This window comes from Microbacterium wangyouchuni (assembly GCF_051546305.1).
Classification (GTDB): Bacteria; Actinomycetota; Actinomycetes; order Actinomycetales; family Microbacteriaceae; genus Microbacterium.
Window position 1 is genome coordinate 1 of the sequence record NZ_JBPTMA010000003.1, and the last position, 54729, is coordinate 54729.

The 54729-nt window shown below is 65.7% G+C and carries 56 protein-coding genes, 1 pseudogene and 1 riboswitch (1 of these 58 only partly in view); of the genes and pseudogenes, 33 read left to right on the plus strand and 24 right to left on the minus strand.

Going from position 1 to position 54729, the window contains the following annotated elements:
- Positions 1 to 151: 151 nt before the first annotated feature.
- The gene (locus ACSS7Z_RS06630) at positions 152 to 1129 is read right to left on the minus strand and encodes a hypothetical protein (protein ID WP_438253717.1); all 978 of its coding nucleotides are present in this window, start codon (positions 1127 to 1129) and stop codon (positions 152 to 154) included.
- 168 nt (positions 1130 to 1297) lie between these two features.
- Here ACSS7Z_RS06630 and rpsF point away from each other — a divergent pair, with 168 nt between their 5' ends.
- The 7 genes from rpsF (at position 1298) to ACSS7Z_RS06665 (ending at position 6221) form a co-directional block, all read left to right on the plus strand.
- Entirely contained in the window at positions 1298 to 1666 is a 369-nt protein-coding gene (gene rpsF, locus ACSS7Z_RS06635; protein ID WP_438253718.1) for a 30S ribosomal protein S6, read from the plus strand.
- 5 nt (positions 1667 to 1671) lie between these two features.
- Positions 1672 to 2202 carry a single-stranded DNA-binding protein gene (locus ACSS7Z_RS06640; protein ID WP_438253719.1) on the plus strand — a complete coding sequence of 177 codons (531 nt, stop codon included), beginning with the start codon at positions 1672 to 1674 and terminating at the stop codon, positions 2200 to 2202.
- 66 nt (positions 2203 to 2268) lie between these two features.
- Positions 2269 to 2523, plus strand: coding sequence for a 30S ribosomal protein S18 (rpsR, locus tag ACSS7Z_RS06645; protein WP_017829850.1), 255 nt, complete (start codon positions 2269 to 2271; stop codon positions 2521 to 2523).
- 11 nt (positions 2524 to 2534) lie between these two features.
- Positions 2535 to 2987, plus strand: a complete 453-nt coding sequence (gene rplI, locus ACSS7Z_RS06650) for a 50S ribosomal protein L9 (protein ID WP_438253720.1) — start codon at positions 2535 to 2537, stop codon at positions 2985 to 2987.
- Positions 2988 to 3496: 509 nt separating this feature from the next.
- A complete protein-coding gene (gene dnaB, locus ACSS7Z_RS06655) occupies positions 3497 to 4870 on the plus strand; it encodes a replicative DNA helicase (protein WP_438253721.1) in 1374 nt (457 codons plus the stop codon).
- Positions 4871 to 5215: 345 nt separating this feature from the next.
- A complete protein-coding gene (locus ACSS7Z_RS06660) occupies positions 5216 to 5689 on the plus strand; it encodes an NUDIX domain-containing protein (protein WP_438253722.1) in 474 nt (157 codons plus the stop codon).
- A gap of 181 nt (positions 5690 to 5870) precedes the next feature.
- Entirely contained in the window at positions 5871 to 6221 is a 351-nt protein-coding gene (locus ACSS7Z_RS06665; protein ID WP_438253723.1) for a GNAT family N-acetyltransferase, read from the plus strand.
- A 184-nt stretch (positions 6222 to 6405) separates the two neighbouring features.
- Here ACSS7Z_RS06665 and ACSS7Z_RS06670 read toward each other — a convergent pair whose 3' ends face one another.
- Complete coding sequence (locus tag ACSS7Z_RS06670; protein WP_438253724.1) at positions 6406 to 7314, minus strand: hypothetical protein; 909 nt, start codon at positions 7312 to 7314, stop codon at positions 6406 to 6408.
- A 156-nt stretch (positions 7315 to 7470) separates the two neighbouring features.
- On the opposite strand from ACSS7Z_RS06670, the gene ACSS7Z_RS06675 reads away from it, so the two are divergent.
- The 3 genes from ACSS7Z_RS06675 to ACSS7Z_RS06685 all read left to right on the plus strand — a co-directional run bounded on the left by ACSS7Z_RS06675 (position 7471) and on the right by ACSS7Z_RS06685 (position 9158).
- Positions 7471 to 7788, plus strand: coding sequence for a hypothetical protein (locus ACSS7Z_RS06675; RefSeq protein WP_438253725.1), 318 nt, complete (start codon positions 7471 to 7473; stop codon positions 7786 to 7788).
- 87 nt (positions 7789 to 7875) lie between these two features.
- Entirely contained in the window at positions 7876 to 8469 is a 594-nt protein-coding gene (locus tag ACSS7Z_RS06680; RefSeq protein ID WP_438253726.1) for a protein-L-isoaspartate O-methyltransferase family protein, read from the plus strand.
- A gap of 38 nt (positions 8470 to 8507) precedes the next feature.
- Positions 8508 to 9158 (plus strand): GNAT family N-acetyltransferase, encoded by a 651-nt coding sequence (locus ACSS7Z_RS06685; protein ID WP_438253727.1) that lies wholly within the window; start codon positions 8508 to 8510, stop codon positions 9156 to 9158.
- Positions 9159 to 9189: 31 nt separating this feature from the next.
- On the opposite strand, the gene ACSS7Z_RS06690 is transcribed toward ACSS7Z_RS06685, so the two are convergent.
- Genes ACSS7Z_RS06690 through ACSS7Z_RS06700 form a run of 3 tightly spaced genes read right to left on the minus strand, consistent with a single transcriptional unit; the run spans position 9190 to position 12125 of the window.
- Positions 9190 to 9873, minus strand: coding sequence for an NADPH-dependent F420 reductase (locus ACSS7Z_RS06690; protein ID WP_438253728.1), 684 nt, complete (start codon positions 9871 to 9873; stop codon positions 9190 to 9192).
- Between the two features lie 14 nt (positions 9874 to 9887).
- Positions 9888 to 10973, minus strand: a complete 1086-nt coding sequence (locus ACSS7Z_RS06695) for an LLM class flavin-dependent oxidoreductase (protein WP_438253729.1) — start codon at positions 10971 to 10973, stop codon at positions 9888 to 9890.
- Between the two features lie 36 nt (positions 10974 to 11009).
- Entirely contained in the window at positions 11010 to 12125 is a 1116-nt protein-coding gene (locus tag ACSS7Z_RS06700; protein ID WP_438253730.1) for an LLM class flavin-dependent oxidoreductase, read from the minus strand.
- An 86-nt stretch (positions 12126 to 12211) separates the two neighbouring features.
- Here ACSS7Z_RS06700 and ACSS7Z_RS06705 point away from each other — a divergent pair, with 86 nt between their 5' ends.
- The gene (locus ACSS7Z_RS06705; protein WP_438253731.1) at positions 12212 to 12694 is read left to right on the plus strand and encodes a MarR family winged helix-turn-helix transcriptional regulator; all 483 of its coding nucleotides are present in this window, start codon (positions 12212 to 12214) and stop codon (positions 12692 to 12694) included.
- Between the two features lie 105 nt (positions 12695 to 12799).
- On the opposite strand, the pseudogene ACSS7Z_RS06710 reads toward ACSS7Z_RS06705, so the two are convergent.
- The 3 genes and pseudogenes from ACSS7Z_RS06710 to ACSS7Z_RS06720 form a co-directional block, all read right to left on the minus strand.
- Positions 12800 to 13132: pseudogene (locus ACSS7Z_RS06710) on the minus strand (NAD(P)H-dependent oxidoreductase); the annotation flags it as partial.
- Entirely contained in the window at positions 13132 to 13266 is a 135-nt protein-coding gene (locus tag ACSS7Z_RS06715; protein ID WP_438253732.1) for a hypothetical protein, read from the minus strand. The gene ACSS7Z_RS06715 and the pseudogene ACSS7Z_RS06710, both read right to left, overlap by 1 nt.
- Before the next feature lie 41 nt (positions 13267 to 13307).
- Positions 13308 to 13886 (minus strand): small multidrug efflux protein, encoded by a 579-nt coding sequence (locus ACSS7Z_RS06720; RefSeq protein WP_438253733.1) that lies wholly within the window; start codon positions 13884 to 13886, stop codon positions 13308 to 13310.
- Between the two features lie 236 nt (positions 13887 to 14122).
- Here ACSS7Z_RS06720 and ACSS7Z_RS06725 point away from each other — a divergent pair, with 236 nt between their 5' ends.
- Both ACSS7Z_RS06725 and ACSS7Z_RS06730 read left to right on the plus strand, forming a co-directional pair.
- Positions 14123 to 16891: an ATP-binding protein gene (locus ACSS7Z_RS06725; RefSeq protein WP_438254268.1), complete on the plus strand. Its 2769-nt coding sequence runs from the start codon at positions 14123 to 14125 to the stop codon at positions 16889 to 16891.
- Between the two features lie 87 nt (positions 16892 to 16978).
- Positions 16979 to 17416, plus strand: a complete 438-nt coding sequence (locus ACSS7Z_RS06730; protein ID WP_438253734.1) for a VOC family protein — start codon at positions 16979 to 16981, stop codon at positions 17414 to 17416.
- Here the strand turns inward: ACSS7Z_RS06730 and ACSS7Z_RS06735 are convergent, their stop codons facing one another.
- Positions 17417 to 17644: an RNA-binding S4 domain-containing protein gene (locus ACSS7Z_RS06735; protein WP_438253735.1), complete on the minus strand. Its 228-nt coding sequence runs from the start codon at positions 17642 to 17644 to the stop codon at positions 17417 to 17419.
- Between the two features lie 140 nt (positions 17645 to 17784).
- Between ACSS7Z_RS06735 and ACSS7Z_RS06740 the strand changes: the two genes are divergently transcribed.
- The 4 genes from ACSS7Z_RS06740 to ACSS7Z_RS06755 all read left to right on the plus strand — a co-directional run bounded on the left by ACSS7Z_RS06740 (position 17785) and on the right by ACSS7Z_RS06755 (position 21423).
- Positions 17785 to 19023: an MFS transporter gene (locus ACSS7Z_RS06740; RefSeq protein WP_438253736.1), complete on the plus strand. Its 1239-nt coding sequence runs from the start codon at positions 17785 to 17787 to the stop codon at positions 19021 to 19023.
- Positions 19020 to 20021 (plus strand): DUF2804 domain-containing protein, encoded by a 1002-nt coding sequence (locus ACSS7Z_RS06745; protein ID WP_438253737.1) that lies wholly within the window; start codon positions 19020 to 19022, stop codon positions 20019 to 20021. The genes ACSS7Z_RS06740 and ACSS7Z_RS06745 overlap by 4 nt, the downstream gene beginning before the upstream one ends.
- An 89-nt stretch (positions 20022 to 20110) precedes the next feature.
- The gene (locus tag ACSS7Z_RS06750; protein ID WP_438253738.1) at positions 20111 to 21112 is read left to right on the plus strand and encodes a hypothetical protein; all 1002 of its coding nucleotides are present in this window, start codon (positions 20111 to 20113) and stop codon (positions 21110 to 21112) included.
- 26 nt (positions 21113 to 21138) lie between these two features.
- Positions 21139 to 21423, plus strand: coding sequence for a PadR family transcriptional regulator (locus ACSS7Z_RS06755; RefSeq protein ID WP_438253739.1), 285 nt, complete (start codon positions 21139 to 21141; stop codon positions 21421 to 21423).
- 43 nt (positions 21424 to 21466) lie between these two features.
- Here ACSS7Z_RS06755 and zapE read toward each other — a convergent pair whose 3' ends face one another.
- From zapE to ACSS7Z_RS06790, 7 genes are all read right to left on the minus strand, one after another.
- Positions 21467 to 22468, minus strand: coding sequence for a cell division protein ZapE (zapE, locus tag ACSS7Z_RS06760; protein ID WP_438253740.1), 1002 nt, complete (start codon positions 22466 to 22468; stop codon positions 21467 to 21469).
- On the minus strand, positions 22465 to 23388 hold the full coding sequence (locus ACSS7Z_RS06765; RefSeq protein ID WP_438253741.1) for a J domain-containing protein: 924 nt from the start codon (positions 23386 to 23388) through the stop codon (positions 22465 to 22467). Before ACSS7Z_RS06765 ends, zapE begins: the two co-directional genes overlap by 4 nt.
- Complete coding sequence (pnuC, locus tag ACSS7Z_RS06770) at positions 23388 to 24104, minus strand: nicotinamide riboside transporter PnuC (RefSeq protein WP_438254270.1); 717 nt, start codon at positions 24102 to 24104, stop codon at positions 23388 to 23390. The genes ACSS7Z_RS06765 and pnuC overlap by 1 nt, the downstream gene beginning before the upstream one ends.
- 73 nt (positions 24105 to 24177) lie before the next feature.
- Positions 24178 to 24306: riboswitch (FMN riboswitch) on the minus strand.
- A gap of 42 nt (positions 24307 to 24348) precedes the next feature.
- Entirely contained in the window at positions 24349 to 26019 is a 1671-nt protein-coding gene (locus ACSS7Z_RS06775; protein WP_438253742.1) for an HNH endonuclease signature motif containing protein, read from the minus strand.
- 101 nt (positions 26020 to 26120) lie between these two features.
- A complete protein-coding gene (locus ACSS7Z_RS06780) occupies positions 26121 to 27044 on the minus strand; it encodes a DUF808 domain-containing protein (protein WP_438253743.1) in 924 nt (307 codons plus the stop codon).
- Positions 27045 to 27083: 39 nt separating this feature from the next.
- Positions 27084 to 27920 (minus strand): SDR family NAD(P)-dependent oxidoreductase, encoded by an 837-nt coding sequence (locus tag ACSS7Z_RS06785; RefSeq protein WP_438253744.1) that lies wholly within the window; start codon positions 27918 to 27920, stop codon positions 27084 to 27086.
- Positions 27921 to 27955: 35 nt separating this feature from the next.
- Positions 27956 to 28666: a FadR/GntR family transcriptional regulator gene (locus ACSS7Z_RS06790; protein WP_438253745.1), complete on the minus strand. Its 711-nt coding sequence runs from the start codon at positions 28664 to 28666 to the stop codon at positions 27956 to 27958.
- Positions 28667 to 28811: 145 nt separating this feature from the next.
- Between ACSS7Z_RS06790 and ACSS7Z_RS06795 the strand changes: the two genes are divergently transcribed.
- The 8 genes from ACSS7Z_RS06795 (at position 28812) to ACSS7Z_RS06830 (ending at position 37912) form a co-directional block, all read left to right on the plus strand.
- Positions 28812 to 30410 carry an ABC transporter substrate-binding protein gene (locus ACSS7Z_RS06795; RefSeq protein WP_438253746.1) on the plus strand — a complete coding sequence of 533 codons (1599 nt, stop codon included), beginning with the start codon at positions 28812 to 28814 and terminating at the stop codon, positions 30408 to 30410.
- 96 nt (positions 30411 to 30506) lie between these two features.
- Complete coding sequence (locus ACSS7Z_RS06800) at positions 30507 to 31463, plus strand: ABC transporter permease (RefSeq protein WP_438253747.1); 957 nt, start codon at positions 30507 to 30509, stop codon at positions 31461 to 31463.
- 2 nt (positions 31464 to 31465) lie between these two features.
- The gene (locus ACSS7Z_RS06805; RefSeq protein WP_438253748.1) at positions 31466 to 33520 is read left to right on the plus strand and encodes a dipeptide/oligopeptide/nickel ABC transporter permease/ATP-binding protein; all 2055 of its coding nucleotides are present in this window, start codon (positions 31466 to 31468) and stop codon (positions 33518 to 33520) included.
- Complete coding sequence (locus tag ACSS7Z_RS06810) at positions 33517 to 34323, plus strand: ABC transporter ATP-binding protein (protein WP_438253749.1); 807 nt, start codon at positions 33517 to 33519, stop codon at positions 34321 to 34323. Before ACSS7Z_RS06805 ends, ACSS7Z_RS06810 begins: the two co-directional genes overlap by 4 nt.
- A gap of 28 nt (positions 34324 to 34351) precedes the next feature.
- A complete protein-coding gene (locus tag ACSS7Z_RS06815; RefSeq protein WP_438253750.1) occupies positions 34352 to 35293 on the plus strand; it encodes a dihydrodipicolinate synthase family protein in 942 nt (313 codons plus the stop codon).
- The gene (locus tag ACSS7Z_RS06820) at positions 35293 to 36234 is read left to right on the plus strand and encodes an ROK family protein (protein WP_438253751.1); all 942 of its coding nucleotides are present in this window, start codon (positions 35293 to 35295) and stop codon (positions 36232 to 36234) included. Before ACSS7Z_RS06815 ends, ACSS7Z_RS06820 begins: the two co-directional genes overlap by 1 nt.
- On the plus strand, positions 36231 to 36974 hold the full coding sequence (locus ACSS7Z_RS06825) for an N-acetylmannosamine-6-phosphate 2-epimerase (protein ID WP_438253752.1): 744 nt from the start codon (positions 36231 to 36233) through the stop codon (positions 36972 to 36974). Before ACSS7Z_RS06820 ends, ACSS7Z_RS06825 begins: the two co-directional genes overlap by 4 nt.
- Positions 36971 to 37912, plus strand: coding sequence for a DUF4862 family protein (locus tag ACSS7Z_RS06830; protein ID WP_438253753.1), 942 nt, complete (start codon positions 36971 to 36973; stop codon positions 37910 to 37912). The genes ACSS7Z_RS06825 and ACSS7Z_RS06830 overlap by 4 nt, the downstream gene beginning before the upstream one ends.
- Here the strand turns inward: ACSS7Z_RS06830 and ACSS7Z_RS06835 are convergent.
- Positions 37896 to 38252 carry a cupin domain-containing protein gene (locus ACSS7Z_RS06835; RefSeq protein WP_438253754.1) on the minus strand — a complete coding sequence of 119 codons (357 nt, stop codon included), beginning with the start codon at positions 38250 to 38252 and terminating at the stop codon, positions 37896 to 37898. The genes ACSS7Z_RS06830 and ACSS7Z_RS06835 overlap by 17 nt on opposite strands.
- Positions 38253 to 38362: 110 nt before the next feature.
- Between ACSS7Z_RS06835 and ACSS7Z_RS06840 the strand changes: the two genes are divergently transcribed.
- The 4 genes from ACSS7Z_RS06840 (at position 38363) to ACSS7Z_RS06855 (ending at position 43263) form a co-directional block, all read left to right on the plus strand.
- Positions 38363 to 41011, plus strand: coding sequence for a sialidase family protein (locus tag ACSS7Z_RS06840; protein WP_438253755.1), 2649 nt, complete (start codon positions 38363 to 38365; stop codon positions 41009 to 41011).
- A 108-nt stretch (positions 41012 to 41119) separates the two neighbouring features.
- Positions 41120 to 41674 carry a peptide-methionine (S)-S-oxide reductase MsrA gene (msrA, locus tag ACSS7Z_RS06845; RefSeq protein ID WP_438253756.1) on the plus strand — a complete coding sequence of 185 codons (555 nt, stop codon included), beginning with the start codon at positions 41120 to 41122 and terminating at the stop codon, positions 41672 to 41674.
- Between the two features lie 150 nt (positions 41675 to 41824).
- A complete protein-coding gene (locus tag ACSS7Z_RS06850) occupies positions 41825 to 42475 on the plus strand; it encodes a DUF4956 domain-containing protein (RefSeq protein ID WP_438253757.1) in 651 nt (216 codons plus the stop codon).
- Entirely contained in the window at positions 42472 to 43263 is a 792-nt protein-coding gene (locus ACSS7Z_RS06855; protein ID WP_438253758.1) for a VTC domain-containing protein, read from the plus strand. Before ACSS7Z_RS06850 ends, ACSS7Z_RS06855 begins: the two co-directional genes overlap by 4 nt.
- Here the strand turns inward: ACSS7Z_RS06855 and ACSS7Z_RS06860 are convergent.
- Together ACSS7Z_RS06860 and ACSS7Z_RS06865 are read right to left on the minus strand one after the other, a co-directional pair.
- Positions 43256 to 44302, minus strand: coding sequence for an NAD(P)-dependent alcohol dehydrogenase (locus tag ACSS7Z_RS06860; RefSeq protein WP_438253759.1), 1047 nt, complete (start codon positions 44300 to 44302; stop codon positions 43256 to 43258). The two genes, ACSS7Z_RS06855 and ACSS7Z_RS06860, sit on opposite strands and share 8 nt — an antisense overlap.
- Positions 44303 to 44343: 41 nt before the next feature.
- Entirely contained in the window at positions 44344 to 45144 is an 801-nt protein-coding gene (locus ACSS7Z_RS06865) for an alpha/beta fold hydrolase (RefSeq protein ID WP_438253760.1), read from the minus strand.
- A gap of 147 nt (positions 45145 to 45291) precedes the next feature.
- Between ACSS7Z_RS06865 and ACSS7Z_RS06870 the strand changes: the two genes are divergently transcribed.
- Positions 45292 to 45756 (plus strand): hypothetical protein, encoded by a 465-nt coding sequence (locus ACSS7Z_RS06870; RefSeq protein ID WP_438253761.1) that lies wholly within the window; start codon positions 45292 to 45294, stop codon positions 45754 to 45756.
- Between the two features lie 122 nt (positions 45757 to 45878).
- Positions 45879 to 47351: an MATE family efflux transporter gene (locus ACSS7Z_RS06875; protein WP_438253762.1), complete on the plus strand. Its 1473-nt coding sequence runs from the start codon at positions 45879 to 45881 to the stop codon at positions 47349 to 47351.
- A gap of 86 nt (positions 47352 to 47437) precedes the next feature.
- On the opposite strand, the gene ACSS7Z_RS06880 is transcribed toward ACSS7Z_RS06875, so the two are convergent.
- Complete coding sequence (locus ACSS7Z_RS06880) at positions 47438 to 47923, minus strand: Lrp/AsnC family transcriptional regulator (protein ID WP_438253763.1); 486 nt, start codon at positions 47921 to 47923, stop codon at positions 47438 to 47440.
- Positions 47924 to 48036: 113 nt separating this feature from the next.
- On the opposite strand from ACSS7Z_RS06880, the gene ACSS7Z_RS06885 reads away from it, so the two are divergent.
- Positions 48037 to 49290, plus strand: a complete 1254-nt coding sequence (locus ACSS7Z_RS06885) for a trans-sulfuration enzyme family protein (protein ID WP_438253764.1) — start codon at positions 48037 to 48039, stop codon at positions 49288 to 49290.
- Between the two features lie 81 nt (positions 49291 to 49371).
- Here the strand turns inward: ACSS7Z_RS06885 and ACSS7Z_RS06890 are convergent, their stop codons facing one another.
- From ACSS7Z_RS06890 to ACSS7Z_RS06905, 4 genes are read right to left on the minus strand one after another with little or no spacing between them, the layout of a single operon-like run.
- Positions 49372 to 51285, minus strand: a complete 1914-nt coding sequence (locus ACSS7Z_RS06890) for a M3 family metallopeptidase (RefSeq protein ID WP_438253765.1) — start codon at positions 51283 to 51285, stop codon at positions 49372 to 49374.
- Positions 51286 to 51307: 22 nt separating this feature from the next.
- A complete protein-coding gene (locus tag ACSS7Z_RS06895; RefSeq protein ID WP_438254271.1) occupies positions 51308 to 52123 on the minus strand; it encodes a metal ABC transporter permease in 816 nt (271 codons plus the stop codon).
- Between the two features lie 38 nt (positions 52124 to 52161).
- On the minus strand, positions 52162 to 52881 hold the full coding sequence (locus ACSS7Z_RS06900) for a metal ABC transporter ATP-binding protein (RefSeq protein WP_438253766.1): 720 nt from the start codon (positions 52879 to 52881) through the stop codon (positions 52162 to 52164).
- Positions 52878 to 53816 (minus strand): metal ABC transporter substrate-binding protein, encoded by a 939-nt coding sequence (locus ACSS7Z_RS06905; protein WP_438253767.1) that lies wholly within the window; start codon positions 53814 to 53816, stop codon positions 52878 to 52880. The genes ACSS7Z_RS06900 and ACSS7Z_RS06905 overlap by 4 nt, the downstream gene beginning before the upstream one ends.
- Before the next feature lie 277 nt (positions 53817 to 54093).
- Between ACSS7Z_RS06905 and ACSS7Z_RS06910 the strand changes: the two genes are divergently transcribed.
- Positions 54094 to 54729, plus strand: the 5' portion of a protein-coding gene (locus ACSS7Z_RS06910; protein ID WP_438253768.1) for a ClpP family protease. The gene runs 9 nt beyond the window's last position; the window shows 636 of its 645 coding nt (coding positions 1–636); its start codon is at positions 54094 to 54096; its stop codon lies off the right edge, out of view.

The window sequence follows — 54729 nt, forward strand, 5'->3', positions numbered from 1 at the left end:
TCGGCTCATTCGGCGGCATCACCCGATCACGCCATACCGAAGTGTCACCACCAAATCAGCAAGAAGCGTTACCGATGTCCTGAGACACAACCGTCACCAATGTCCTGAGACTTCACAACACCTGTCTCATGCAGGAAACTGTTTCTCGTGGTCAGCGGTTGATCGTGTCGGCGTCCCAGTGCAGGCTCGCGCCCTCGGGGATCGGTAGCGCCTCAAGCGCAGCATCCGCGCAGAGCGCTTGAATCAGCGCCGCCGAGCCGGCGACGATCGTGGAGTCGTAGTCGATCTCGCTCACCATCACCCAGGCGCGGTCAGCCGGCCACAGGATGCTGGGATGCTGCGCCTCCGGCGCGAAGCCGTGCTCCTCAGCCGGACGGTCGCGCCACGGCACACCGAGCACCCAGTCCGGGTCGGCGAACACGGCCGGGGCGGCGGAGAAGAGCACGTGATCGCGGCTGGGGAGGGAAAGCCGCTGGCCCTGTGAGATCTCGTCCGAGACGATGCCAGGCTGCCACTTCGCCTTGCGGAACGGGTTGTTGAAGCGGTCGTGGAAGCTCTGCTGCAGAACCTGCGCATGTGCCGGGTCGTCCGTGAACTCGAGGAAGGCGCGACTTGAGGTCTCACCGAAGTGTCCGACGAACCCGCCCCATCCTTCCCAGATCGCAGCGAAGCCGGCATCCGGAGTTGACGTGTGCACGATGAGGTGCCGCGCGATGGCGGCGAGCAGAGTTGGTGGAATCTCTCCCTCGAAGGGCGACGTGAACTCGCGGCCATCCGGAGCGATGCGCGTGCGCCAATCGCCGTCCGGCGGGGTCTTCACCAGACGCTGCCACTGGGCGAGCGCGTGCATGGTGGTGCCGAAGGCGTCGGCGGTCCCGGCCCAACTGGCTGGCGCATCGACGAACAGTTCGCTGAGACGGGCGTGCTCGGCATCCGGCATCCGGTTCCACTCGTCCATCGTCGGAACGGCACGATCCGGCAGTGAGCGCACCTGCGCGGGGTGGAAGATGCGCGCATAGGCCTCAAACCCGCTCGGAACAACACTGTGCATCGTGTTGTTCTCGGCCAGATCCTTATTGAGTCGCTCGCGCAGCCAGTCGCCGACAGAGACGTCCGAGATCCACTCCATACCGTCCACGCTATCGACCGTGTTCGCGACACGCCCGCGATTCCGTTAGACTGTTCAGGTTGTCTGTCTATCGGCCCGCAATCGGCGGTCTGCGGACGGACACGTGCACACACCCTCCTGCTCTCGGGAAATTCCCGGAAGCCGTTCTAGTCCGAAGGAGGTGGGTAAGTGACGCACCAGTACGAACTCATGGTCATTCTGACCCCCGAGATCGACGAGCGCCAGGTAGCCCCTACGCTCGACAAGTTCCTCAAGGTCATCACCAACGATGGTGGCACTGTGGACAAGGTCGACATCTGGGGCAAGCGCCGTCTTGCATACGAGATCCAGAAGAAGACCGAGGGCATCTACGCCGTCGTCAACTTCACAGCAACGAGCGAGACCACACAGGAGCTCGACCGTCAGCTGGGCCTGAACGAGCAGATCATGCGCACTAAGGTTCTTCGTTCAGAAGAAGCTCAGGCGATGGTTGCTTTCGAAGCTAAGCGCTCCGAAGAGAAGGCTGCTCGCAAGGCCGCCAAGGCAGCGAAGGCCTAAGACTCATGGCCGGCGAAACCGTCATTACCGTTGTGGGAAACCTCACGGCCGACCCCGAGCTGCGTTACACGCAGAACGGGCTGCCGGTGGCGAACTTCACCATCGCATCTACCCCGCGCAGCTTCGACCGTGCCGCGAACGAGTGGAAGGACGGCGACGCGCTGTTCCTCCGTGCGTCCGTCTGGCGCGAGTTCGCTGAGCACGTGGCGGGTTCTCTGACCAAGGGCATGCGTGTTGTCGCGCAGGGTCGCCTGCGTCAGCGCTCCTACCAGGACCGCGAAGGCAACCAGCGCACGTCGATCGAGCTGGAGGTCGACGAGATCGGCCCCTCGCTTCGGTACGCGACAGCGCAGGTTACCCGTGCGGCTTCTGGCGGTTCTGGCGCGGCTTCCGGCGGTGCCGGTGGCGGCGGTGGACAGGTGCGTCCCGCGCAGCAACAGCAGGCGTCGTCAGAGCCGTGGTCTACCCCCGGCTCGTCGACAAGTGCGGATGCGTGGAGCACTCCGGGCAGCTTCGGCGACGACACCCCGTTCTAAACAACTTCTGGATCCGGACGCTTCGCTCGTTGAAGCGACCGGCATCCGCTCATCAAAGGAAAAACCATGGCTGGAAAGTCGAGCGGCGACCGCCGCAAGCCGCGGAAGGGTGGCAAGCCCACCGCTCCCGCGAAGTCGATCCGGGTTGGCGTCATTGACTACAAGGACGTCGCAACCCTTCGCAAGTTCGTCTCGGAGCGCGGCAAGATCCGCGCCCGTCGTATCACCGGTGTTTCGGTGCAGGAGCAGCGTCTGATCGCCACCGCGATCAAGAACGCACGCGAAATGGCTCTCCTGCCCTACGCTGGCGCAGGCCGGTAAGGGGTAACGACATGGCAAAGCTGATTCTCACGAACGAGGTTGCCGGGCTCGGAAGTGCCGGTGACGTTATCGAGGTCAAGAACGGGTACGCCCGCAACTACCTCATCCCGCAGGGCTACGCCACGGCGTGGACCCGCGGTGGTGCCAAGCAGGTCGAGTCGATTCAGGCTGCCCGCAAGGCTCGTGCGATCCACGACCGCGACGAGGCTGTGGCTCTCAAGGACGCGATCGAGGGCGCGAAGGTTCGCCTGGCTGTCAAGGCCGGCGCTACCGGACGCCTGTTCGGTTCGGTCAAGACCGACCACGTTGCCACTGCTGTTGAGGCTGCTGGCATCGGTTCGATCGACAAGCGCAAGGTGACCATCACCGCGCCGATCAAGTCGACGGGCATCCACGAGGCGACCGTGCGTCTGCACGACGACGTCGTGGCCGTCATCACCCTTCAGGTTGTCGCGGCCAAGTAGTCCGCAACACCTTCGCAGAACGCCTTCTACCTTCGGGTAGGGGGCGTTTTGCTGTGTGTTGGGGGTGTCCGTGCGGGGTGACAGGGGTGGATGCCCCCGGAAAATAGGGAACGCGCCCGAGAAAATCAAGACTTGACTTCTCCCCAGGTTGTACACATCCCACACACTCATCGCTCAACCTTCAATCAGGTGTTTAAACAGAATCTCATCCACAGGCTGGGGAAACTCTAAACCGCAGATCAGAGCGAATAAATCGGCAAAAATTCACCTGTCACCACAGGGTTATCCACACCTGTTTTACACAGACACTCCCACGTTCTCCGCAAACTGTCCACAGGGTTATCCACAGGCCATGTTGCGTGTGGATGAGGTCGCTCGTAGCGTGGACGAGCGACCAGATGTCGGTGGTGTGTGGTTCGCTCATTTCGACCGCAGAGGACACCGTGGTCGCAAGGGTTGCGGGCCCGATCCCGGGCCGCATCAGCCACCAGCGCACCGAAGGGAGCACCGTGTCGATTGCCGACATCTCGGAGGACCGTCTCGGAGGACAGCGCAAACCGGAGCGCGTGCCGCCGCACGATCTCCTCGCCGAGCAGAGCACCCTGGGCGGAATGCTTCTGTCGAAGGATGCCGTCGCCGATGTGATCGAGACGCTCAAGGGCGCCGACTTCTACATCCCCAAGCACGAGCTCATCTTCGAAGCGATCCTCACCCTGTACTCGCACGGTGAGCCCACCGACGTTGTCGCAGTCACTGACGAGTTGATCAAGACCGGTGAGCTGGGACGCGCCGGTGGCGCCGACTACCTGCACACGCTCACCTCGATCGTGCCGACCGCGGCGAACGCCGGGTACTACGCCGGCATCGTCGCCGAGCGCTCGATCCTGCGCCGCCTCGTCGATGCGGGCACGCGCATCGTGCAGCTTGGCTATGACGGCCAGGGCGATGCGACCGATCTTGTCAATAACGCGCAGGCCGAGATCTATGCGGTCTCCGGTACGCAGACCGCGGAAGATTACGTTCCGCTGACTGTTGCGGTGGATGCTGCGATGGAAGAGATCGAGGCGGCCAGTGGCCGTGACGGCTCGATGACGGGCGTGCCCACCGGGTTCAAAGAACTCGATGAGCTGACGAACGGTCTGCACGGCGGTCAGATGATCGTCGTGGCAGCGAGGCCCGCTGTCGGCAAGTCGACGCTCGCGCTCGATTTTGCTCGTGCTGCGGCGATCGGGCACAACCAGCCCGCAGTCTTCTTCTCCCTCGAAATGGGCAAGAGCGAGATCGCGATGCGTCTGCTCAGCGCAGAGGGCGCGATTCCGCTGCAGCACATGCGCAAGGGATCGCTCGATCCGCGCGACTGGACCACGGTCGCTGCGACCCGCGGACGCATCAACGACGCACCCCTCTTCATCGATGACAGCCCGAACATGACGCTGGTCGAGATCCGTGCGAAGTGCCGCCGCCTCAAGCAGCGCGAGGGCCTGCGCCTGGTCGTCATCGACTACCTGCAGCTGATGACGAGCGGCAAGCGCGTCGAGTCGCGCCAACAAGAAGTCTCGGAGTTCTCGCGTGCGCTGAAGTTGCTCGCGAAGGAGTTGCAGGTGCCGGTCATCGCACTGTCACAGCTGAACCGTGGTTCTGAGCAGCGCACGGACAAGAAGCCGCAGATCAGCGACCTTCGTGAGTCCGGGTCGATCGAGCAGGATGCCGACATGGTGATCCTGTTGCATCGCGACTCGGTCTACGACAAGGACATTCGCCCGGGCGAGGCCGACCTGATCGTCGCCAAGCACCGTAACGGCCCGACCGCGACGATCAACCTGGCGTTCCAGGGGCACTACTCAAGGTTCATGGACATGGCTCCTGGTGGGGACTTCAACTGAGTTGTAGGCTCCGCGTATAGATTGCGGATTCCACGCGACTTTGCGGACGATTCTGCGAATCCGCAAACTAGCGCGGAATCGTTGCGGTGACGTACTGTCCCTTCTCGCTCGAGTTGACAGCGACCGAGACGCGAAGCCTCCGGAATCTGTGACGAACGAGACCACCCGGTGCCGACGACTTGTCTCACGAGACATGTCAGTAGTTGCGTTCCGGACTCACGCCTCGACTTTTCTGCCGGAAACGTCGCGCGGCCCGTTTCGGCAACCACTTAACTGGCGGGTTGGACGGACCTCGAGCGACGATCGGTGACCTGCCCAAAACGACCGATTTCGGCAGCCGCGGGGATGAAGCTGGATGATGGAGACATGTCGGTTAATCGTTCCTACATTCGCGTCAAGGCCATGCTGGTTGTACCTGACCCCGATGGCTCTCGTCATCTCGTTAGCGTCAACGCCCCAACCGTGGAGAATCCGGCTGGATATCATCGGCTGGTCGGAGGGAGTGTCGAGCTAGGCGAGACGCATCGGGAGGCGATAGTCCGCGAAGTGAATGAGGAGCTTGGAGCGCGCATTGTTGGTCTCAACCACCTCGGCATGATCGAGAACATCTTTCGCTTTAACGGAGAGGTCGGTCACGAAATCGTCGCTTTGTACTCCGGCACGCTCGATCCGACACCTGCCGAAGAAGGAGGGACACTCACCGAGTCAGACGGTTCGGTAGTGCCTGTGGTGTGGCGCCCATTCGACGACGCGGGCCTCACTGTGCCTCTATATCCCGCCGGGGCCAACGATTGGATTCGCTCTTCGCTCAACGCCTAGGAGGTCCGCACCCACACGGCCCAAGGTGTTGCGGTCAACGTTATCGGCGGCCGAGCGTCGCGATCCGCTCAAGCTGCCATAAACGATCGTTTGCGGCGGTACTGATTGATGCGTGACCGACCGTAGGCGGCCACAGTGAATAGGCTTCGGTCATGTCGGTACGCAGAGCAGTAGAGGCAAGGTGCTGCGTGCATTCCTTGCTGAGCAACTGGCCAACGGGGCGATCCTCCTCATCTCAGAACTTGACGGTGCGGCCGCCGGCTACCTGCTCGCAGAAATTAGTGCGCGACCGGCGAATCCATTCCGGCATGCGTCCAAGAGCCTGTACGTGCACCACATCGCGGTTGACCCTGCCCTGCAGCGTCGGCGCATCGGTCAGGAACTGATCGACGCTGCTGTGGCTATCGGACGAGCAGAGAACGTTGATGCCATGAGACTCGACTCGTGGTCCTTCAATACGAGCGCTCACGCATTCTTCGAGGCGGAGGGATTCACGCCACTCAACGTGGTCTTCGAGCGAAAGCTGCTCTGACAGCCAGCAGCGGCAGCTCGGGCGCACCGAACCCGTTGCCGAAGGCCGGTTCTGGAGAACCTTTGCGGCATCCCGTTCCGCCAACGCGGTGCGAGCGCGCCTGCTTCCGGACGAAGTTTCGGACAACCTCGACCAGGAAGCGCTGCGGTACTGAATGGTCAGCCGCTTACGGTCGGCGGGAGCTTCAGTTGGACCGCGGATCCGAACCAGCCTCGCTTTTCGGTCTCGGTGGCAATGACTCGACCCAGTCTTCAACGGCAAGTGCTTCATTGCTGCCTTCAGCGAGCACCTCGACCTTGGGGTTTGCGTCGTTGCCCCAGAGACTCTTGCGCCAATCCTCGGCATCGGTCATGCCGTCACCGGGCATGATCACGATCAGTTTTTCGATCGTCGGAAGGTTCCACATGACGCGATTCAGTCGTCTTCCGAGCACCTTCAAGGTGCTTTCGTTCCACGCCGACATCTTCTCAAGTACCAGCGTGGGCTGATCGCCCTGGCGCACCAGATGATCGACCACCGGCGGTTGCCCCCGGCCGCTTCCTGTACCCCCGGGGACGCGGGCATTCTTCTCGGCCGTCGCCACTCCCGCTCCCTGCTTAAGCGAAGACAGCCATGCGGGGTCTTTGGCTTTCGCGACGGTGGGGCGTGCCTCGGTGGTCGGCGCACTTGATTCCGGATCCAGATCTGCCTCCTTCTGCGCATCTTTGAAGGCCTTAGTGTTGCCGCTCATGTTCTTGAGCTGTTCCTCAAGCTCCACGACGGTGTCGTCGTCGACGGCTGCCCGCAACGTGCGGAGGAACTCAGACATTTCGTCTTGGTCAAATTCAAGCGGGACACCGGCTATCTCAAGCATCTTCGGGAGGCGTCCGATCACCATGAGCGCGAGGAAGAGCGCCGCGATGATCACGAGGGCCGTGCCGCCGAGTTCCGGAGAACCGTTGCGCAGTAACAGCAAGGCTCCCCCCGCGGCAGACGCGATCCCCAGCACCCCGAACAGAACGCGCTGGTATGTCGGAATCTCTGCGGCCCCGCGCCTTCCGATGGGCGGCGTCTTTGCGCCCGATGCTCCTTTGGCCACCGTCTGCTTCGTCATGGTTGCACCCTATCGGTCGCGTGTCTGCGCTCGTGCTGGTTGCAAGCGCCGAGGGCACGTTTCCAGCTGGACCTTAGGTCCGCCGCTAGTCGGCACCCTCACTCGGTAGTTCCGGTGCGCACACCCCGCGCAAGCGTCCTTGATAGCTTCGAGAACATGATCTTGTTCGGCGGAGTCGCGGCAATAGTCGGAGTCGTGCTGTTCCACGTGGCGCTCGGGATGACCCTGCGAGCGAACCCGGTCACCAGAATTCCGTTCCACCGAAACGCCGTGGCCATCCCGAGCGGTTCAGTCGCGCTGCGCGCCCTGGGCGCGGGTCTCATCGTTCTCGGAGCGGTTCTGCTCGGCACGATCGCCTGGTACTGGCCTTTCATTGTTGTCCTGGCCGGCCCGGTCGCGGCGTTGATAGTCATCACCCTCCACAACCGGAAAGTCGCGAACCGGTCGGCAGGACACAACGCGAGCGCTCAGTAAGACCCCTCGTCGGGCGACCGGACCGCTGCCGAAGCATGTGTCAGGGAGGCGTTCACGAACGCAGTCGTCCGGCGTAGAATCCGCCGCATGCCCAACATCATGGTCAGTGACGAGACACGCGAGTGCGTGCGCGCCGCGATGGTCGCTATCCCGCGCGCGGACTTTCTGCCGGATGCCGTTCGGCACCTTGCCGACTCCGATCGTCCGGTTCATATCGGGTGGGATGCCACGAACTCGCAGCCATCGACGGTCGCGCGGATGCTGGATCTGTTGGCCGCGCAACGGGGCGATCGCGTGCTCGATGTCGGCAGCGGCTCCGGCTGGACGACCGCGATCCTCGCCCGCATCGTCGGCCCAAGCGGCACCGTCATCGGAGTCGAACGGGTTCCCGAGCTGGTGCAGTTCGGACGGGAACGACTCGAGGCGACCGATGTTGACGCCTGTATCGAAGCTGCGACCGCCGGAGTCCTCGGTCTTCCGGCATCCGCTCCGTTCGATCGCATCCTCGTCTCCGCCGATTTCGAGCGGATGCCCGATGACCTCGTCTCGCAACTGGCAGAGCAGGGGCGCATGGTCGCCCCGATCGGCGGCCTGATGACCGTGGTCGACAGGCTCGACGGTCGCGTACGCAGCCGCACGGATGCCGGACTCTACAGCTTCGTCCCGCTGCGTGACGACTGAGATTTCAACCGCGGTCTCTGGACGAGTAGTGTTCCGGCATGGAACTGGAAGACATCTGGCCGCTGTTCGGACTGGAGATCACGACCCCGCGGCTGGTGTTACGGCCGGTCAGGGACGCCGACCTGCCCGGACTCGCGCAGGCCGCGCTCGACGGTGTTCATGAACCCGAGCGCACGCCGTTCAGTGTCCCGTGGACCGACGCCGGTCCCCGCGATCTTCCGCGAAACCTTGCCGCGTTTCAGTGGAGCCTGCGCAACCGCGTCGCTCCGCACCACTGGACCGTCGCATTCGCCGTCCATTTCGAGGGCCGCGTGGTGGGGTCGCAGGACCTCTCCGCGTATGACTTCGCCAGTCGACGCACGGTGGGCACGGGATCCTGGCTCACCCAGTCGGTGCACGGCCGCGGGCTGGGAACTGAGATGCGCGCAGCGCTGCTGATGTTCGCGTTCGATGTGCTCGAGGCCGAGTGGGCTGAATCGGGCGCCGCGAGCTGGAACGAAGCATCCCTCACCGTCTCGAAGAAGCTCGGCTACGAGCTGAACGGAGTCACCCGGGTATCGCCGCGCACCGGAGAACCCGTCGACGAGCAACGGGTGCGTCTCGAGAAGTCATCATTCGTCAGGCCCGAATGGTCCATCACGGTGCGCGGAGCCGAGCCCGCCCTCGCCCAGTTGGGGGTGCATGGGTAGTGGGGTGCCGGGCACGGGACGAGCTGCCGGTTCAGAGCGCGGTGTGAGTGGGAGAGCGCTCGGCGGCGGCGAGGTCGATGAGTTCGCGAAGATCATCGATCGGGAGGTTGGCGCCGAACGTGGGGTTTCCCGGCTGTAGGAGGACACCTGTGGCAAGCGGCCCGGTGATGATCGAGTCGAACCCCAACACGTCGATGAACTCTCCGACGCGCATGAGGTCGATGTCCCGGTCCCCGGCTATCGCAATGGCCTTTCGGTCTGCGGAGTCGGCAGGCCGGGCCTCTTCCTCAAGGTCGTGATACCCCATGTGGTTCAGCGCCTTCACGACGCGTGAGTCGGAAAGAAACTCTTGGACGATCTCGCTCGTCGACGTGCGCGGGTCATTCAAGTCGTCTCTGATGCCATCCGTCTCCCACCAGTAGTTCATGGCGTCGATCACGAGTTTGCCTTCGAGCTCAGCCACCGGAAGGCGTCGGTACTTGCCGAGAGGGAGCGCGAGCACGACGATGTCGGACTCTCGAGCAGCCTCTTCTGGGCGGACGGCAGTCGCCCCGGGCGTGAGTACTTCGATCGTGAGCGCGATCCGCTCTGGGTCTCCAGAGCCGGCGATGAGCACGCGGTAACCTGCGCTGACGGCAAGGCGGGCAAGTGCCGTGCCGACCTTGCCAGCTCCGAGGATGCCGATGGTCGTGCCGCCGCGGGAGTTGGTGTCCATATCGCTCGTCTCATTCATCGCCGAAAGGCCTCTCCGGTCGTGGACGATCGTGCGGGCGTCTCAGCAAGCAGCTCACGCACCATCGGGATCACCTTGCTGCCGTATAGCTCGACGGTGCGAAGACGTGCGCTCGCGGACATCGCGCCGCCGGCTGAATAGATGAGGTCGAACCGACCGGCATCCAGGGTGCGGATGGCGCTCGCCATCTTTCGAGCGACAGTCTCCGGCGAGCCGATGTACAGCGACCCGTGCTCAACGTCGGCCTCGAAGTCGGAGCGAGTCAGGGGCGGCCAGCCGCGCAACGCACCGATCCGGTCTCGGACCACCTTGTACCCGGGGTAGAAGGTCTCCTTCGCCTCTTCGTCTGTCTCGGCGATGAAGCCGGGGGAGTGCATACCCACCGGGTAGGCAGTGGTGCCCAGCTGCTCGGTCGCCCGCCGATACAGATCGACATACGGGGAGAAGCGGGCGGGTGCGCCGCCGATGATGGCGAGCATGAGCCGGAACCCGTAGTGCGCTGTGCGGAGCACGGACTGCGGTGAGCCACCGACGCCCACCCACGTGCGCAGCCGGCCCGAATCCGTCTTCGGGAAGACATCCGCCTCGTGCAGTGCGGCGCGTGTCGTCCCTTCCCAGGTGACGGGCTTCTCGTCGAGTAGGGCGTGGAAGAGGTCGATCTTCTCTTCGAAGAGCAGCTCGTAGTCGGAGAGGTCATAACCGAAAAGCGGGAAGGACTCCGTGAAGGATCCTCGCCCAAGGATGATCTCCGCGCGTCCGTTCGACAGAGCGTCAACGGTCGCGAAGCGCTGGAAAACTCGCACCGGGTCGTCGGAAGACAGTACAGTGACCCCGGATCCGAGCCGGATGCGCTCGGTCGCCGTGGCGATCCCCGCCAGCACAGTCTCCGGAGAGGAGATCGCAAATTCGGGGCGATGGTGCTCTCCGATCGCAACCGCGTCGATGCCCACGTCGTCGGCGAGTATCGCTTCCGCCACGGTGGCGCGAATCGCTGCACCATATGAGACGACATTGCCCTGGTCATCGCGGGGCAGGTCTCCGAACGTATCGATGCCGAACTCGAGCTGGGTGAAGTCGCTCATGATCTCTTTCTTCTCGTGATCTCAGGTCTCGTGATTTCAGGCATGGACGGCTTTGCCGCCCTTGACGATCTCTTCAGGAACGCGTCCGGTGAGGTGCCATTCGCTGGGATTCTCGTCGAGCAACTCGCGCACTCGAGGCGCGACGCGCTCGCCGAAGAGGCGGATGCTGTGCTCACGAGCACCCTTCGGCAGATGCAGCAGGTCGTACTTCAGATCGAAGCGGGACAGATGATTGGAGCGGACGTTGCTTGCGATCTTCTGCGCCACCGTCTCTGGTGATCCGACGAACAGCGCCCCGGTGTCGACCTCAATCTCGTACCGCTCGGCGGTGGGCGGGTAGAACCCGCGCTCCTTGCTCAGCGCGGTGACAACGGGCTGCCAGTACTTCCAGTGCATGTTCTTCGCTTCCTCATCGGTGTCGGCGATGAAGCCGAGGGAGTGCTGACCGATCGGCAGTTCCGCTCGTCCGAACTGCGAGAGAGCGCGCAGATACAGCTCGGCGTGCCCGGCGAAGCGGTCGGGACGTCCGCCGATGATGGCCATCATCAGTGGCAAGCCGTGCTGCGCCGCCCGGACGACGGAATCGGGGCTTCCGCCGATCCCCATCCAGGCGGGGATCCCTCCGTCTGGCATCCGCGGATGCAGGCGCTCGTTCTCAAGTGGCGCACGATACTGGCCCGTCCAGGTGACACGATCCTCATGCATCAGCCGCAGGAACAGGTCGAGTTTCTCGTTGAAGATCTGCTCGTACTCGGCGATGTCGTATCCGAACAGCGGAAACGACTCGATCGCCGATGCGCGCCCGAGCACCAATTGCGCCCGTCCGTTGGAAAGGCCATCAACGGTTGCGAACTGCTGATAAAGCCGGACCGGGTCCTGCGTCGAAAGGACGGTTACCGATGTTCCCAGCTGGATGGTCGATGTGGCCTGCGCCGCGGCGGCGAGGATCACGGGAGTGGCCGCGTCGACCATGCCCTCCCGGTAGTGCTCCCCGACGCTGAACACATCGAGCCCGACCGACTCTGCCAGCTGCGCCTCATCGACGAGCAACCGGAGCGTTTCAGCATCCGACAGCACTCGCCCGTCGTCGGTGGCGATGTCGCCGAAGGAGTTCAGCCCGAACTCGATGTCACCGATCTGAATTGCCATCATCAGCGCCCTTCTCGTCATCGGGCCATCCGAGTTGACGTGTCAATGCTGCAACATGGGTATTGACGTATCTATTCCAGGGAGACGAGATGGCCGAGAATCACCGGACGATGCCCACGCGAGAGCAACTGCGCATCTGGCGGGACTACATCGAGACGGCCAACACGCTGCGCGCGCGCCTGGACAGTCGTTTGCAGAGCGAGTCGTCGCTGTCGGCGGGGGACTATCAGGTGCTGCTCGCTCTGACAGAGGCGCCGCGGCGCACTCTGCGGTCTTCGGAGCTGGCGGCGCTGATCGGATGGGAGCGCAGTCGACTTTCGCATCACTTGGGACGGATGGAGAAGCGCCGGCTGATTGGGCGAGTGCCCTGTGTTGACGATGTGCACGGAGTGGATGTCACCGCGACGGAATCTGGTCGAGCGGCCTTTCGGACCGGATCCGTTCCGCACCTGCGAGCGGTGCGCGAGCTCTTCGTTGAGGCTCTCACCCCGCAGCAGCTCGCTCACCTCGACGACATCTCCGTCGCGCTTCGGCGGCATCTGGGCGTGGATGGCCCTGTCTCGAAGGAGTGAACCGGGATAGTCGAGGCGAGCGTGCTCACGGAGCAGTGCGCGAGCCCAGGTGGGTATCGACGGAAGGAGCCCCTGTACTGGTGCCCTGCCGCGATCCTCAACCCCCGCGCCGTATTGGTACGCCCAACCCGCCGTGAACACCCGCTCGATCCACCCTTTCATCAGCGCCGGCATCGACCACCAGTACACGGGGAACACGAAAGCGAGGCGGCCAGCCGCTTCTATCCGTCGATGCATCTCCTTGATACCCGGCGGGATCGACTCGCCCCAGAAGTGGGCGTGGTCCGCCGAGGTAAATCTCGGGTCGAATTGCTCGCGGTGCAGGTCTAGTACATCGATCGTATGGTCCGCTTGCTTGAACGGGTTATGGAAGGAATCCATGACCGCGGCGGGGTACCTATCGTGGAAGGGATGGGAGAAGACAGTCAGCAGGTGCATTACGCCGTCCGCTCGGAGTCGTCCGGGTTTTCCGTCGTGGATGCCCTGGCCTCAGGCACAATCACGACGAAATGACTCAGATCGATGGAAACGGTCGGTGGCAGCGCAATGTCGCTGGGTCGCAGTTCGTACATTTCACTCCTCCTCTGTAAGGCGGCTTTATGTGGCCCGTGACTCATACCCCGATGAGGAATGTGAGCGCGGCCCAGGTACTCACGGTGGCCACCGCTCCCCAGATGACGATCGCAACGGCCTGCCACAGCAGCACCCACGCACGCGGCGTTCCGCCGGCGACGAGGATCGCTGAGGTGACCTGGGTCGGGATCGCGAGGGGGCCGAGGATGCTCGCGCCGGGTACGCCGAAGCGAACGACCCACGTCCTGAAGCGCTGGCGTCCCTTCGACTCGGGCTGGACCGGCGCAGTCTCCTCGAATGCGGCACGATCCTCGTCACCCAGGGGGAACCGTGCGGCGCCCACTGTGGCCTTGACGCGGACTCTGTTGCGGTTCACGACGGCAGTGCGAGCGCGCGACGTGAGGGCCACCACGAGAAGTACGGAGAGGAAGTTGCCCACGACCGCGGCGATGGCAGCGACGATGAGGTTAAGGCCGCCGGCAATACCGATCAAGGACGCCCCCTCCACTTCGATGAAGGGGATCGCGCCGGCGAGCATCACGATGAAGGGCTGGACGATCTCGGGCACCTGGGCTACAAGGTCTTGGAAGTTGCTGATGAGTTCCTGAATCGGATTCATGATGGGGCTCTTCCTTACTTTCTGTAGGGGCGTTCCGGATGGCTGAGATTCAGCGATCCGATTGCCGCTGTTGCGGCCGTATCGCCAGGTTCGCACCGCTCGCCACGCCTTCGCATCGGTAGAAGTCCCGCTACTGGCCGCTCGCGCGAAGTCGCCTACACCTGGTTTGCGTTGCTCGCGTCGGTGATACTTACGTAGTACGGGCGCCGACGTGCTCTCTGGAGGGAGCAACATTGGTGGATCTGTTGGGCCGGGGCGCCGAGTGCGAAGCGGTCGACACGCTTCTCTCCAGGGCGCGGGCCGGGCTGAGCGGGACGTTGGTGGTGCACGGGGAGGCCGGCATCGGCAAGACCGCGTTGCTTGAGCATGCCCGAGGCGCGGCGGACGCATCCGGGTTTCGAGTGGAGTCCTCGGTCGGCGTCGAGTCCGAGACGCAGTTCGCGTTCGCGGGCTTACACCAGCTGTGTGCGCCGTTGCTGGACCACGCGGGTGCGCTGCCCGATCCGCAGCGGGCCGCTCTGGGGGTGGCCCTCGGGCAGCAGGGCGGCGAGGCGCCGGACCGCTTCCTGGTCGGTCTCGCGACACTCAACCTGCTGGCAGAGGTCGCCGAGGAGGGGCCACTGCTGTGTCTCGTCGACGATGCGCAGTGGCTGGATGAGGCTTCGGCCCAGGTCCTTGCCTTTGTGGCACGACGGCTGGGGGCCGAGCGGATCGCACTTCTGTTTGCCGTCCGGGACGCTGATCGGGATCAGCCGAATCGCGACCAACTCGGACATGGGCGGACGGCGTTGGCCGGATTACCAGAGCTGCGCGTGCACGGGCTCAGTGAGGTCGATGCACGGGCGCTGCTGGCATCCGCGCTCGCCACGCCCTTGGACGACAGAGTGCTCAAACGCATCGTCGCCGAGTCACGCGGCAACCCGATGGCGCTTCTGGAGCTTCCGCTGAGTGCCCAGTCCGCACAGATGGCGGGCGGGTTCGAGTTGCCAGGCGCACTGGATGTTCCGCGCCGCGTCGAGGAGAGTTTCAGACGCCGCTCTGGGAGCCTGCCCGCGGACACGCAGCTGTTGCTTCTCGTCGCGGCGGCCGAGCCCACCGGCGACGTGGCCCTGCTGTGGCGCGCGGCTGCACAGCTGGGGATCGCGGAGAGCGCGGTCGGACCCGCCGAAGTCGCAGGGCTCCTTGAGGTCGACAGCCGGGTGAGGTTTCGGCATCCGCTGGTGCGCTCGGCGATCTACCGGGACGCGTCACCACCTGAACAGCGCCGAGCGCACCACGCGCTGGCCGCCGCCACTGATCCGGACTTCGACCCTGACCGGCGCGCATGGCACCGCGCACAGGCGGTGCTGGGCGCCGACGAGGATGCCGCTGCGGAGCTGGAGCGCTCAGCCGGTCGAGCGCGCGCCCGCGGTGGGTTGGCTGCCTCGGCGGCGTTCATGGAGCACGCGGCCCGGCTGACCCCCGAGCCCGCTGCCCGTGCGGGCCGGTCGCTGGAAGCCGCATTCGCCATGCATGAGACCGGTGCGTCCGAGGCCGCATCGGATTTGCTCACGCTCGCCGGAGCCGGCCCGCTCGATGCGCGGCAGCAGGCTCGATTGGAGCTGCTGCGCGCTCGTATCGTGTTCTACCGGGCGCGAGCGGGCGAGGGCCTGGGGATGCTTCTGGATGCTGCCAGAGGCCTCGCCACGCTGGATCCGGCGCTGTCCCGCGAGACATACCTCGACGCATTGGATGCGGCGATCGTCACCGGCGGTCTCGGTCTCGGCCTCGGCGTGCGGGAGGTCGCCGAAGCCGCCCGCGCCGCGCCCGCCCCGCCCGGGTCGCCGCGGCCGGCGGACCTGCTGCTCGATGGACTCGTGACCACGTTCACGGAGGGGTACTCGTCTGGTGCACCCGGCCTGCGGCGGGCGTTGGTGGCCTTCCGCGGAGGCGAGTCGAACACGGATGCCGCGAGCGATGCGGATATCCTCCGATGGGGGTGGCTGGCCAGCCGGACGGCGATGGCAGTCTTCGACGACGAACTGCTCTACGCGTTGACCTCCCGTCACACCCAGCTGGCGCGCGAGGCGGGCGCCCTCGCCACTCTCCCGGCGGCGCTGCTCGTCCAATCCGTCATGCTGGTGCTCTTCGGCGAGTTCGCGCGGGCAGCCGAGCAGACCGCGATCGCGGCGGTGACCCAGACCGTACAGGTGCTCCACGCCCAACTCATCCTGGCTGCCTGGCGAGGCGGTCCGGCCGAGACCGCGGAGGTCTACGAGGCTATCGTTCAAGAAGCCGCCGCACGTGGGCACGGCACCGAGGTCTCGCTGGCACAGTACGGCATGGCCGTGCTGCACAACGGCGTGGGCGACTACCCAGCGGGCCAGGCAGCCGCGGCGCGTGCCTTCGAATCCGACGAGCTGACGCACAGCAACCTTGCCCACGCCGAACTCATCGAAGCGGCGTGCCGTTCCGGCCGACCGGAGAGCGCGGCCCATGCGCTCGACGAGCTCTGCTCACGGGCCGTCGCCAGTGGCACTCCGTGGGGGCTCGGGCTGGCGGCGCGCTCACGCGCGCTAACCAGCACCGGGCATGCGGCCGAGAAACTCTACCGGGAGGCGATCGAGCACCTCCGAGACTGCCGGATAGTTACCCACCTTGCCCGCACGCACCTCGTCTATGGAGAGTGGCTACGCCGCGAGGGCCGGCGCAAGGACGCCCGCGAACAGCTGCGCACTGCTCATGAGCTTCTGTCGGACATGGGCGCCGAGGCGTTCACCGCACGTGCCGCCCGCGAACTGATCGCCACGGGGGAGCATCCGCGCAAGCGGACCGCCCAGCCGACCGACGAGCTCACCTCTCAGGAGCGGCACATCGCGCGATTGGTCGCCACCGGGGCAACCTCCCGGGAAGTCGGTGGCCAGCTGTTCCTGAGCCCGCGCACGATCGAAGCCCACCTGCGCAACATCTTCCGAAAGCTCGGTATTACGTCCCGCCGGCAACTCCGAGAACTGTCACTTCTCTGACTCGACCGTAGGTATCCTCGCAGCTGTGCCCATCGGAATCGTCGCATCCCCTGGTGGCGTTGCACGGTCCTCGGTAGCGTTGGCCGCATGTCCATCAGGTTCGAGAACGTCGGGATCGCTGTGCGCGACCTCGAAGCGACGATCGCGTTCTTCACAGACCTCGGACTCACCGTGGTCGGACGCGACACCGTCAGTGGCGAATGGGCCGATACGGCCGTCGGGCTCGACGGCAATCACGCGAAGATCGCGATGCTCGAGACGCCAGACGGCCACGGCCGCATTGAGCTCTTTGAGTACATCCACCCCGAAGCGATCGAGACCGAACCCACTCTTCCCAACGAGATCGGCATGCATCGCGTCGCCTTCTCCGTCGACGACATTGACGAAGCGCTCCAGGTCGCGGCCCGACACGGATGCTTCCCGCTTCGAGGTGTCGCGAACTATCAGGACGTCTACAAGCTCACTTATCTCCGCGGTCCGAGCGGGATTCTCGTGATGCTCGCCGAGGATCTGACGAAGGGCTGATCACGGCCGCACGCGAACCGTGCGCCCCTCGAACGACACCAGATCACCGTCGTGCAGCTGGCGTCCGCGTCGCCGCTCCTCTTCGCCATTGACGCTGACGTACCCGTCGATGATGACCTCTTTGGCGTCGCCGCCGGAGTCGAGAAGTCCCGAGAACTTCAGGAACTGGCCGAGGCGGATCATTTCGCCGCCGATGGAGATATCGTCGATCGGGTCGGTGCTGGTCACTCCTGAATGTTATATGGCGATACGTGCCATCCGTTTTGCAACGTGGCATTTTCGGGCATACTGTGAGTCTCGCACTCGCTGTGCCCGACGGTGAGATGCGTGAGGCGCTGCGGCGATGAAGCCGCGGAGGAGGAAGACCCATGAGCACTGTGCTGCCCGCACCACCGCGTACGACCGACCGTCGATTGATGACGTGGCTGTTCGTCATGAACGCCGCACTCCTGGCTTGCTACGCGAGTTTCATGGTCATCTTCATCCCCGATCAGGTGCAGCAGATCGACCCGGCGAACAAGGTCGCCAACCTGGCGATCGTGATGACTGCCGCCTCGATCGGTGCGATCATCATCCACCCGCTCATCGGCGCGTTCTCCGACCGCACCCGCAGCCGCTTCGGCCGGCGTGCACCGTGGATGGTCATCAGCGCCGCCACCGCTGCGCTGTGCATGGTGCTGCTCTCCGGTGCCGGCCAGCTCTGGACCCTCGGCGTCTACTGGGTGCTCGTCATGCTCGCGTTGAACGCGGTCGCCACCGCGCAGGCCGCAATCGTCCCGGACCGCATCCCGCGCGAGCGCTTCGGGGTGGCATCGGGAGTCCTGGCGATGGGGACGTTCGTCGGAATGGGCCTGGGCGTCGCTGGCGCCGGATTCTTCGCGAACAGCATCGGCATCGGCTACGCCACCTTCGGTGCGGTGATCCTCGTGGTCACGCTGCTGTTCACCATCTTCAACCGCGACTTCTCCTCGCGCGATCTTGAGGTGCCGCGCTTCAGCTGGAAGGAGTTCTTCGCGAGCTTCTACGTCAGCCCGAAGCTCTACCCCGACTTCTGGTGGGCGTTCGCCGGCCGCTTCCTGCTGATCCTCGCGTACCAGAGCGTGCAGTCGTACCTGCTGTACATCCTGCGCGACTACATCGGCGTCTCCGATGCAGAATCCACCGCTCTGAGCACGCCGCTGACCGCCGTGATGCTCGTTGGTGCCCTCGCGACAGCATTCATCACCGGCAAGATCAGTGACCGGATACAGCGCCGCAAGATCTTCGTGATCGTGGCGTCGCTGATCATGGCCGCCTCGCTCGCTATTCCTCTGTTCGCACCGAGCATCGGCGGCATGTTCGCGCTCGCGTCGATCTTCGGACTCGGTTACGGCGTCTACATGAGCGTCGACTCAGCCCTGATGAACGAGGTGCTGCCCAAGGCGGAGGCAGCCGCGAAGGACCTCGGCATCCTGAACATCGCCACGACTCTTCCCCAGGCGATGACCCCGGTGATCGTCTGGGCCCTGATCGCTATCACCGGCAGCTACACCGCGGTGTTCATCGCCGGCATCGTGTTCGCGATCGTGGGCGCACTGTCGGTCATTCCGATCAAGAGCGTGCGATGAGCGATCACGAGATCACCGAGCCGGTTCCGCTCACCGATGATCGAGGGCGGTTGAATCCGGCATCCATCGGGTGGGCGAGACAGCAACTGCACGACACCGACGGGGTCGGACGCGGATGCTACGGCTGGGGCCGCACGAAACGTTGGGAGTATTGGGGGATCGTCACCCCGACGCACATCTTCGCACTCACGATCGGCGGGCTCGACTACGCGAACGTCCGCCAGGTGTGGGTGCTGGAGCGCGCGACGCTCACCGCGATCGACGCCTTCGAGATCTCGCCGCTCGGCCGTGGGCTCTCGATGACCGGAACCCACGGAGCCGGAGTGAACACCTCACGCGGACGCACGATAGATCTTCGTTTTGAAGATTCGGATGCCGGCACCAGACTGCTCGCGCGCACTCCGCGCGTGCAGGTCGAAGTGCTCGCGGAAACCCGCCCGGGGCACGAGGCGATGGGGCTGGCGTCACCGCACAGTAGGTTCCTCGTCGACTACACGGTCAAGGACGTCGACCGCCCCACCACCGGAACGATCACGATCGACGGCGTCCGGCACGATGCATCCGGATTCGCCGTGCTCGACCATGCGCGCTCGCGCGGCCCGTACCGCACGGACTGGAACTGGGGCGCCGCCGTCGGCGAGGTGGATGGCAAACGGATCGGCATCAACTTGGGCGGGGGAGGACCAGACGGCCTCCGCAATGGCATCTCGCACACCGGCGTGACGATCGACGGCCGCGTCCATAAGATCCCCACAGTGCTGGAGTGGGAGTTCGATCCGTCGAACTGGATGGCGCCGTGGCGCATGACCACCGACCGCATGGAACTGACTTTCACGCCCTTCTATGACCGCTACGCGCGCACGAACCTGCTGCTGATCCGCTCGACGACGCACCAGTGCTTTGGGGTCTTCACCGGTCGGGTGCAGACCGATGAGGGCGAATGGCTCACGATCGACGGCCTGGAGGGCTGGGCGGAGGACGTGCACAACCGCTGGTGAGGCGGGGCGCGTTGGTACGCGCTGTCGAAGTTGCGAGCGCTTCCCGGATGATGCAGTATCTAGATACGAAATGTATCTAGATACTAGGGATGAGCATGGCGTCAATCGATGACTGGCCGGAGCGCGACAAGAAGTGGGCCTCGCGATACATGGTTGCCGTTGCGCACCCCCGTGTTCCCTCGGAGGCTCGCGAAGAACGGGCGCGTGAGCTGATTTCGTCGCTGCACGCGGCAGACGTGTCTGCCGATGTTCTCTTCGGCGACCCGGTGGAAATCGCCCGGGAAGATGTTCTTGCGCTCGGGACTGAGGATGAAGCCGTTGCCGCTTCAGAGGGTGGCGGGCTGCGGCAGGCGCTCGCCTACACCGGCACGGCCCTGACGTTCTTGGGTGCTTCGAGTGCGCTGGTGATGTTGACTCGCGGTGTGTGGCGAACCGACATCGGCGTCGGGCAACTGTGGGTCGTGCTCGGCATTGCCGCCGCAACGATCGCCGCGAATCTCGCCTGGACGCTTTTCATCGCCGGCAGAGCAAGATGGGCGATCGGCTTCGGCGTCGGAGGTGTTGCGGTCATGCTCGCCTGCGTCGGCGTGGCTGCGAACGCGGACCCCGACCGTACGCTGTTCGCCGACGTGCCGATCTGGATGCTGATGATTGCCATGGTGCTGCCCGGTGTCGCTGTACTCCTGGTGGCGCGTGCGGTTCCTCGGCGGCCCCTCCGATCCGCCTGGTCGGATGACGAGTGGCTCGCCCGCTTTCGTGGCGCAATGCGCAGCCGCGGAATCTCCGAGAAGGCCGCTCGGGAGCATGAGCGCAGTGTTCGAGCTGCCGCGCACGGGGACTGTTACGGAGAGTTCGGCCATCCGGTCGCGTTCGCGCGGTCTCTGGCCGCTGAGGACAACAGCGCAGCAGTACGCCGCTGGCGCTGGAGCACTTCCTTCGGCGTCGGGGTCCCGCTGATGCTGTGTGTCCTGATTTCGTTCACCGGGTCCTTCGGTGCGTGGAAGGAGCCCGCCATGCTCTTTCTCTTCATCAGCAGCGTTGTCACCGGTTACATGAACTGGCGGCATCGACCGAGAGGACAGGCGCAGTGAGCCTCGCATCCTGGCAGCGAGCGTCAATGCCGATGTTGATCCTCAGCGTGCTGGCGGCGCAGCCCCGACATGGGTACGGCATCTCGCAGGCGCTCGTCGAGGCGGGCCTCCAGCCGATCAAGGGTGCCCAGCTGTATCCGACTCTCGTGAAGATGGAAGCCGAGGGTGCGATCTCCGCCGTGTGGGAGCCAGCCGCTTCGGGCCCTGCTCGCAAGGTCTACTCGGTCACTGATCTCGGACAGGAGAACCTCGCGGCCTTGCGCGCCGAGTGGGAGGTGTTCCTCGCAGCGTCTCGAGCGCTCGGCGTCTGAGCGGTGCACGTCCGGCCGTGTGCGCGTCAGGCCGTGTGCGGGGTCAGGCCATTCGCTTGTCGGCGGTTTGCCGCAGCAACTGCATTCGGCTCACCATGCGAAACGCGTCGGGCCGAGCGGTCGCTGCGGCGAGGAACTCGGGCAGCGTGTGCGTCGAGACGAAGGTCGTCGCAACGCCGAGGTCAGCGATCACGTCGACGGCGTTGATGAAGCGCTGCTGCGCTTCGCGGTCGACGACATCGAAGGCGGGCACGTCGGTCACCACCCAACGCGGATGGATGCGCGCCCACTCCAGATACTCGATTGTCGAGGTCGGCGTCTCGCAGAGCTGATGGAACGAGATCCACAGCTCGTCTTCGCGGATCGCGAGCACCGGAAACTCGCGGCCCCGCACAGGCGAGAAGGTCGCCTCATCTTCGGCTGGCGCAGGTTCTGGGACGGTGTGCGTCCACGTGCCGGCGGCGAAACCGCTCGAATGATCCTGAGGGGTGGCGCGGTAGTCGGTCGGACCAGCGAGCTCGAACGTCTGCATATTCTCGGTGATGAGCGCGATTCCCGGTTCGAACATGTGGTGCCAGACAGGGTTCGGCAGTAGGTCGGCGGGTGCATAGTTCGACGTGGCGAACACGATCAGATCCTGCCGGAAGACGTGCTCCAGCAACCGGGTGAGCAATCGGGCGTCCCCGGAGTCGTGCACATGAAATTCGTCGAAGAACAGCACGCGGGAATCGCCCACGACATCGTCGATCGCGCGCTCGACGGCATCCTGCTCGTCGCGCCGGCGATGGATGCTGCGGTGCAGAGCATCCAAAAATCCGTGGAAGTGCACGCGGGTCTTGCGCGGCGTCGGCAACGCGTCGAAGTAGGCGTTCGCGATCCACGACTTCCCGCGTCCGGCTGGCCCGTGGATGAACAGGCTGCCATCCGCGCGGGTGACGCGTGCGAGCTCAGCGATCAGCTCGCGCTGCGTATCATCGAGCGCGAACCCGGCGGATGCTGCCTTCGCCTCGATCGTGGCGAGAGCCCGGGAGGATGTGACCCTCACACGAACCGCACGGTCTGCTGCAGTCGGGTGCGCACATCGAACAGTTCGTTGCCGCCGATGTCGCGCGCACCCGGCACGCCGCGGCGGAGTACGGTCGCCAGCGCGCTGCGCCGCACGACGACCACCGGGATGCCACGCACCTTGCCGAGCTCGTTGATCGCCTGCTCGAGATCGTCATCCGGCAGCACCACGATCGCCCCGCCGAAGCGCACGCGCGCGGCCTTGGCGATCACGCGCATGCGGGCGAGCAGGGTCGCCACTGGCGCCCGACCGTCCACGCCGCGTCCGATGATCTCGCCACGACGGAACCGCACGACCTCGCTGAAATCCTCCGACAGGATGCCGTAGAGCCCGGACGGGCTGAGCACCACGTGGTCGAGCTTGGCATCGGCATCCGCCCCCGCTTGAACGTCGTGCCACACGGTGAACCCCATGCCGAGATCCGAGACGGTGCGCGCAGTCTCCTCCTCGGCGAGGGCGTCGGCGAGCAGTCGCCGCACCTCGCGCGGCGCGGATCGCACCAGCGCCGGCTCATAGGGGTCGGGCACGTCGACGCCGTGGCCCGCCCACTCGCGGATCAGTCGCAGGTAGCGCTCGCGTCGCCAGCCTCCCGGATGTCCGTACGAGCGAGCGCGCGGACGCGTGTCGGTCTGCGGGCGGGGCGGCTGCCAGCCGTCCCAGCTCGGTTCATCGGATGCTGCCGAGAAACCGTGCCCGCGGTCATATGCGGCGCGGCCCTCGGGGGTGCCGATGAGATCCCAGGCGCGCTGCACCTGGATGAAGTCGGCGGCATCACCGCCGGTGTCTGGGTGCGTCTGACGCAGCCTCAGCCGGTACGCGCGACGCAGCTCATCGTCTGTCGCCGTCGGGTCGACGCCGAGAACCTCGTAGGCAGACGCGGAAAGGGGGCTGTCGAACATCAGTCCCTATTGTCCTCCACTTCGACCACGCGGGGATCCGGCATGATCGTGTCGATCTTCGGTTTGGCGTTCGTGTGCGCTCGCCACCAGACGACGAAGCCGACCGCGGTGAAGACGCCGTAGAAGACGTACATGAACCCGGTGGCGTAGTAACCGGCGCTGAACAGCAGGGGTACGCCGACGATGTCGACCGCCACCCAGATGAGCCAGAACTCCGTCCACCCCTTGGCCATGCCGTACGTCGCCAGGAGTGAACCGACAAAGGTCCAGGCATCCGCCCACACCGGTTCGTATGATCCGAGCACGCGGAACAGCGGCGTGAGGGCGAGGGTACCGAGCACCATGACGAGGACGAGACCGATGCGCGCACCGCTCGGCGCCCAGCGTGGGGTCACCTGACCGTTGTCGGCTCTCGCCTGGCGCCAGCGGATCCAGCCGTAGATCGCGACCGCGATGAACATGACCTGGCGTCCGGCCTGACCGAGCAGATTCGGCAGGGAGTGCTCGGGGCTGAGGATCGACCCGAGGAACACTGTCAGAAGCAGCAGGTTTCCGACGATGCCGACGGGCCAAGCCCAGATTCTGCGGCGCATGCCGCCGAGCGCGCTTGCGAGACCGAAGATGTTGCCGACGACCTCGCGGATCAGCAGTGTTTGCCCGCCGGGCAGCATCCATTGGGAGTTGAAGGCGTCAACGAGCCAGCGCAGAAGTTCCACGGTCATCCTCTCGGCGTCGGTGCTGCCGAGGGTGATGAGGGTCGATCTCTCGCGTCACCGCGAAATGTCGACCATCGTGCTTCTCCCATCCAGACTGTGACTGTCGGTACCGGAATTTCACCGGTTCAACCTCGGCCCCGGAGGGCTTCGGGTCGCGGACTATGACCGCCGGTTCGGAATTACACCGACCCCGGAGCACGTGTGTGTTCACTCGGAACAATACCCTGATGGGGCGTGTGAGCACTCACCAGGTGGCCCACGCGGCGACGCGCTCGGTGTCGAGGGCTTCGTCGACGGCTCGATAGTCCAGGTGGGGCGATCGCCATTTTCCGTAGGGATCCCACCAGGTGGGACCGCGGACTTCGGGCACCCCGTTGCGCATGCGAACCTGCCAGATTTGCTCATCCAGGGTGCGGTGGTGATGCCAGCACAGGGGAACACCGTTGCTTGTGTGGGTCGGCCCGCCGCGGGCGTGTTCGATCACATGATGGATCTCGCACCATTCCGCACGGATGTCACACCCGGGAATGAGGCATTTTCGGTCGCGGAGCACGATTGCCTGGCGTTGACGGCCGGTGAAAATGCGCGCACTGGTGCTGATCGCGACGATCGCGCCATGCTCGTCGAAGAGCACTCGTTCGACCCCGCCTGCACATGCCGCATGGTCGGCGGCGCCGAGGGGGACGTCGTATCCGGCGCCCTCCACGGTGGCTCGCCCGGTGCGGTTGGCGAAGTCTTCGTCGCGTACGGACACGACGAGGGTTGGCGCAGCGCCGCTGAGTGTGGGCATGCCTCCGGATGCTGCGGCGACCATCACGATGCTCGCGAACGCGTCGTGCCGCTTCTGCGCATGCGTGCGCAGATCGGCCGCCTCAGGTGGAGGCGATGCGGCTTTGTGAGCCGGGAGGCCATCGGCGCGGTCGAAGAGCCCCGCATCATCATCGGCGGTCGCGGCAGCAGGCGTGGCGCTGTATTCGGCCTCGGGGTCGGCGTCAGCGTCATTACTGCCCTCGTCATCACTCACGTCGTCGTCGGAGGGGCGGAATCGCACGGGACCTCCAGCGCGAGCCTCGTCATCCGCTTTCGGGTTCATCAGGCTGTCGACCAGCTTCTCCAGCTGTGCGGCGACCTCCGGGAGCAGCTCGCCGCGCACGGGCACGGATCCGTCCCGCAGGCGTCCGATCGTGAAGTAGCGGCGTCGCTTGCCCGCACGGTCTTTCGGCTCGGCGCCGTCCGGGTCGAGGCGGGCGATGATGTGCGCGGTGAGTCCGGCCAACTCATCGGTCGTCGGCGGCGGTGCGCTCTCGCCACCGTCACCGCGCGCGGCACTGTCCGCGCCACCGTCCGCGCCACCGTCCGCGCCACCGTCCGCGTCATCACCACCATCGCCGTCCAGCGGGAGCCCAGTCGCGAACCGCGCAAGCACCGCATCTGCGGCCAAGCGATCGGCGAGCCCGATCCGCGCGGCTTTTTGCAGTGGCACCGTGCAGGCCAAGAACCCGCTCACTGACATCGCCCCATCAGCCAGCGCTGCGGCCAGCTGGGGAAACCGCCCCGGCAGCAGCCCGCCCGATGTGATGTCGAACTCCCGGTGCACGGCAGTGGCCGCGGTGACGTACCGGCGGGCGGCATACCCGTCGACAAGAAGCGTTCGCCGCAACACCTCGGCAGCATCCCGGCATCCGAGCTGTGTGCTCAGTCGTGCCGCACGTTCACACTGATCCCGCTCAACCACACGATCTGTGGCCTCGACGATCGCACCATCCAACCGGCGTTGGATACGCCCCATAGCCTGCACGACGTCGAGAAGCTCACCATCGTCGACGAGTCGTACCCCGCCACGCACCGCAGAATCCGTCATCGCGTCGGCCAGCTGCCGATCGATGCGCTCCAACTGCTCTGCGAGGGATGTCATACTCCTATTGAACAGGGGGCCACCGACATTGAAATGCCAGGTCAGGGGCTATTCAGGAACTGTGGATAACTCCTCATCCGGCGCGGGCTGTGGAGAACAGGTCACGCCGCTGCGGCCACTTTCATCGGCGAGTCGCCGCCCTCGGTGAACGACGGTCGCTTGCCCAGCATCCGCCCGATCAGCAGGACGATACCCACGACGATCAGGCCGACCGCGAGCCCGGCGATCGCCGAAACCAGCGTCTCGCCGATCCATGCCACCACGCCGCCCAGCGGCAGCAGCAGCTCGTGAATCCCGTGCAGCATGTCGCTGAAGAAGACCAGCCCCACCTCGCCGAGATTCGCCAGCAGCAGGTGCCCACCGACCCACAGCATCGCGACGGTTCCCACGACGCTGATGACCCGGAACACCGCCGGCATCGACCGGACGATCCGAGCGCCGGCATGGCGCACACGCCGGGAGGGGTTCTTCGCCATCTTCAGCCCGATGTCATCGATCTTCACCAGCAGTGCGACAGCGCCGTAGACGATTCCCGTCATCATCGCCGCTATGACGGCGAGGATGGCCAGGGTCATCCCGAAACTCAGGCCGGCTTCGAGGTTCGACAGCGAGATGAGCATGATCTCGGTGGACAGGATCAGGTCGGTGCGAATCGCACCCCACACCAGTTTGTTCTCGTTACGGGCACCCTCTTCGACATGGCCGTGATGGAAGCCGAACCACTCCAGCACCTTCTCGGAACCCTCGAAGCAGAGATACGCACCGCCGATGATCAGCAGATACGGCAGCACCCACGGCGCGAACGCCGTCAGCAGCAGGGCGATCGGGATGATGATGACGAACTTGTTCACCAGTGAGCCGAGCATGATTTTCGCGACCACGGGCAGCTCGCGTGCCGGGGTGATCCCCTGTACATACTGCGGGGTCACTGCGGCATCGTCGATCACGACACCGGCGGATTTCGCCGACGCTTTGAGCGCTGCGGCGAGAATGTCATCGACGACGGCGAGCAGACCAACCGACATGTGCGTCCCCCAGGGGTTCAGAAAAGCGAGAGCACCAGACTACCTACCGGCGTGCCCGGTGAACTGGTCCATCGATGAGTACACCTTGAATACCCGATCGGCCACGAGATCCCATGCCCGCGTCGGCAGAATTCCGCGCAGTGCCATCGCGAGTTTCACGGTCCACGGGCGCAGCACCATGGGCGTGCCCTTCAGCATCCCGCTCCATGCCGCTGACGTGGCACGTCGCGGAGTCATGATCGGCGTCAGCAGCGGACCGCGCGCACCCTCGAACATGCCGGTCGATACGAAACTCGGGCAGAACGTGGTCACCTTGATGTGCCGGTGCCCGGCGGCTTGCAGCTCGAGGCGCACGGATTCACCCCACCCGATCAGTGCCCATTTGGATGCCGCGTACACGCTCATATTCGGATTCGCCAGCGTTCCCGCGGCGGAGGCGATGTTCAGGATGCGCTTCGGGCGTGAAGTGTCTGCGATCATCGCCGGCAGCACTTCGCGGGTCAGCCACATCGCCGCCAGCGTGTTGATGCGCATCGTCGCTTCGATGTCGCGCTCCGGATCGTCCTCCCAGAACGGGCCACCGCGCACGATCCCGGCATTGTTGATGATCACATCGGGCGTGCCGAAGTCGACGCGCACCTGCTCGATGCCGCGGGCGATCTCCTCCTGGCGCGATACATCCACCCGGTAGGCGCGCACCCCGATGCCGGACTGTGCAAGCTCCGTGGCGAGGGTGGTGGCGGCTTCCTCATCGATATCCCACAGCGCGACGGCGCGCGCGTGTGCGGCGATCGCGCGCCGGGCATAGATCTCACCCATTCCGCGCGCGGCGCCGGTGATGAGGACAAGAGCATCAGTGATCGGATTGTCAGCCATACGATCACCGTAGGACACCGGATGCTCCGGCGCGATCAATCCAGTTGAGCGAGGCTCCGCTGCAGCGGAGCGTAATGCTCCACGACGGCCTGCCGATATGCTTCGACGTCTCCGGCGCGCGCCGCGCGCAGCATGTCGCCGTGCGCCTTCGCGGTGTGGTGGATATCGGCGGGAGGTGCAATGCTGAGCTGGGGGAGCGCGGCGGTGTGCACGTCCCAGAAGGCGCCCACGAGCTGCCCGGCCAGGTGATTGCCGGTCGCATCGAACAGTGCGGTGTGGAAGATCCGGTCCTCTTCGAGGAAGAGCTTGCCCTGCTCGGCTTTCTCGATCATCGCGGTAACGAGTTGATCCAGCTCGGGGTCTTCTTCCCCCTGAGCCGCGTCGACCACGCGTTCGGCCATCGACAGATCCAGCGCCAGGCGCACCTCGACTACTTCGCGCAACGCATCCAGTGAACCCTCGGGATTCAGCACGCCCCGGAAGACGAGCGTCTCGACCATGGGTGCCAACGACATCCCTCCGACATAGGTGCCGTGGCCGTGGCGCACGTCGACGATGTCGAGCGTCGAAAGGGTGCGGATCGCCTCGCGAACCGACGATCGCGAAACGTCGAGGGTCTCGCACAGCTCGGCCTCAGTCGGGAGCGGGTCACCAGGGGAGAGCTCCCGCGAGAGGATGAGCTGTTTGATCTGGTCCGCCGTGGTGGAGCGCCGCATGCGTGACGCTCGACTCTGGGTGGAGTTCATCTTCTGGACCTCTCGTACTGCGTAATGTGCATTCGCGACGACGACTCGATCATCCCACTCTTGTGCTTCGGACGATCATGTGTTTAGAGTACATCAGACATCAGATGTCCTCAAGATGTCCGACACCCCCCACCCTGGAGCACACATGAACCGAAACATCACCCGCAGTCGCGGTGGTCGATTCGCCATCGCGGTTGCCGGCACAGTCGCCACAGCCGTCGTGTTGGCCGGCTGCAGCGCCGGAGCAACCAACGCACCCGAACCCGGAGCAGCATCGGGCGAAATCGACCCGAACGGCATCATCGAAGCCGGCATTTCTTACGCCCTCAGTGGCAGCTTCGATCCGATGGTGGCATCCGGTGCCGTCACCGTCGCAGCGAACTGGCACATTTTCGAGGGTCTCGTCGATCTCGATCCCGCGACGCGTGAGGCCTATCCGGCGCTCGCCGCCGATATGCCCACAAAGGTCGACGACACCACCTATGAGATCGACATCCGTGAGGGTGCGACCTTCCACAACGGTGATCCGGTCACCGTCGACGACGTCATCTACAGCTATGAGCGCGTCCTCGACCCGGCCAACAACTCGCTGTTCACCAGCTACATCGACTTCATCGACACGGTCACCGCCGTCGACGACGACACCATCCGGATCACCACCGACTTCCCGTTCTCGCTCATCGAAGATCGCCTCGGAATCGTCAAGATCGTCCCGCAGGCGCTCGTGGAGGAAGACCCGGAGGCGTTCGGCGCCAACCCGGTCGGCACCGGCCCGTACTCGCTCGTCTCAGCCACGCCCGAGGACAAGGTCGTGTTCGAGCGTTTCGAGGACTACAACGGCACGCGCCCCGCGCTCGCTGCCGGCATGAACTGGAACCTGCTTGCGGATGCATCCGCTCGTGTCACTGCGATGTCGACCGGCACGATCCAGGCGATGGAAGACGTCCCCTACATCGATGCCGAGGGTCTCGCGGCCACGGTCGATGTTGAGACGGTGCAGTCATTCGGTCTGCTCTTTGCGATGTTTAACACCAAGGCCGCACCGTTCGACGACGTGCGCGTGCGCCAGGCACTGTTCTACGCACTCGACATGGACAAGATCATTGAGACCGGCATGCTCGGCAACGCCGAGGCTACCACCTCGTTCCTGCCCAAGGATCACCCGGACTACCAGGAGGCGTCGACCGTTTACACCTACGACGCCGACAAGGCCACGGCTCTTCTCGAAGAGGCGGGCGTATCCGATCTGTCGATCGACCTGCTGATGACCGACACCGGTTGGGTGAAGGAAGTCGCGCCGCTCATCAAGGAGTCCCTGGATGCCGTCGGCATCAAGGTCAACCTCGAGATCCTGCAGTCGGCAGCCGTCTACGAGCGCGTCGACTCGGGTGACTACACCGTCGCAATCGCACCGGGAGACCCCTCCGTCTTCGGAAACGACCCCGACCTGCTGATGAACTGGTGGTTTGCGCCCGGCGTCTGGACTGAGACCCGTACCCAGTGGGCTGACACGGCGGAGTTCGCCGAGCTCCGCGGCCTGATCGAGGGCGCAGCGCAGCAGGAAGGTGCCGAACAGGGCGAGACCTGGGGCCAGGCCTTCGATCTCATGTCGGAGCAGGTCAGCCTGTACCCGCTGTTCCACCGCCAGCTGCCCACCGCATGGAACGGCGCAGAGCTGAGCGGCTTCCAGCCGGTCCCGACCACCGGACTGTCGTTCCTCGACGTGGGCGTGATCGCCAAGTAACCGGCTCGCACCCCACCGCGGGGGTGCGCTTCCCCCGGGCGCACCCCCGCAACCCCCGCGAACCCAGAACCCCGAACCAACCGGAAGGAACGGCACGTGTCCAACACGCTCCGTCTCATCGGCAGGCGTCTCCTCCAACTGCCGCTGATGATCCTCGGCATCACATTCCTCGTTTTCTTCGTGATGTCGTTCTCGCCCGTCGATCCCGCGCGCAACGCGCTGGGCGAAACCGCATCGCCGGAGGCGCTGGAGGCCTACCGCGAATCGCACGGGCTGAACCTTCCCCTGCTCGTGCGCTACGTAAACTTCCTGTTCGGCATGGTGCAGGGCGATCTCGGCACCTACTCCGCCCGCAGCCTGCCGGTGATCGATGAGGTCATTCGCGCCTTTCCCGTCACCCTGGCGCTGACTTTTCTCGGCCTCATCATCGCGGTGATCGTGGCATTCCTGATCGGTGTGCTCGCAGCCGTCTACCGCGACCGCTGGCCCGACCAGCTGATCCGCGTCTTCGGTGTGGCAGCGCTGTCCACTCCTTCCTTCTGGCTGGCGATCCTGCTCATCCAGCTGTTCACCCTCGGACTCGGGGTGCTGCCGGCATCCGGTCCGCTTCCGGATTTCTGGACAGACCCGGCTGGCTGGCTCGCACGCATGACGCTTCCCGCTCTCGCGCTTGCCGTCCCCGTGATCGGGCAGCTCTCCCGCGTGGTGCGCACCTCGATGGTCGAGGAGCTCGACCGCGACTATGTGCGCACAGCCCTCGGTGCGGGCATCCCGCGCGTGGTGGTCGTCGGCCGCAACGTGCTGCGAAACGCCTTGATCACCCCGGTCACCGTGCTCGGCCTGCGTATCGGCTACCTGCTCGGCGGCGCCGTCGTGATCGAGATCATCTTCGCCATTCCCGGGATGGGAACCCTCATCCTCAACGGCGTGACCAACAACGAACCCAACCTCGTACAGGGTGTGACACTGGCCGTCTCGCTCGCCTTCGTCGTGATCAACATCATCGTCGACCTCCTGTACGTCCTCATCAATCCCCGAATCCGGGCGGTGTGACCATGCGACGCAAACTCACTGAACGACTCTCCGCTCCAGGACTGCGCCTCGGCGGCCTGTCTCTGGGCGCCATCATCTGCATCGTGTTGCTCGCGATCATCGCACTGGCCGCGGTGTTCGCGCCGCTGGTCACAGCGTACGATCCGCTTGCTTCCGGCGCGCCGGTGCAACCTCCGAGTGCCGACCACTGGTTCGGCACCGACCGGCAGGGCCGCGACATCTTCTCCCGGCTCGTGTACGGCGGCCGCTACTCGCTGGTGATCGGGCTCGGCGCGACTGCGATCGCGCTCGCCGCGGCCTGCGTCCTGGGCACCATCGCCGCCACCGCGCCGAAGTGGATCTCCGAAGTGCTGATGCGCATCATGGACGTTGTGATGTCGTTCCCCGGCATCGCGCTCGCCGCGGTCTTCGTCGCCGTGTTCGGAAAGTCGCTGCCGGTGCTGGTCCTCACGATCGCGTTCCTCTACGTGCCGCAGCTCACCCGTATCGTCCGCGCCAACATCCTCGACCAGTACGGCGAGGACTATGTCTCATCCGTGCGCGTCATGGGTGCGCGCACCGCACGCATCATCGTCAAACACGTCGCCCGCAACGCGATGGCTCCGGTGCTCGTGTTCGCCACGGTTCTCGTCGCCGATGCGATCATCTTCGAGGCGTCGCTGTCGTTCCTGCAGGCCGGCGTCCCCGACCCCGAGCCCAGCTGGGGCAATGTGATCGCGGCCGGCCGCAGCCTGCTGATGGCGGGGGCCTGGTGGGCGACATTCTTCCCGGGCATCGTGATCATGATCACGGTGCTGTGCCTGAACATCCTGTCCGAGGCGATGACCGATTCGATGGTTTCGCCACGTGCGCGCAAGATCACGGCGGATGCTGCCAACACCGAAGAATCCACGAGCGACCTCGAAGAGCTCGCCGCCGGTCCAGACGACACCAATGTGATCGTCACGATCGATACCGCCGTCAACCTCTCCGTGCCCAGCGGCGTGCCCGATGTGCTGGTTCCCGGCACCCCGGTCGTGCCACTGGAGGAGCGCCTGGCGCAACTGCGCGAGCGAGAGCTGGCCCGTACCGATCGCTTCATCTACACCGGTGACGACGCACCGCTTCTGGACGTGCAGGACCTGTGCATCTCGTTCCCCCGCCACGGCGATGTCGATGTGGTCGATCACGTCAACTTCACCGTGCGCCCCGGCGAGACGGTGGCGCTGGTCGGTGAATCCGGGTGTGGAAAGTCGATCACGTCGCTGGCGATCATGGGCCTGTTGGATGCCAAGGCGAACGTGCGCGGAAAGATCATGTTCGATGGCCAGGACCTGCTCCAGATGGACCAGAAAAAGCGCAACGCGCTCCGCGGGCACGACATCGCCATGATCTACCAGGACGCCCTGAGCTCCCTCAACCCGGCCATGCTGATCCGCGCGCAGATGAAGCAGCTCACCTCACGCGGCGGCACGCGCAGCGCCGAGGATCTGCTGGAGCTTGTCGGCCTCGACCCGAAGCGCACGCTCGCCTCGTACCCGCACGAGCTCTCCGGTGGTCAGCGTCAGCGCGTGCTCATCGCCATGGCACTCACCCGCGACCCGCGGCTGGTGATCGCCGATGAGCCCACCACCGCGCTGGATGTCACGGTGCAGGCGCAGGTCGTCGAACTGCTCATGCGCCTGCAGCGCGAGCTCGGCTTCGCGATGGTGTTCGTCTCGCACGACCTCGCGCTGGTGGCTGAACTCGCTCACCGCATCACCGTCATGTACGCCGGTCAGGTGGTGGAACAGGGCACCACACGCGAGGTGCTCACCCAGCCGGTGCACGAGTACACCCAGGGCCTGCTGGGAGCCGTGCTCTCGATCGAGGCGGGATCGGACCGCCTGCATCAGGTGTCCGGTGTTGTGCCGTCACCGCGCGACTTCCCGGCCGGCGACCGGTTCGCACCGCGCTCGTCCGACCCGGCGCGCTACGCGGGGGTCACCCCGGTGCGCCGCCAGATTCCCGGCACCGAGCACACCTACTCCGCGCATCCTGACGATGCGCCCGTCGAAGCGATCGGAGCGGGACGATGAGCGAAACCGTCATCGAACTGAAGGACGTGCACGTGCGCTACAAGTCGCGCAGCTCCACGCTCTTCCACCGGGAATACGTGGATGCTCTCGCCGGTGTCTCACTGAACGTGAAACGCGGGGAGACCCTCGGAATCGTCGGTGAGTCCGGCTCCGGCAAGTCGACGTCGGCGAAGGTGCTCATCGGCCTGGAGAAGCCGACCAGTGGACAGGTCGTGTTCGCCGGCGAACCGGTGCGATCCTTCACCCCGGCCGTTCGCAAGCGCCTCGGCCGCATCCTCTCGGTCGTCTTCCAAGACCCCGCGACGGCGCTGAATGCCCGGATGACGGTGCGCGACGCGCTGCTAGACCCGCTGCAGGTGCACCGCCTCGGCTCCGTCGCATCGCGCGGGCGCAAGATCCGCGATCTCATCGGGCTGGTGGGGTTGCCGGCATCCGCTCTGGATGCCCTACCCAGTCAGCTCTCCGGTGGACAGCGCCAGCGCGTGGCGATCGCCCGCGCGCTCGTTCTCGACCCGCAGGTGATCATCGCCGATGAGCCGACCAGCGCGCTCGACGTTTCGGTGCGCGCGCAGATCCTGAACCTGCTCACCGACCTCAAACAGCAGTTGGGGCTGGGGATGGTCTTCATCTCTCACGACATCCAGACCGTGCGGTACCTCTCTGACGAGATCGCCGTCATGAACAAGGGGCGCATCGTCGAGTTCGGCGACGCCGCCGCTGTGTTCGACAACCCCACCGATGACTACACCAGAACGCTGCTGGGCGCCGCGCCCTCGCTGCTCGAACCGACCTCGTCGCACTGACGAACCCACGAGATAAGACCGGAACCACATGTCTGCTTCAACGCCCACCTTCACCGGCGTCATCCCACCCGTCGCCACCCCGATGCTGCCCGATCACACTGTTGATCACGCCTCGCTCGAGCGGCTGGTCGATCACCTGATCAGCGCGGGCGTCTCCGGGCTGTTCGCGCTCGGCTCGACCGGCGAGACCGCCTACCTCACCGATGACCAGCGCGTCGCCGTGCTGCGCACGATCGTCGCCACCTCAGAGGGCCGCGTGCCGGTGATCGCCGGGGCGATCGAGCTCACCGCCGCCCGCACAGCCGAACTCGCCCAGAAGCTCGTCGCAGCCGGCGCCGACGCGATCGTCACGACGGCGCCCCTATACACGCTGAATTCGCAGGCTGAGATCGCCGAACACTTCCGCACGGTCGCCGCGGCGATCGGCGTGCCGCTGTGGGCCTACGACGTGCCGGTGCGGGTGCATTCGAAGCTCAGCCTCGAACTGCTGCTCCAGCTCGGCAGCGAGGGCGTCATCCACGGGGTGAAGGACTCGTCCGGAGACGATGTCGGCTTCCGTCGTCTACTCGCAGCGAACGAGGCCGCCGGCCGTCCACTCACTCTGCTCACCGGCCACGAGATGGTCGTCGACGCGATGCTGCTCGCCGGCGCCGACGGCGTCGTTCCCGGACTCGCAAACGTCGAGGCTGAAGGATACGTGCGGCTTTTTGCCGCCGCCGGTCGTGGTGATTGGGTTGCTGCGCGCACCGAGCAGGAGCGCATCAACCGCATCTTCGACATCGTGTTCCAGCCCACCGGGCTTTCCGGCGATGCCACGGGGGTCGGTGCCTTCAAGGCCGCCATGCACGCCCGCGGCCTGATCGATCACGCCACCATAGCGAACACCGTCGAATCGTTGGATGATGCAGCGGTGCAGAGGGTGCGCGGCATCCTCGCCAAGCTGGAACTGCTGCCCGCCGCAGTCGTGTGATGACCGAGGTCGTGCTCGCCGTCGACATCGGCGGAACGAAGACCGCGGCTGCCCTCGCTGGCCGTGACGACGAGCCCCTGACCACGCGGGTGGCACCGACGCCCGCAGCTCACGGACCCGCGGCCGTCATCGCGACGGTCCTCGAGCTCGCGCAGCTCTTGCTGGCGGATGCCGCGCCGGGCACCCGACTGGTCGGGGTCGGTATCGGCACCGCGGGCGTCGTCGATACGACGACGGGTACGATCGTCTCGGCCACCGACACCTTCGCCGACTGGCCGGGCACCCGCGTCGCCGACCTCGTGCGCCATGGCCTCGGCGAGCTGCTGAATGCCGAGGCCCCCGTCGCCGTCCAGAATGACGTCGACGCACACGCACTCGGCGAATTCCGGCACGGCGCCGCAGCCGGAGCATCCAGTGCACTGATCGTCGCCGTCGGCACCGGCGTGGGTGCAGGCATCATCACCGATGACCGGCCGCTGCGCGGCGCGCACCACGTCGGTGGTGAGATCGCGCACATGCCCGTTCCCGGTGCCGAACATCTGCGATGCCCCTGCGGGCGGCTCGGACACCTTGAAGCGCTGGGATCGGGCATCGGCATGCATCGCCACTTCCTGTCCCTCGGCGGAGACCCAGAGACCCCGGATGCTCGGGGCGTGGCGGCGGCCGCGGCATCCGGTGATCCGATCGCGACCCGCGCGCTCGCTGAGTCGGCGGCCTCCGTCGGCCGTGCCCTCGCAGGCGCCGCAACGCTGCTCGACCCGGAGCGGATCGTCGTCACCGGCGGTGTGCCGAGCATCGGTGCGGCCTGGTGGCAGCCCATGCTCGCCGCATTTCGGGCCGACGCGATCGACGCCCTGCAGAACACCCCGATCCTGCCGGGTACGCTCGGCGACGATGCTCCGCTGCGCGGAGCCGCAGCATCCGCCTGGAGGAACCGATGAGATTCGACGACACCCTCGCCCTCCTGCACGGCGGCCTGATCGTTTCGTGCCAGGCGTACCCCGGCGAGGCCATGCGCGATCCGAACACGATGGCGCAGATCGCCGCCGCGGCGATCGTCGGTGGAGCATCCGCGATCCGCGTGCAGGGCATCGCCGACATCCGTGCGGTCGCAGGCCTCCCCGTGCCGATCATCGGGCTGTGGAAGGACGGCGAGTCGGACGTGTTCATCACTCCGACCCTCGGCCACGCGATCGCAGTGGCGGATGCCGGTGCTGACATCGTCGCGATCGACGGCACCCGGCGCCCGCGGCCCGACGCTCTGACACTGGCGGAGACGATCGCCGGCCTGCGCGCGCACTTCGCCGAGACCGGGCGTGACGCGCTCATCATGGCCGACTGCGGATCGCTCGACGACGCGATCGCCGCAGAAGAAGCCGGCGCCGACATCCTCGGTACGACCCTGTCGGGCTATTCGGGGGAGCGGCCGAAGACGGAGGGCCCGGACCTTGAGCTGATCCGCCTCATCGCCTCGCGGTGCTCCCTGCCCATCTGTGCCGAGGGGCGCATTCACACCCCGGCGCACGCCGCCGCCGCCGTTGCCGCCGGAGCATTCACGGTGTGCGTCGGCACGGCCATCACCCATCCGTCGACGATCACTTCCTGGTTCGTCGGTGCCGTTCGCGGTGCTGCCGATGGTGCTGCTGCTGATGGTTCTGTTCGCGGAGCGGATGCCGAGTGACCGCCCCGATCCTCGTCAGCGCCTATCCGGTCTCGCCGGCGTTCGTGGAGTGGGACCCGGAGCTGGAGGGTGAGCTCCTGCCCGCCATCTGCGCCCTCGACGGCGTCGCGGGGCTGGAGATCCCCTGGATCGGCGGCATCCACAAGTTCGACAACGACTGGTTCCTCGCGAATGTGCCTGCCGTTGCACTAGCCGTGACGCCCATCCCGTTCGTGATGGGGCAGCTGGCCGCAGACCGGGGGTACGGCATCGCATCGGCGTCTGTGGGTGGGCGGGCTGCCGCGCTTGCCGACCTCAGGCGTGTGGCTGCTGATGTCGCCCGGATCGTCGATGAGAGCGCGGCATCCGTCGCCGTCGTGACACTGCACTCGGCACCCCGCGCTGACTCCGGATCGGTCGATGCCCTCGCCCGGTCACTGGGGGAGATCGCATCGTGGGACTGGCGCGGCGCGCAGCTCGTGATCGAGCACTGCGACGCGCTCGTCGCCGGGCAGACGCCCGAGAAGGGATTCCTGACGGCCGAGCAGGAGATCGCCGCGATCACGCAGGCGAGCGTCGACATGGGCCTGTGGATCAACTGGGGCCGCTCGGCCATCGAACTGCGCGATGCGGATGCCGTCACCGCGCAGATCGCGCAGGTCGCCGCATCCGGCCACCTGGCGGGCCTGGCCCTGTCGGGTGCCGCGGCTGGGGAGAGCCCCTACGGGTACCCGTGGATCGATGCGCATCTGCCGATCCGGTCGACGTATCCAGCGTCGGAATCGCTGTTGGATGACGCACAGGTGGCCGCGGCGCTCGCCGCCGCTGGCGACGTGCCCTGGTTGGGCCTGAAGATCGCCCGACGCGCGTCGGATGCCACCGCAGCGGATGCCCTCCGGACGGTGCAACGCAATCTCGACGTGCTGCGGGCGCCGGTTCCCCTCAGCGTCCGATGCTGAGGCCGGGCTTGCGCTGGTGCACGGAGAAGTAGCGCAAGCCGTCCGGCCCGGCGATGAAACGGCGCTCGGAGCGGGGCGGCAGCCACACCATCGCGCCGGGCTGCAGCTCGATCGCGTCGCCTGCGGTCTCAAGCATCCCTGATCCATCGAGCACCACGATGAGCACGTCCAGCGCGGGTCCGACGTGCCGCTGGATCTCATCTCCTGCGGGCAGAACGATGACGTTCGAGTCGAGGCCGCGCGCGGCGGGCTCCAGTTTCCAGACTGCTCCGGCGGCCACGGCATCCGCTGCGGCGAACGCGTCGCCGACGATGCGGGGAAGGTGCGGCTCGACATCCATGGCTCCAGCATCCCACTGAAAATCGACCCTTGTCGGGCCGGACCGTTCTCGCTACAGTATGAGCATCTGACATCAGATGTCTTACCTCGCACGTACAGAAAGGTCTGTCCATGCACTATCGCCCCCGCTCCTCCCGCAGGCGTTCGCTTGCCCGAGTCTGCACAGCAGGTGCTGTCGCTCTCGCGCTCGTGTTCCCCGTATCCGCGGCCCACGCCGCAGCCGCCCCCGGCTACCTCACCGATCCGACCTCTGCCCCGGGCAGCTACTCCGAGCAGAACATCGGCTCGGACCGCACTGCGGACAACTTCTTCTACCGAATCCCCGCGCTCGCCCACCTGGGCGACGGAGTGATCCTGGCATCCTGGGACGCGCGACCCGGCAGTGCTGCCGACTCGCCGAATCCGAACTCGATCATCCAGCGCCGCTCCACCGACAACGGCCAGACCTGGAGCGATCTGCAGATCATCGCGGCCGGGCAGACGGCCGCACCCCGGCACGGCTACTCCGATCCGAGCTACGTCGTCGATCACGAGACGGGCCGCGTCTTCGCGTTCTTCGTCTACTCGAAGGATCAGGGCTTCTGGGGGAGCGTCTACGGCAACGACGACGCGAACCGCCAGGTCATGAGCGCCGCTGTGATCCAATCCGATGACCAGGGGCTCACCTGGAGTGAACCGCGACTGATCTCCGACGTCGTCAAGACCTCGAACGGCACGACCAGCAACGGCGTGTACAGCCCGGTCGCCGGCGACGTCCGTGGCGCCTTCGCCAGCTCCGGTGAGGGCATCCAACTGAAATACGGCGAGCACGCGGGCCGCCTCATTCAGCAGTACGCCGGCGAGATCCGCCAGGCGAACGGTTCCACCCTCATCCAGGCGTATTCGGTCTACTCCGATGACCACGGCGCGACCTGGCAGCGTGGCGAGTACACCGGCAGCGCAATGGACGAGAACAAGGTCGTCGAACTCTCCGACGGCAGTGTCATGCTCAACTCGCGCGACAATGCCCGCGGCACGCAGCGCAAGGTCGCGATCTCCACGGACGGCGGTGTGACCTACGGTGCAGTCGCCCGTGATGCCGAGCTGCCCGATCCCACGAACAACGCCTCGATCACGCGTCTGCACCCGGACGCCGCCCAGGGGAGCGCCGACGCGAAGAAGCTGCTCTTCACGAACTCGAACAGCACGACCGCTCGGGCCAACGGCGGTGTGCGCCTCTCCTGCGACGACGGTGAGACCTGGCCGGGGCTTCGGACGATCGAGACCGGCACCTTCGGATACTCCACCGCCACCGCGATCGGCGACGGCCGCATCGGCGTGCTGTGGGAGGCCGGGTACACCAACACCATGCAGTTCTCGTCATTCGACGAGGCCTGGCTGAACGCGGTGTGCGCACCCCTGTCTGTGCCGCAGGCGACGCTCGAACCCGGTGTCGCTACCGCCGTGCCCGTCACCGTGACCAACCAGGAGGCCGAGCCTCTCAGCGGTACGGCCTCGTTCTTCGTCGGAACCGGATGGACGGCATCCGACGCGCTGATCGACAACCTCGCGCCCGGCGCCAGCGTCACCGTCGATGTCGAGCTCACCGCGCCCGCCGGGGCATCCAACATGCAGAAGCTGCAGGCGGCCTTCACCGCATCCGATGGCCGGGTCAGCCAGACCACGGCGACGATGGTGCTGCCGCGCGAATCGATACTCGGCGCGACGCTGAGCCTGACGAATACGTCGGCGGCTCGCGACATCATCGCCGACCCCTACCGTGCGGGCGACGTGCTGTCGTTCCGCACGCGCGTGGTGAGCACTTCGAACGAGGCGACGATCGTGACGCCGGCGGAGAGCGCGTTCACCAGCGGTTTCGCACCGACGGCGTGCCGCTGGAAGAATCTGCCGGCCTACGACGCGTACAACTGCAACACACCCACGCGCACGTTGACGCAGGAAGACATCGACCGCGGCTGGTACACGCCGTCGTTCTCGTTCACGGTCGCTCCGGTGGACGGATCCGTCGCGGCTGTGACCGTGTCGCACGAGGGTGCTCCTGTGCTGTTGCGCGACGGTGTTCTGGATGCCACGATCACCGGCGAGCGCACAGACACCGACCGCGACCTCGCCGCCGATCCCTACGCGGTCGGCGAGCAGGTGCCGTACTCGTTCCGGGTCGACAGCACGTCGCCGGTGACCGCGGCGGTCGTGCCGACAGCCGGTGCCTTCTCGCCGTTCCTGCCGGCCGGTGCGGGCAACTGCCGGTACCGCGCTCTGCCGGCCGGGGACGGATGCACCTGCTCGACTCCGCGCCACACCGTCACCCAGCAGGACATCGATCGCGGCTACTTCGTCGGCGACACGACCTGGAGTGTGCAGGCGGCCGGGCAGTCGAACCAGGAGATCACCGTCGCCGCCGGCGAAGTCGATGTGATCGCGCGCAATCCGCATCTCACGGTCACGGTGAAAGGCGTGTGGGATGACGCGGACGGCAACGGGTTCGCTGCAGAGGGCGACACCGTCACCTGGACTCGCACCCTCACCAACGACGGCAACGTCGCGTTGGATGCCGTGACCGCAGACGGTGTCGCCCTCGGCGCCATCGCCGTAGGTGCGAGTATCGCGCTCGACCCGGTGACGGTCACGCTCACCGCTGCGGACGTGCAGGCGCAAACCGCTGCTCCTGCTGTGCTCGAGGTGGCTGCCGCCAACGGCGCCAAGGCCGCGGTGATCGACACGAAGGCGGCACCGGTGGCACTGCCGACCGCGTCGGCATGAGCCCGTGGAATCTGCTGAGCTGAGCGGTATCTGATCATTCGGGAGGGGCAGACGCGTCTGCCCCTCCCGAATTGCGTCAGACTGGTTAAACGACAAGGAGCGTTCACCATGACTGACACTGACACTGACACTGGCACCATCACCCGCACCCCCGGCGCTGAAACAGCGGTTCTCGCTGGAGGCTGCTTCTGGGGCATGGAAGACCTCGTCCGTCGCCAGCCGGGTGTGCTCTCCACCCGCGTCGGCTACACCGGCGGCGACAACGACCACGCGACCTACCGCAATCACCCCGGTCACGCCGAGGCGCTCGAGGTCGTCTTCGATCCGGCGGCGACGACGTTCCGTGACATCCTGGCGTTCTTCTTCCAGATCCACGACCCGTCCACCCTTGACCGTCAGGGCAACGACATCGGTTCGAGCTACCGCTCGGCGATCTTCCCACTCAGCCCTGAGCAGGAGCAGATCGCGCGCGAGACCATCGCCGACGTCGATGCATCCGGTCTCTGGCCAGGCAAAGCCGTCACCACGATCGAGCCCGAAGGCCCCTTCTGGGAGGCGGAGCCGGAGCACCAGGACTACCTGATCACCTACCCGAACGGTTACACCTGCCACTTCCCGCGCGCCGGATGGGTGCTTCCGCGCCGGGTTGAAGAGAGCGCCTAAGGAGCCTCTCCCCGCAGCTTCACAGCGATCTGACGGGGCTGATTCGGGATGATGAGAGAGTTCTCATCCCGTTCTCCTGTGCGACTTACGCCGTTTCCCTAACGTTCATATAAGAACGAAGCGCCCTCGCGCTTCAGGGAAGGGAAACTCATGTTGTCACTCTGGTTGGGGCTGGCCTCAAACATCGTCGGAATGACGGTCCTCGTCTATGTCGTCTACTTCCGCCGACACTTCCGCCGCGATCTTGTGCTGGCCTACATCGCCCTCAGCATGGGAATCTTCGCCGTCACCCTGCTCCTGTCCGGCAGCGGGGCCGGGATGGGACTCGGGCTGGGACTCTTCGGCATTCTGTCGATCATCCGGCTGCGCTCTGACACCCTCACCCAGGAAGAGGTCGCCTACTACTTCATCTCGCTGGCCATCGGACTGGTGAACGGATTGCATCCCGATCCCGCGTGGCTCGCGCCGACCGCGACCGCTGCGCTCGTGCTGGTGATGTTCCTCGCAGACCACCCGCGCTTCGCCATCCGCACCGAGCGGCAGACGGTGACCCTGGAGCGCGCGTACCCCCTGAAGAAAGACCTGATCCAGGCGCTGGAGACTCTCCTGGACGCGCAGGTGCTGCGCACCATCGTGATGGAGCTCGACATGGTGCGTGACCTCACCGTCGTGGATGTGCGCTTCCGCTCCCATGTCGCCTGCCGGCACGAGGAAGAGAAGGGTTTCGTCGATGCCGCTGAGCTGACCGGACCGGAACTCACTGTGCGCAGCCACGCGGAACAGGCAGTGCTGTCCCGATGAAAGCTCTCCTATCGCGTTCCCGCGCCGTGCTGGAGGACGCCGTGAAGGCTCGAGAGCCCATCGGACTGGGTGAGGTCGTCTCAGAGGCCGCCCTGCAGACGCGCGTCGACCGGAAGTTCCTGCTGAGGCCCGAGGAGTTCACGGCATTCGCGGCGCGGTTGGGCGATGCGTTCCGGATCATGGAGATCGATGGGCTGCGCACCTTCCGCTACGAATCGGTGTACTTCGACACGCGCGACCTGGCGCAGTATCGCGCGCATCGGCAGGGGCGCAGGCGCCGTTACAAGGTGCGCTCGCGCACGTACGCCGATACCGGACTGACGATGTTCGAGATCAAGACGAAAGGGGCGCGTGGTGCGACGGTGAAGCATCGTCGAGAACAGGACATGCAGGATGCGGGTCGGCTGACCCCGGCGAACACCGAGTTTTTGGGAAATGTGCTGGCCGAAGAATATGGCGAGCGGATGCCGGAACTCGGACCGGTGCTGGAGAGCACCTACACACGCGGCACGTTCGTCAGTCCGATCGACGGCGAGCGCGTCACGTGCGATGTGGAGCTCAGCTACGCGGACACGGATCAACGCATCGATGGACCCGATCTCATCGTCGTCGAAACGAAGTCAGCCGACGGTCGCGGCGTATCCGATCGTGCGCTCGCCGAATTGGGCATCCGTGAGGTGAGCATGTCGAAGTACTGCATCGGCATCGCGCTGCTGCACCCGGCACTGCCCGCGAACCGGTGGAGTCGCCTGCTTGCGCAGCGGTTCGATGCCGTGGGTGTCAGCTGATCGTTGAGACGTCGATGACGAAGCGGTATCGAACGTCAGCGGCGAGCACGCGCGCCCAGGCCTCGTTGACCTGATCGGCCGAGGTGATCTCTACCTCAGGGGCGATGCCGTGCTCAGCGCAGAAGTCGAGCATCTCCTGCGTCTGGGCGATGCCGCCGATGTTGGAGCCGGCGAACGAGCGGCGTCCGCCGATCAGCGTCCCCGCGCGCACCGACATCGGCTCGGCGGGGGCGCCGACGTTCACGAGCGTGCCGTTCAGCGCCAGCAGTTTCAGGTACGCATCAATGTCGATTGAAGCGGAAACAGAGTTGACGATGAGGTCGAACGAGTTCCGCAGCGTGCGGAAAGTCTCGCGATCCTCGGTCGCGAAGTAGTGGTCGGCGCCGAGCTTCAGCGCGTCATCCTTCTTGGCTTCCGAGCGTGAGAGCACCGTGACCTCGGCGCCCATCGCATGTGCGATCTTGACGGCCATATGGCCGAGCCCGCCGAGTCCGATCACGGCGACCTTCTTGCCCGGGCCTGCGTTCCAGTGCCGCAGCGGCGAGTACGTGGTGATGCCGGCGCACAGCAGCGGAGCAGCCTTCTCGTACGGGATCGACTCCGGCACCCGCAGCACGAAGTCTTCGGTGACCACGACCGACGTGGCGTAGCCACCCTGGGTGATCGTGCCATCGACGTCGGTGGCGCCGTAGGTGCCGATCGCACCCTTCAGACAGTGCTGCTCTTCGCCCGCCGCGCAGTTCGCGCATTCGCCGCAGGAGCCCACCAGACAGCCGACTCCGACGCGGTCGCCGATGGCGAACTTCGTCACCTCGGATCCGATCTCAGCGACGGTGCCGACGATCTCGTGACCGACGGTCAGCGGGTACTGCTGGGGCCCCCAGTCGCCCTGCACGGTGTGGATGTCGGAGTGGCAGATACCGGCCCAGCGGATGTCGATGCGCACATCATCCGGGCCCACGTCGCGGCGTTCGATCGTGCCGGGAACGAGCGGATCAGTGGCGGAGGTGGCGATGATGGCGGGGATGACAGTGGACATGTCTTGAGCGTAGACCCGGACGCTGCGTCCGGTGGGCATCGTCAACCCGCTGCGAGGAACTCCAGTGCGGCGTTGCGGAAATCACGCGACCCTGGCGCGTTGAAGTGGTGACGCCCGGGGATCTCGAAGAATCGGGCATCCGGTGCCTGGGCGGCGATCTGCCGGGAGCCTTCGAGTACAGCATCCTGCGATCCGGTGGCGAACAGCAGGGGCTGAGTGGGGGCCGTCGTGGGGTCCGGGTCGACGGTGCTGGATCGGCGCATGCCCTCAGCCAGCGCCAGGAGTGAATGCAGATCGTTGGATGCCACCCGCTCGGTCAGCTTGACGTAGTTACGGGTGGCGATGTCTTGAACAGGTTCGCCGTGGTCGAGGTATGCGCGCACCTGGGGGATGTCGAGCCGTTCGAGCGGGATGCCGTCCGGCACTCCGCCGAGGACTGCCCGGCTGATGCGCTGCGGCAGATCGCGCACGACTTCCCAGCCCACCCGTGCGCCGAGCGAGTATCCGACGTAGCGCGCATCCTCCACGAGGTAGGTGTCCATCACCGTTTCGATGTCGGTGGCGAGGGTGCGAACCGCGAAGGCATCAGGATCGTGCGGTTTGTCGCTGTTGCCGTGACCGCGCTGATCGATGCCGATGACGCGGTAGCCCGCAGTGCTGAGGTCGCGGATCCACCCGGTCAGCACCCAGTTGTCGCGGGTGTTTGATGCGAAACCATGCACGATCACGACCGTGGGGGCGTCGAAGTCTCCCCAGGAATAGGTGGCGAGGCGGGTGCCGTCTGCGGCATAGACGAGTTGGGCATCCGGCATGCTGGTCAGTTCAGAAAGAGGTGCGGCCACCTCTCCATCATGCTCCTTCTCACACGCGTTCGGCGGGCGTGCACCGTTTGAATAACATCATCCTTGCGGTGGATGCCGTTGTCTGCGGCCCTGCGTAGTGTTGAGTTCACGGAGGATGACCGGGGGGTCAAAATGTCGTCTATAGGTGTGTTTCGTGATTTGGCAGAGTTCTTCCTGCCGATCGGTTACGTCGGTGTCGCCATCGCGGTGCTGTGTGCGATCGTCGCGGCGATCGCATTGGCGCGCGGCGCGGCCGGTGCCAGTGGTGGGGCCGTCGCGGTCTGGCTGGTCGGGGCCATGCTGAGTCTCGCCTCCGGCTTTGCCGGGATGTGGATTCCTGCGTTGATCTCGGTCGCGGCGCTCATCGTGGCGCTTGTGGCCGGAGGGCTGCTGCGGGGAGTTGTGAATGCGTTCGCTGCGCGTCCGGAGCCGGTGCGGCAGGCGCGACCTGCCCCCGTCCCGACGGCGGCACCATCTGCGACGACGCCAGTGGTTGCGAGTGCTTTAACGGCTGCGACAACGGTTACGGAAACGAGTATTCCAACGGCAACGACTGCGACAGTTGCTGCCTCGAACGCAGCCCCCGGAGCACAGCCGGCTCTCGCCGCATAGCCCCAGCGGGAACGGATTTCGGGAACCGGCTTCCGGAACCGAATCGATTCGATAAGCTGATGCTCCGCCGGTTTTCGGCGCTCTGACCTGTCCTCTCGCGTTCCGGAAGTCCTCTACTCCGCATGGCCACCACTCTCACCACGGGCCGCCCGTGGCGCGTCATCCTCGCCTTCTCCGTACCGTTGCTCATCGGCAACGTCGTCCAGCAGCTCTATCAGGTGGTCGACACGATCGTCGTCGGCCGCGAGCTCGGTGTGAACTCGCTTGCGGCAGTCGGGGCGACCGGGTCGCTGCTGTTTCTACTGCTCGGATTCGCCTGGGGTATGACGAGTGGTTTCGCGATCCCAACCGCCCAGGCCTTCGGCGCGAAAGACCACGACGCTGTCCGCCGTTCGGTGGCCACCGGCACCGTGCTCGCCGCGATCGCCAGTGTGATCATCACCGTTGCGGGGCCCCTCCTGGCGGAGCCGGTACTGGTGCTCATGCAGACCCCGCCGGAACTTCTGGCGGAGGCTGCGCTGTTCACGCAGATCAGCTTCCTCGGCGGTGGCGCGACGATGTTCTTCAACTACCTGTCCGCCATCATCCGAGCGATCGGCGACTCGCGCACGCCGTTGATCTTCTTGACCATCGCCTGCGTGGTCAACGTTGCGCTCGTGATCATCCTGGTCGGGCCGGTGGGCTGGGGCGTCGCCGGTGCGGCACTGGCGACTGTCGTCTCGCAGGCGATCTCGGTCGTGTTGTGCCTCGAGTTCGTGAGGCGCCGGATGCCGGCGCTGCACGTGCGCCGTGCCGACTGGAGGATCACCAAGGCCGATCTGATCGAGCACCTGCGTCTGGGGCTGCCGATGGGATTCCAGGCCTCGATCATCGCCATCGGTACCCTCGTCGTCCAGGTCGCCCTGAACATGCTCGGCGCTGAGGCTGTCGCCGCCTACACAACGGCATCCCGTGTCGACAGTCTCGCAACTGCGCTGCTGGCGTCCCTCGGTCTCGCCGTGTCGATGTATGTGGCGCAGAACTTCGGCGGACGCCGTCCCGACCGTATCCGAGCCGGCGTCGTGCAGGCGACGTGGATGGCGATTGGTGCGTCAGTGATCTTGGGGGCCGTGCTGATCGCGTTCGGCACCCACCTGGTGCGCCTGTTCGTCGGCGAGGGATCGGACGAGGTCGTCGAACTCGCACACCTCATGCTCGTGATCAACGGCGCGACCTATTCACTGCTGGGTGTGCTCTTCGTGATCCGCGGTGCGCTGCAGGGGCTCGGGCAGGCGCTGATCCCGACCATCACCGGTATCGTCGAGCTCTTCGCCCGCGTCGGAGCGGCAGTTCTGCTCGGCGCCATGCTGGGATTCGGCGGCGTGGCGATGAGCAACCCTCTGGCCTGGATCGGTGCTGTGGTGATCCTGATCCCCGCCTATGTGCGCGCACATCGCGCGCTGGCAAAGATGCCGGTCGACCCGGACGAGCTCACCCTCACCACCCCGATCGCCATCCTCGGCCCCGACAACAGCTCGCTGAACGTGGACGCCCTCGTCACGCAGGCGGTCCCCGTCGTCGTGCAGCGTCGCTGGCGGAAGCTGCTGCGCCGCTAGCGGAAGCTACGCCGCTAGCGGAAGCTACGCCGCTAGCGGAAGCTACGCCGCTAGCGGAAGCTACGCCGCTAGCGGAGGCTGCGCCGCTAGCGGTTCGGCAGCACGCCGCGGCCGTCACGCAGCTCGAACACCAGCTGCGTCTCGGTGCCGCGGACGACGGAGTGCACGGTGATGTGCTCCAGCACGATGTCGCGGAGCGCGGCTGCATCGCTCACCGCGACATGCACGAGGAAGTCATCGACGCCGGCGACATGGAACACCTGAAGCACGCGCGGAATCTCAACGAGCGCGTCGAACAGAGCGTTCACCTTCGCGCCGGTGTGATTGGCGAGTCGCACTTTGATGATCGCCTGCAGACCGAATCCGAGAGCGGCCTCATCCACCCGGATGCGCACATCGCGGATCACGCCGCGATCGCGCAGAGCCCGCACGCGGTGGGCACAGGTTGATTCGGCCAGGCCCAACTGCTTCGCCAGCGCCTTGTTCGTGGTGTCGGCGCGGGCGCTGAGAACTGTGAGGATCTCGAGATCGATCTCATCGAGGGATGCCGCCGACTGTTGTGTTTTCGACAATGGGTGTCTCCATCTCCCGCCGTATTTCGTTCAGAATTCTGGAATGTACGCGAAACTCGGCGAATACTGTCAAAGTCTCGCACTCTCATTGGGTTTCCGGCAATGATGGAGGGATGACTGCACCCCTGCATCCCGACACCGTCGCCGTGCACAGTGGCCGCGCCGATCTCACCGAACTCGGCGTACACGCCCTGCCCATCGACCTCTCCACGACGAATCCGCTGCCCGACATCGAGCGCGGCGGCGACTCCTACGAGGCGATGGCGACCGGAGGGCGTCCGCCTGCTGACGGCAGCATGGTCTACGCGCGTCTGTGGAACCCGACCGTCGCACGTTTCGAAGAGGCCCTTGCCGAGATGGAGCACGCCGAGGCTGCGGTTGCATTCTCCTCGGGGATGGCGGCGATGACTGCGGCGATCCTCGCGATGACCTCGGCGACCGGAAAGCGTCATGTCGTGGCCGTCCGCCCGCTGTACGGCGGCACCGACCATCTGCTCGGCAGCGGACTGCTCGGAACCGAGACGACATACTGTCATCCCTCTGAGGTCGGTGTCAGCATCCGCCCCGACACCGGGCTGGTGGTCATGGAGACGCCGGCGAACCCGACCCTCGAACTCGTCGACATCGCCGCGGTGGTTGCCGCGGCCGCAGGCGTGCCTGTCGTCGTCGACAACACGTTCGCGACGCCGATTCTGCAGAACCCCCTCGATCACGGGGCCGCTATGTCGCTGCACAGCGCGACGAAGTACCTCGGTGGCCACGGCGATGTGATCGCCGGTGTCATCGCCTGCAGTGAGGAGCACGCTGAGGCGCTGCGCCGCGTTCGTGCGGTGACCGGTGGCCTGCTGCATCCGCTCGGCGCCTACCTGCTGCACCGCGGTCTCACCACCCTGCCGGTGCGGATGCGCCAGCAGCAAGCGAATGCGCAGCAGATCGTGCAGTGGCTGATCGATCAACCGCAGGTGGACGAAGTGTTCTTCCCCGGCCTCAATGGGGATGAGGAGGGGATTCTCGATCGGCAGATGCGCGGCACAGGTGCGATGATCGCGATCCGTCTGAGCGGAGGTTACGCGGCGGCGAGTGCCGTTGCGGCCGCCACGCAGCTGTTCACCCATGCGGTGTCGCTGGGCGGGGTGGATTCGCTCATCCAGCATCCGGCTGCTCTCACGCATCGACCGGTCCCGGAGGATGCCCGCCCCGACGCCGACGTGCTGCGCCTGTCGATCGGACTCGAGAACGCTGGCGACCTCATCGCCGACCTTGCGCAGGCGTTCGCGGCGATTGCTGCTGCGCCCGCCGCGTCCGCTGGGCCCGCTGCGCCCGCTGCCGCCGCCAACTCTGCGCCCGGCGCCGCGCACAACTCCTGAGAACTGGTCGCGATCGGGCCGGAATCGGCACTTGGCCCGCCGAAACCGCGAGTTTTTCAGGAGTTATGAACGGGTCGGCGCTCAGGCCTCGCCGGCGAGCCACTTCCCGAACGCGTCGAAGGAGTACGGGCGTCCGAGCAATGACGCAACGAGGTCGGCGGCGTCGGCCGCACCACCGCGGGCGAGAATCTCGTCTCGGTAGCGGCCGGCGATACCGGGCTCGAACAGATCGTCGCGGTCGAACGCACTGAACATGTCCTTCGCGATCACCAGGCTCCACATGTACGTGTAATACGCGGAGCTGTAGCCGGTGAGATGCCCGAATCCTGACTGCATGTGGGTGTCGGGGAGGCGCGCGATCACCGAGTAGCGGTCCGACAGCTCTGCGACAGCGGCGTCATGATCTGCCGGACGATCCTGGTGCAGTCGGTACGAGACGGCGGCGTAGAACATCTGCGTGCGCACCCAGCGACCGCGGTCGGAGTCGGCAGCTTCGCGCATGCGGGAGACGAGATCAGCCGGGATCGCCTCGTCCGCGGGGTTCACAGCGAAGCTGCGGAGGATCGAAGCATCCCACGCCCATTCCTCGAGCATCTGCGACGGCGCTTCGACGAAGTCCCACTCGGTCGCAACGCCGGAGAACCGTGCCCACGTCTGGTCACCGCCGAGCACGTGGTGAAGCAGGTGGCCGAACTCGTGGAACAGCGTCTTGACCTGCTCATGCTCCATGAGCCCGCGCGGGAAGTTGCACACCAGAACGCCCTCGGGCAGCTGCACACCCCGGACACCGCTGACGAGGTCGAACTGAGCAGCGTGCTTGTACTTGCCCTCGCGCGGGTGCAGGTCCAGGTGAATACGACCGATGCGTTCGCCGCGCTGCAGCACGTCGTAGCTCGTGACGTCCGATGCCCAGGCCGGAGCATCCACCGCCCGGTATTCCAGACCGAACAGCCGGCCGGTGACAGAGAGCAGACCCGCCCGCACCCGGGCGAAGTCGAAGTACTGGCGCACATCCTGCGCGTCGACGTCGTACTGCTCGCGGCGCACGAGCTCGCCGTAATACTCGGAATCTGCGCTGGTGATGGTGGTCGCTTCAGGGTCATCTTGCCGGGCTCGAGCCAGGAGCGCTTCGGCATCCGCGTTCGCCCGATCGGCCGATAGGTCGCTGATGTGGTCGATGAACTCGGCGATCGCGTCGCCGGTGCCGATCATCTTCGTCTCGGCATCGAAATCCGGCCAGGACGGATAACCGAGCATCGTGGCCTGCTCATGACGCAGATCCAGCAACTCGTGCAGCAGCGCATCGTTGGCCGGCCAGCCGCGAGCGGCGTAAGCGCGGGAGAGCTCCTCGCGCGCGGCGCGATCGTGCGCGTAGGTGCGAAACGGTCGGAAGTCCGGATAGTCGGTCGTGATCTCGACGAGCCCATCGTCGCCGGCCGGATGCGCGACACGGAAGTCCTCGGGGAGACCATCGAGACGCTCGGGCGAGATCCGGATGCTGCGCACATCGTCGCGGACGTTCCGGGAGAACTCCTGCTCGATCACGGTGATGCGCGCCGCGATCTCAGATAGGCGGGCGCGGGTGGCATCGTCACGGTCCACGCCGCCGCGGCGGAAGTCCCGCAGGGTGAGTACGAGCAACCGCGCCGCTTCGGCATCGAGTCCTGAGGGGTCCAGGGTCGCGAACACCTCATACAGCGCGCGATCCTGATCGCGTGCGGTGACGAGGGCGGCGGCGTCCTGCATCCGATCCTCGGCGAGGGCGCGCACGCTGGAATCCGGGTGAACCTCCGAGAGCAGCTCGGTCACGCTCGCCGCATTCCTGATCGCCGTCTCGCCGACGTTCCACAGCTCGAGCGTCTCCAGCGGCGTGCGATCGGCACCGTCTTTGAGTCGGTCGACGACCTCACACGCTTGGGCGAGGGAGGAATCGGCGCGCTCGGCGACGAAGGTCGCCCAGTCGTCAGCGGGCAGGGCGAGAGGTTCCACAGGCATTGCTCCAGCCTATGATGGGCGGCTACCGCCCCGCCCGCACCCGCCGCCGCAGTCGCTTACCGATCACGCCCTGGTGCGGAGCGAAGAGGTACGCCAGCGCGAACGCGCAGCCCTGCACGACGACGACGAGCCCACCGGATGCCGCATCGATCCAGTAGCTCAGGTAGATGCCGATGACGCTGCACAGTGCCGACATGACGGGGGCGATCACCAGCATCCGTCCGAAGCGATCGGTGAGCAGATGCGCGGTGGCGCCGGGGATGATGAGCATCGCAACGACGAGCACCACGCCGACGACCTGCAGGGCGACGACGGCCGTCAGCGCGAGCACGCCGAGCAGCAATGTGCCCAGCATCCGCGGTGACAGCCCGATCGCGAAGGCGTGCGTGGGATCGAAGGCATACAGGGTCAGATCCCGGCGCTTGACGATCAGCACGACGAAGGCGATCGCGGCGAGCACGATGATCTGCAGCAGATCGACTTCGGAGACACCGAGGATGTTGCCGAAGATGATGTGGTTGAGATCGGTCTGGCTCGGGGTGACCGAGATCAGCACGAGCCCGAAGGCGAACAGTGTTGTGAAGACGATGCCGATCGCGGCATCCTCCTTCACCCGGCTCGTGCCACGGATGAGCCCGATGAGCGCCACAGCGAGAAAGCCGAACACCAGCGCGCCGAGCGCGAACGGCGCCCCGACCACGTAGGCGAGCACGACTCCGGGCAGCACCGCGTGCGAGACGGCATCGCCCATCAGCGACCAGCCCACCAGCACCAGCCAGCAGGAGAGCAGCGCGCACACGACGGCCGCGATCACGGTGGTCACGAGCGCACGCACCATGAAGTCGTACTGCAGGGGCTCGAGAATCCAGTCGAGGATCACGGCGCCTCCAACCCGAAGGCCCGCGACAGGTTGGCGGGCTCCAGTGCCTCGGTGACCGTGCCGTGGAACAGCACCCGCCGAAGCAGCAATACCGCTTCATCTGCCAGCGATGGCAGCGCGTGCAGGTCGTGGGTGGAGACCAGCACGGTGTCGCCGGCCGCCGCGAGCTCGCGCAGCAGCCGAACGATTGTCGCCTCGCTGCGCTTGTCGACACCGGCGAACGGCTCATCGAGCAACAGGATGTCGGCACCCTGGGCGATCCCGCGAGCGACGAACGCACGCTTGCGTTGGCCGCCGGAAAGCTGTCCGATCTGCCGGTCGGCGAGGTCGGTGAGCTCCACTCGTTCGAGGGCCTCGTCAACGGCCGTGCGGTCAGCCGCGCGCGCTCGCCGCAGCATCCCCTGCGCACCGTAGCGACCCATCATCACCACGTCACGCACCGAGACCGGAAACGACCAGTCGACGTCCTCGCTTTGCGGGACGTATCCGATGAGCCCGCGCCGGCGAGCGGATGCTGGATCAGCGCCGTGCAGGCGCACCTGCCCGGTGTCCGGACGCACGAGCGAGATGATCGTCTTGAACAGCGTCGACTTCCCGGAGCCGTTCATTCCGATGAGCCCGGTGACGCGGCCGGCCTCGACGCTCAGCGACACGTCATCCAGCGCCAGCAGGTCGCCGTAGCGGACCGTGACCCCGGTCACCTCGATCGCGCTCATGATCCGTCGCCGTTGCTTCCGCCGCCGGTGCGGCCGGTGAGTCCAGCAACGATCATGTCGGCGTCGTGGCGGATGAGTTCCAGATAGGTCGGGACCGGGCCGTCGGCGGTGGAGAGGGAGTCGACGTACAGGGTGCCGCCGAACGCGGCATCCGTCGCTTCGACGACCTGCCGCATGGCCCGGTCGGAGACGGTCGACTCGCAGAACACCGCCGGCACGTCATTGTCCTTCACGAACTCGATCACCGCGGCGATCTGCCGCGGCGTCGCCTGCTGCTCGGCGTTGACCGGCCAGATGTAGGCCTCGGTGAGTCCGGCATCCTGCGCGAGGTACGAGAACGCGCCCTCGCAGGTGACCAACGCCCGTTCATTCTGCGGAAGCTCGGCGAGCTCTGCAGCGAGATCGTCCTGCACCTGCTGCAGCTCGGACTTGTAGGTCTCGGCGTTCGCGGCGAAATCATCGGAGTGTGCGGGGGAGAGTTCACTGAACGCCTCGGCCATGTTGTCGACGTACAGCTGCACGTTTGACGGGCTCATCCAGGCGTGCGGGTTCGGGGCATCGGAAGAGTCGATCCCGATGACTTCCACCCCTTCGGAGACCACGATGTGGTCAACATCGACCGACTCGACGAACTGCTCGAACCATGCTTCGAGGTTGAGTCCGTTGTCGAGGATGAGGTCGGCCTCGGCTGCCTTGCGCACATCCCCGGGCGTGGGCTCATAGGCGTGGATTTCGGCGCCCGGTTTCGTGATCGATTCCACGCGCAGATGCTCGCCGGCGACATTCTGCGCGATATCTGCCAGGACGGTGAAGGTGGTCAGTACGACCGGACGGTCATCGTCATCGAGAGCGCCCGGCCCGGAGCATCCGACCAGTGCGGATCCGGCGGCGAACACCGCGAGAAAACTCGCCGCGATGCGTACATTTTTAGGCACACCGAAAACGTACCTTTTAGGCACACCGAAAACAAGCGGTGTCCGCCCCGCGGGGCGGACAGATGGATGCACGGATGCAGGGATGCACGGATGCAGGGATGCACGGATGCAGGGATGCACGGATGCAGGGCGATCGAACGGATGCAGGGCGAAACGCCGGTGAATGGCCCGGCATCCGTTCGATGGCCCTGCAAGTGTCCCGACATCTCTGCCCACAGCAGAGCCGCTCAGGGCGGATTCGGGCCCTGGCGATTGTCGCTCGTCGCACGCTGGAGGCATGAGCGAAGAAAACCCGACCCCACAGTTCAGCCCAGATGCCCGACGCGCGCTGTTTCATGAACGCATCCTGGTGCTCGACGGCGCCCTGGATGACGACAACGGCACGCTGCTGATGACGCAGTTGCTGAACCTGTCAGCGGAAGACCCCGTCGCCGACATCGCGCTGTGGATCCACTCACCCGGCGGCTCGGTGCCGTCGATGCTCGCGATCCGCGACATCATGAAGCTGATCCCCAACGACGTCGCGACGCTGGCGCTCGGCATGGCGGCCAGCGCGGGGCAGTTCCTGCTCTCCGGTGGCACCCAGGGCAAACGTCGCGCACTGCCGCACGCCAGGATCCTCATGCATCAGGGATCTGCCGGAATCGGTGGTTCCGCCGGGGAGCTCGAAACGCAGGCAGATGACCTCCGGCACATGCGTGACACCGTACTCGGGCTCATCTCCGACGACACCGGACAGCCACCCGAGCGCATCTTCGATGACTCGCTACATGACCGCTGGTACACCGCAGCACAGGCGCAGGAATACGGGTTCATCGATGAGATTGTCGACTCGATAGGACAGGTATTGCCCCGCCGCAGAGCGCGAGTCGGGTTGGGAACGGATGCCGCGGCATCCGCCCCGGAAGGAGTG

What these genes read in the sequence shown, in the direction of transcription:
- ACSS7Z_RS06630 (WP_438253717.1), bottom strand. Translation starts at nt 1,129, where the DNA reads ATGGAGTGGATCTCGGACGTCTCTGTCGGCGACTGGCTGCGCGAGCGA.
- ACSS7Z_RS06640 (WP_438253719.1), top strand. Translation starts at nt 1,672, where the DNA reads ATGGCCGGCGAAACCGTCATTACCGTTGTGGGAAACCTCACGGCCGAC.
- rpsR (WP_017829850.1), top strand. Translation starts at nt 2,269, where the DNA reads ATGGCTGGAAAGTCGAGCGGCGACCGCCGCAAGCCGCGGAAGGGTGGC.
- rplI (WP_438253720.1), top strand. Translation starts at nt 2,535, where the DNA reads ATGGCAAAGCTGATTCTCACGAACGAGGTTGCCGGGCTCGGAAGTGCC.
- ACSS7Z_RS06660 (WP_438253722.1), top strand. Translation starts at nt 5,216, where the DNA reads ATGAAGCTGGATGATGGAGACATGTCGGTTAATCGTTCCTACATTCGC.
- ACSS7Z_RS06670 (WP_438253724.1), bottom strand. Translation starts at nt 7,314, where the DNA reads ATGACGAAGCAGACGGTGGCCAAAGGAGCATCGGGCGCAAAGACGCCG.
- ACSS7Z_RS06675 (WP_438253725.1), top strand. Translation starts at nt 7,471, where the DNA reads ATGATCTTGTTCGGCGGAGTCGCGGCAATAGTCGGAGTCGTGCTGTTC.
- ACSS7Z_RS06680 (WP_438253726.1), top strand. Translation starts at nt 7,876, where the DNA reads ATGCCCAACATCATGGTCAGTGACGAGACACGCGAGTGCGTGCGCGCC.
- ACSS7Z_RS06685 (WP_438253727.1), top strand. Translation starts at nt 8,508, where the DNA reads ATGGAACTGGAAGACATCTGGCCGCTGTTCGGACTGGAGATCACGACC.
- ACSS7Z_RS06690 (WP_438253728.1), bottom strand. Translation starts at nt 9,873, where the DNA reads ATGGACACCAACTCCCGCGGCGGCACGACCATCGGCATCCTCGGAGCT.
- ACSS7Z_RS06695 (WP_438253729.1), bottom strand. Translation starts at nt 10,973, where the DNA reads ATGAGCGACTTCACCCAGCTCGAGTTCGGCATCGATACGTTCGGAGAC.
- ACSS7Z_RS06700 (WP_438253730.1), bottom strand. Translation starts at nt 12,125, where the DNA reads ATGATGGCAATTCAGATCGGTGACATCGAGTTCGGGCTGAACTCCTTC.
- ACSS7Z_RS06705 (WP_438253731.1), top strand. Translation starts at nt 12,212, where the DNA reads ATGGCCGAGAATCACCGGACGATGCCCACGCGAGAGCAACTGCGCATC.
- ACSS7Z_RS06715 (WP_438253732.1), bottom strand. Translation starts at nt 13,266, where the DNA reads ATGTACGAACTGCGACCCAGCGACATTGCGCTGCCACCGACCGTTTCC.
- ACSS7Z_RS06720 (WP_438253733.1), bottom strand. Translation starts at nt 13,886, where the DNA reads ATGAATCCGATTCAGGAACTCATCAGCAACTTCCAAGACCTTGTAGCC.
- ACSS7Z_RS06730 (WP_438253734.1), top strand. Translation starts at nt 16,979, where the DNA reads ATGTCCATCAGGTTCGAGAACGTCGGGATCGCTGTGCGCGACCTCGAA.
- ACSS7Z_RS06740 (WP_438253736.1), top strand. Translation starts at nt 17,785, where the DNA reads ATGAGCACTGTGCTGCCCGCACCACCGCGTACGACCGACCGTCGATTG.
- ACSS7Z_RS06745 (WP_438253737.1), top strand. Translation starts at nt 19,020, where the DNA reads ATGAGCGATCACGAGATCACCGAGCCGGTTCCGCTCACCGATGATCGA.
- ACSS7Z_RS06750 (WP_438253738.1), top strand. Translation starts at nt 20,111, where the DNA reads ATGAGCATGGCGTCAATCGATGACTGGCCGGAGCGCGACAAGAAGTGG.
- ACSS7Z_RS06755 (WP_438253739.1), top strand. Translation starts at nt 21,139, where the DNA reads ATGCCGATGTTGATCCTCAGCGTGCTGGCGGCGCAGCCCCGACATGGG.
- ACSS7Z_RS06765 (WP_438253741.1), bottom strand. Translation starts at nt 23,388, where the DNA reads ATGTTCGACAGCCCCCTTTCCGCGTCTGCCTACGAGGTTCTCGGCGTC.
- ACSS7Z_RS06775 (WP_438253742.1), bottom strand. Translation starts at nt 26,019, where the DNA reads ATGACATCCCTCGCAGAGCAGTTGGAGCGCATCGATCGGCAGCTGGCC.
- ACSS7Z_RS06780 (WP_438253743.1), bottom strand. Translation starts at nt 27,044, where the DNA reads ATGTCGGTTGGTCTGCTCGCCGTCGTCGATGACATTCTCGCCGCAGCG.
- ACSS7Z_RS06785 (WP_438253744.1), bottom strand. Translation starts at nt 27,920, where the DNA reads ATGGCTGACAATCCGATCACTGATGCTCTTGTCCTCATCACCGGCGCC.
- ACSS7Z_RS06790 (WP_438253745.1), bottom strand. Translation starts at nt 28,666, where the DNA reads ATGAACTCCACCCAGAGTCGAGCGTCACGCATGCGGCGCTCCACCACG.
- ACSS7Z_RS06795 (WP_438253746.1), top strand. Translation starts at nt 28,812, where the DNA reads ATGAACCGAAACATCACCCGCAGTCGCGGTGGTCGATTCGCCATCGCG.
- ACSS7Z_RS06805 (WP_438253748.1), top strand. Translation starts at nt 31,466, where the DNA reads ATGCGACGCAAACTCACTGAACGACTCTCCGCTCCAGGACTGCGCCTC.
- ACSS7Z_RS06810 (WP_438253749.1), top strand. Translation starts at nt 33,517, where the DNA reads ATGAGCGAAACCGTCATCGAACTGAAGGACGTGCACGTGCGCTACAAG.
- ACSS7Z_RS06815 (WP_438253750.1), top strand. Translation starts at nt 34,352, where the DNA reads ATGTCTGCTTCAACGCCCACCTTCACCGGCGTCATCCCACCCGTCGCC.
- ACSS7Z_RS06820 (WP_438253751.1), top strand. Translation starts at nt 35,293, where the DNA reads ATGACCGAGGTCGTGCTCGCCGTCGACATCGGCGGAACGAAGACCGCG.
- ACSS7Z_RS06825 (WP_438253752.1), top strand. Translation starts at nt 36,231, where the DNA reads ATGAGATTCGACGACACCCTCGCCCTCCTGCACGGCGGCCTGATCGTT.
- ACSS7Z_RS06835 (WP_438253754.1), bottom strand. Translation starts at nt 38,252, where the DNA reads ATGGATGTCGAGCCGCACCTTCCCCGCATCGTCGGCGACGCGTTCGCC.
- ACSS7Z_RS06840 (WP_438253755.1), top strand. Translation starts at nt 38,363, where the DNA reads ATGCACTATCGCCCCCGCTCCTCCCGCAGGCGTTCGCTTGCCCGAGTC.
- msrA (WP_438253756.1), top strand. Translation starts at nt 41,120, where the DNA reads ATGACTGACACTGACACTGACACTGGCACCATCACCCGCACCCCCGGC.
- ACSS7Z_RS06850 (WP_438253757.1), top strand. Translation starts at nt 41,825, where the DNA reads ATGTTGTCACTCTGGTTGGGGCTGGCCTCAAACATCGTCGGAATGACG.
- ACSS7Z_RS06855 (WP_438253758.1), top strand. Translation starts at nt 42,472, where the DNA reads ATGAAAGCTCTCCTATCGCGTTCCCGCGCCGTGCTGGAGGACGCCGTG.
- ACSS7Z_RS06860 (WP_438253759.1), bottom strand. Translation starts at nt 44,302, where the DNA reads ATGTCCACTGTCATCCCCGCCATCATCGCCACCTCCGCCACTGATCCG.
- ACSS7Z_RS06875 (WP_438253762.1), top strand. Translation starts at nt 45,879, where the DNA reads ATGGCCACCACTCTCACCACGGGCCGCCCGTGGCGCGTCATCCTCGCC.
- ACSS7Z_RS06885 (WP_438253764.1), top strand. Translation starts at nt 48,037, where the DNA reads ATGACTGCACCCCTGCATCCCGACACCGTCGCCGTGCACAGTGGCCGC.
- ACSS7Z_RS06890 (WP_438253765.1), bottom strand. Translation starts at nt 51,285, where the DNA reads ATGCCTGTGGAACCTCTCGCCCTGCCCGCTGACGACTGGGCGACCTTC.
- ACSS7Z_RS06895 (WP_438254271.1), bottom strand. Translation starts at nt 52,123, where the DNA reads ATGGTGCGTGCGCTCGTGACCACCGTGATCGCGGCCGTCGTGTGCGCG.
- ACSS7Z_RS06900 (WP_438253766.1), bottom strand. Translation starts at nt 52,881, where the DNA reads ATGAGCGCGATCGAGGTGACCGGGGTCACGGTCCGCTACGGCGACCTG.